This is a genomic window from Stenotrophomonas tumulicola, from assembly GCF_014117215.1.
GTDB classification, from domain to species: domain Bacteria; phylum Pseudomonadota; class Gammaproteobacteria; order Xanthomonadales; family Xanthomonadaceae; genus Stenotrophomonas; species Stenotrophomonas tumulicola.
Map to the genome: position 1 here is coordinate 113,510 of NZ_JACGXS010000009.1, position 57,671 is coordinate 171,180.

Here is a 57,671-nt window from a genome sequence, read left to right on the forward strand (position 1 = left end):
GGAATACGCGCTGGAGGCCATGGGCCTGCATGCGGTGTACGCCTCGCGGCGGCAGCAGTCGCCGTTGCTGCGCAGCTTCATCGACTTCCTCTCGGATCGCTTTTCCAGTGCGGCATTCGCGCCATTCTGCTGAGCGCTCCACCATTGCGGGCGTAGGTAGAATGCGCGTTCCCCCGCCGAACGCAATCGCCCCATGAACCCAGCCATGTATCCCTATCCGCTGGTCGTGTTCGACCTTGACGGCACGCTGGTGGACAGCGGCAGTGACATTGCCGAAGCGCTCAACCGTACGCTGCAGGACTGGCAGCTGCCGCGCGTTGCCGAAGCGACGGTGCTGACCTGGATCGGCGATGGTGTACGGCGGCTGGTGGAGCAGGCGTTCACTGCCGGTGGCAGCAGGGCCGACCTGGACGTGGTGATGCCGGGCTTCATGGTGCATTACCGCGAGTGCCTGCTGCGCAGTCCACGGCTGTTCGACGGCGTGCGTGAAGCGCTGGCCCTGTTGCGCGGGCGGGAGGTGCCACTGGCGATCTGCACCAACAAGCCTGCCGCGCTGGTGCAGCCGTTGCTGGAGTACCTGGGCATTGGCCAGCAGTTCGCGCTGGTGCTGGGGGGCGATTCACTGCCGCAGCGCAAGCCCAGCGGCGAACCGCTGCGGCATATCGCCGCGCAGTTCGGTGTCGCCACCGGCGACTGCCTGATGGTGGGCGATTCGTTGACCGATTACCGCGCTGCGCAGGATGCCGGCATGCCGATCGCGCTGGTGCGCTATGGATACCCGCGTGGACTGGACCTGGATACCGCCGATGCGGTGGTGGTGGTCGATGACCTGCGCGCGCTGCCAGGGCTGCGCGACGGCGAATGAGCGAAGCGCCGGGCCGTGCCCGGCGGCATATTTCCGCCCACGGCCCGCTGCGCTCGCCGACCGTGGGTCGGCGCTACCCTGCCAGCCGTTACTTCGGCTGGTAGCGCACGCTCAGCTGGTACTCGCGGCCCGGCTGGTTGTACCAGGCGACGGTTTCGTAGCGCCGATCGAACACGTTGGCTGCACGGGCCAGCACCGACCAGTCAGCGCTGAGTGCGTACTCCAGCCGCACGTCCAGCGTCCCATAGCCGGCCAACCGCACGCCATTGGCGGCATCGTCGTAGCGCTTGCCGGCGCCGAATCCGGTCAGGCCGACACGCAGGTCGCCGAAGCGACGGTCCAGGTCGATGCGTGCGGTCTCCCGTGCGCGCCGCGCCAGCCAGTTGTCGTACTGGCTGCCCACGGTGCGGTTGCGCGGGTCGGTCCAGCTCAGCTGTGCGTTGACATCGATGCCGGCCAGCGTGGTCGAGCCGGTCAGTTCCGCACCGCGGATGCGGGCCTTCTCCACCTGCACCATGTGGAAGGTAGCCGCGTCGTAGGTGATCAGGTCATCCACGCGCGTCTCGTAGGCATCCAGGCCCCAACGCCAGCCGTGGCCCTGCTGGGCGATGCCCAGGCTGGTGCTGCGTGCCTTCTCCGGATCCAGGGTGGGCACGCCGCTCCATGGATCGTAGAGGTCGCTGAAGGTAGGCGCCTTGAACGCAGTGCCATGGCTGGCTGTCAGTTTCCAGCCATCGCCCAGGTCCAGCCCCCATGCCAGCGAACCGGTGGTGTGGTTGCCGAACTGTTGGTTGTCATCGTTGCGCACGCTGGCCTGCAACTGGTGCGCACCGAAGCGGCCCTGGTACTGCACGAACACGCCGGTGTTGTCGCGGCTTTCGACCAGGTAATCGATGCTGCTGCCGTCCAGGCTGTCATCGCTCCAGTCCACGCCGGCGCTGAGCAGGTGGCCGGTGGCGACGGTGACGTCGGCCTGCACCGATGCGCTGTCGCGATGCGTCTGGGCGCTGCCGACGGCACCGAACGGACCACTGTTGTCCGATTCGTTGTCGCTGCGACCGATGCTGGCCGTCACCGCCAGGCGTTCGGACGGGGTATAGCGCACCTTTCCGCCCAGTACCTGCTGCAGCGTTTCGGAGTAGTTGTAGTAGCCGTCGTAGTGGTTCTCGCCTTCGGCACGCAGGGCGCTGCCTTCCACGCTCCATTGTTCGTTGAAGGTGTATCCACCACGCGCGCTCTTGGACAGGTTGCGGTATCCATCGCGGTCGGGTTCGTCGGCGCCGCAGCCGGCGAAGGTCGCCGCCGAGCCGCGGCAGGAGTCGATGCCATCGCTGTGCTGGTACGCGATGTCGATGCCGAACCAGCCGCGGGCGCTGCCGCCGCCGATGCCGCCGCTGGCCTGGCGCAGGCCATTGCTGCCGCCACCCAGTTCAAGGTGTGGTGCAAAGCCGCCGCCGTTGCGACGGGTAAAAATCTGTATGACGCCACCAATGGCATCGGCACCGTAGAGGCTTGATTGCGGGCCGCGCACGATTTCCACGCGCTCGATCTGCGCCAGTGGCAGGTCCTGCAGCATGGCCAGGCCGGAGTCGGCGGCATTGATGCGCACGCCGTCGACCAGCACCAGGGTGTGCGCCGAATTGGTACCGCGCAGGAACAGCGAGGTCTGCTTGCCGAGGCCGCCGGTGTTGGCCAGGTTGATGCCTGCGCGGCCGCGCAGCAGGTCCTGCAGCGAGGTTGCCTGGCTGCTTTCGATGGTGGCGCGGTCGATTACCTGGGCCGGGCTCAGGCTGTCATCCAGTGCCGTCGCCGTGCGCGTGGCGGTGACCAGCATCGGGTCCAGTGCAGTGGCGGCATCCTGCGCGTGGGTGATGCCTGGCAATGTGGCCAGCACGGCCAGGGAGAGGATTCGGGACTGCACTTTCATTGGGGGAACTCCGGCTGCCGCGCACGCCCGCGCGGACACAAGGGGAGCTGCGGCGCGAAGGACAGGGCGATGCGCACCACGCGGACGCGGTGGCCGTCGCCGATGCCCGCCGCATCGCAACCTGTAGCTTCCGGGCCGGTCTCCGGGCTTGCCGTCGGTGGTGGACCACCGGGCGGACGCCTTCCCATGCCAGGGCACAGTGGCGTGTTGTCCGCTTGTGACGTGCTTACCGTTGCGGGGGCAGCGCCGGCATGGCATCGAACGATGCGTCACCGGCTTCCCGTTTCAACCTGCCGGCCGTGGCTGCAGGTCACCTGGAAGTGCGCGCAGTCTAAGCGATCACGCGCCGTGGCGCAGGTGCGCGGCCGGCGTGCACTAGAATGGCCGCTGCTTCTGGTCCAGATATGCCAATGACGTCCTTGCCGTACCGTGCTGTCCCGTTGTTCGAACGCCTGGGCGCGTGCCCACTGATGCAGGGCATGCAAGCGGGGAGCCGGCGATGATCCTCGACCTTGTCCGCCATGCCAGTACCGGGCGTGATACCTGCCTGGACGGGCGCACCGATCCCCCGCTGCTGGCCGGCGCAGAGGACGCATTGTGCGCGACGTATGAAGCGCAGGAATGGGAGCGGGTGATCTGCTCGCCACGGCTGCGCGCACTGCATACCGCAGTGGCGCTGGCGGTACCGCGAGGCTTGCAGGTACGGCCCGACGACGAGTGGGAAGAGCTGGATTTCGGTGACTGGGACGGGCTGGCCATCGATGCGCTGCCGGAGCAGTCGCTGTTGGGCTTCCATCGCGATCCGCATGCGTTTCCGCCACCCAACGGCGAAAGCTGGGGTCATTTCGAGCGTCGTATTGCGCGTGCGCTGGACCGCCTGTTCGATGACGAAGAGGACGAAGGCGCCGTGCCGACGCTGATCGTCAGCCATGGTGGACCGCTACGGATGGTGCTGTCGCAGGCCTGCGGGTTGCCGATGTCTTCGTGCTGGGCATTGCGCATCGACCACGGCACGCGGCTGCGGCTGCGGGTGGAACGCGACGAGGGCGGGGTATGGGGCGAACTGCTGGAGTTGCAGCAGCCCTGAATCAGGATCCGGATCGGTAGCGCCAAACCATGACTGTAGCGCCGAACCATGTTCGGCGAGCGCAGCGGCGCGTCCGGCATCCCGCCAAGCATGCCGCGGCGCTACCCGGCCCGTGATGCAGCAGCCCGCATCAGCCGTCGCTGTCGCCGCCGTCGAATCGCTGCTCGCGGACCGGGCCGGAGGCCGGGCCCGCCGCCTTCAGCGGCTGCACGGCGATGCGTGCTTCGTAGTCCTGCACCAGCGCGTCGCGCTGCGCGGCGGCAAGCTCCTGCCAGTGGCAGTCGAGCAGGGCACCTTGCAGCGAGTACAGCAGGTTCAGGCTGGGCTTGAAACCGGCGCGCTTCACCTTGACGAATGCACCGACCGCGCCGATCGCAGCGAGGTCTTCGCGGCTGCGCAGGCCCACCTGGCGCAGCCATGCCGCGCTCTTGGGGCCGATGTTGCGCAGCTGCAGGGTGCTCATTGCAGTGCGTCGACGAAGACGCGGGCGATGGCTTCCAGGCCAGCCTGGTCGTCGGCATCGAAACGGGCAAGACGCGGGCTGTCCAGGTCCAGCACGCCGACCAGCATGCCTTCCTTGACCAGCGGCACCACCAGTTCCGAGCGCGAGGCCGAATCGCAGGCAATGTGGCCGGGGAATGCATCCACGTCGTCGATGCGCTGTGTCACGCGTTGGGTCGCGGCGGCACCGCATACCCCCTTGTGCAGCGGAATGCGCACGCACGCCGGTAAGCCCTGGAACGGCCCGACCACCAGTTCCTTGCCATCGAACAGGTAAAAGCCCGCCCAGTTGAGTTCCGGCAGCGCGTGGTACACCAGCGCGGCGAGGTTGGCCGCGTTGGCGATGCGGTCATTCTCCCCGTAAACGAGGGCGCGGGCCTGCTCGAGCAACTGGGCGTATTGTTCCGGCTTGCTGCCGGTCAGCGAAGAGGTGGCGAACATGTTCCAAGTCTAACAAGCCCGGGGCGCTTCGTCGGCCATCTCCCGGGCCAGGGCGCCCACCCGGGTGATGGCTGCCACGTAACGCTCGTCCAGCGGCTGGCAACAGGACAGGCGCAGGCAGTGGCGGTACCGCGCGCCGCGCGAATACACCTGGCCTGGCATGAATACGATGTCCTCGGCCAGGGCGCGCTCGAACAGCCCGCCGGTGTCCACGCCGGGCACTTCCAGCCAGAGCAGGAATCCGCCGGTGGGTTCGGTGGCGCGTGTTGCCGCAGGGAAATGTTCGGCCACCAACTGGCGCACCCGTCCGGTCTGCTCGCGGTACAGGCGGCGCAACCGGCGCAGGTGGTGCTCATAATTCCCGGCTTCCAGGAAGGCCGCCACGGCGTCGCCGAGCAGCCGCGACTCGGCGCCGCTGGACTGGAATTTGAGCAGCGCGATGCGTTCGCTGAAACGTCCGCCCTCCAGCCAGCCGATGCGATAGTCCGGCGCCAGCGTCTTGGAGAATCCCGCGCAGACCATGATCCAACCGTCGCGGTCGAAGGCTTTCAACAGCGGTTCCAGCGGCTCGGCATACTGCAGCTCGGCGTAGACGATGTCTTCGATCACCGGCAGCTGGCGGGCATTGGCCAGGTTGGCCAGGCGTTGCTTGGCGGCTACCGGCATGGTGCAGCCCAAGGGATTGTGCACGGTGGGCATCACCACCAGGGCAGCCAACGCGGTGGTATCCAGCAAGGCTTCCACCGCGTCCACGTCCAGCCCGTGCTGGGGGTGGGTCGGAAGCTCGATGGCGTGCAGCCCCAGGCTGGAAAGCAGTGGATAGAGATTGAAATACGACGGTGCTTCCAGGCCGACTGCATCACCGGGGGAGGTCACCGCGCGCAGTGCAAGCTGCAGTGCTTCCATGGCGCCGTGGGTCAGCAGGATGCGTTCGGGCACGGTATGCAGCCCCATGCGCGGACCACGGCGGACGATCTGCGCGATCAACGCCTGCGATGCGTTGGGACGTGCGTAGGTTTCCAGCGTGGTGGCACCGCGACGCAGCGCCTGCGCGGTGTGCCGTTGCAACTGCGCACCGGGATAGAACATGCGGCCGCGCGGTCCGGCGAACGCCAGGTCCACGACCTGCGGTTGCTGCTGTGCACGCAGTACCCGCGCCATCATCGCCTGCTGGCTGGGCGCGGTGGGTGCCGACGGCGCATCACGCAACGAACGCTGCGGTACCTGCAGCCGTGCGGCCACTTCGAACCCGGCGCGCGGCAAGGGCACCACCAGTCCGGCGTCTTCGAGCTGGCGGTAGGCGGCTATCACGGTGTTCAGGCTGATGCTGCGCTGGTCGGCCATCTGCCGCAGCGAGGGCAACCGCGCGCCGCTGGGCAGGCGGCCAGCCTGGATCGCATCGGAAAGTTCATCGGCCAGCCGCTGGTAACGCGGCACCCCGGCCCGGCTATCCATCTGTACCCATCAAAGTGGTCATCCACTGCTGCTGTGCCTGTCGTTGCCCGCAGCCTAGCATGCGCATGCCGGCCCTAGCGCCGGAACTTCCCATGCGCACGCCGGGCTTTTTGGCGTGCGCTTTTTTTCCTATTTCATCGGCACCAGCGTTGCCTCGCGCCGGTACAGCTGCGGGAAGCGCTGCTGCAGCGCGGCCAGCTTCGGTGCGTCGTAATAGCGGATGTAGGCCGCCTGTGGATTGAGCGTCATGTAATTCTGGTGGTAGGCCTCGGCCGGGAAGAAACGCTTGCCGCTGCCAAGCTCGGTCACCACCGGGGCGCTGAACGAGGGCGCGATCTGGGCGATGTAGGCGCGGTTGGCGGCTTGCTGCCGTGCATCGTCGCTGAAGATCGCCGAGCGGTACTGGCTGCCGCGGTCCGGCCCCTGCCGGTTGAGCTGGGTCGGGTCGTGCGCCACGGAAAAGTACACCTGCAGCAGCTGCCCGTAACTGACCTGGCGCGGATCGTAGTCCACCCGCACCGCTTCGGCGTGGCCGGTGCGGCCAGAGCTGATCGTTTCATAGCGCGCGGTGGAAGCGTCGCCGCCGATGTAGCCGGACACTGCGTTGCCGACGCCCTTTACGTGCTGGAAGACACCCTGCACGCCCCAGAAACAGCCACCGGCGAACACCACGCTGGCCTGCGTGCGCGGGTCCTTGAATGCGGCGTCGCCGGCCGGCGCCGGCAGCACGCGGCCTTCTTCGGTGATGCGCGCAGGCGCGGCCGCGGATGACGGACCGGCGTCCACGGTGAAGGCCACCAACGCACCGACCACCAGTGCCGCGACAGCAGCGGCGACTCCCTGTTCCAATGACAGTTTCATGCGACCTCCTCAGCCGAACGTAAAGGCGTAGGCCTGGACGCCTGGGTCCAGGAACTCGATCTCGAAGTGGTGTTCGCCCACGTTGTCGCGTTGGCGCACCAGTTGGTAAAGACGGTGTTCGTCGACCACGCCGGTGCCATCGGCATGCACGTCGCCACCCGCAGCGGAGGCCGCCACCGGCTTGCCATCCAGCCAGGCCCGGAAGCGCACCGGCTTGCCGTCGTCGCCCGGGGCGAGCACCAGGTGCAGGTCCCGGGCATGGAAGCGGAACGCGATGCGTCCACCTGCCTGCTGCAGCCCTGCGGCCTCTGCGTCCACCGTCCAGTTGCCGCGCAGGCCCCATTGGTTCAGTGCCAGGGTGGCGGGCAGCGCGTAGTCGAACGGTTGCCCCTTGCGCTGCCCACCGGGCGACGCGAAGTGTTCCGCACGGGCATGGCCGAGGTAGGTTTCCGGCGAGCGCAGGTTGCCCATGTCGGCTTGCTCGGCGACGCCCTCCAGGGAGGTGGCGGCCGGATCGGCGGGTGGTGGCAGGTCCTTCTGTCCCGCCTCCTGCAGCAGGCGGCGGATCACCTGCTCGGAATGGGCATAGTTGCCTTCGCCGAACTGGTGCGCACGGATCCTGCCCTGTGCATCGATGAAGTAGTGCGCAGGCCAGTAGCGGTTGTCGAAGGCGCGCCAGATGGCGTAATCGTTGTCCATCGCAACCGGGTAGCCGACCTTCAATTGCGCCACGGCGCGCATGACATTGCGTGGATTGCGTTCGAAGGCGAACTCCGGCGTGTGCACGCCGACCACCACCAGGCCGTGGTCGCGGTAGCGCCGCTCCCACTCGTGCACGAACGGCAGGGCACGCAGGCAGTTGATGCAGGAGTAGGTCCAGAAATCGACCAGCACCACCTTGCCGCGCAGCTGCTCGCGGCCGAGCGGCGGGCTGTTGAGCCAGCCGGTGGCTCCGTCCAGCGCGGGCAGCTCGCCCTCGACTGGCAGTGGGGCATCGGCAGCGGCGCCCGCCGTGGTGGTCATGGCAGCGCCCGTCGCCTGCGCGCCCGGTACGCTGTCCAGCAGGCCCTGTTCCAGCCGCGCCGTGCTCACCGTGGACAGCCGGGTCAGCACGCCGGTATCCCAGCCCATGGCGATGGCCAGCACCGCCAGCAACGCGGCGATGCCCAGCCCGCGGCGCAACGCGTTGCCCAGGCCCAGGCGGGCCTTCAGGGCGTTGAACAAGCGTCCGCCGACCCACACCGCCAGTGCCAGCGCCGTGACTGCACCCAGTGCGTAGGCCAGCAGCAGGCTGCTGGTACTGGCGCTGGCGCCATTGAGCGCGGCACCGGTCAGCACCAGGCCAAGGATCGGCCCGGCACAGGGCGCCCACAGCAGGCCGGTGGCGATGCCCACCAGCAGGGAAGTACCGGCGCCGCCGCGACCGGCGTCGTCGGCAGCATCGGCACGTGCGCTCAACCGTGCGCCAGCACGCTGGAAAGGAGCCAGCAGGCGATCGGCGAAGGCCGGCCACAACAGCGCCAGCGCGAACAGCGCCATCACGACCAGGGCGACCCAGCGGCCGATCTGGTTGGCTTGCGCGACCCAGGCGCTGCCGACTGCCGCCAAGCTGGCGACCACGGTGAACGTCGCCGCCATGCCCAGCAGCAGCGGCAAGGTGCTGCGCAGGAACGAGCGTCCTGCGCGCGCGAAAACGAACGGCAGCACCGGCAGGATGCAGGGGCTGAGCAGGGTCAGCACCCCGCCAAGATAGGCCAGCAGCAACAGCATCAGCAGTGCTCCATCGACAAGGGAAGGGACATCAGAGCGGGACCCGCCAGTCATCGGTGCCGTCGCTGGCACCGGCCTGGCCGGTGGGCGTGAAGGCCAGCGCTGCACCGTTCATGCAGTAGCGCAGGCCGGTAGGGCGCGGGCCATCGTTGAACACGTGCCCGAGGTGGCCGCCGCATCGCCGGCAATGCACTTCCACCCGCACCATGCCGAAGGCGGTATCGCGGTCTTCGCCGACCGCATCGTGCAACGGCGCCCAGAAGCTGGGCCAGCCGGTGCCGCTTTCAAATTTCGTCGACGATGAGAACAGGGCCAGCGCGCAGCCGGCGCAATGGAAAGTGCCGCGCCGGTGCTCGCGGTCCAGCGGGCTGCTGCCGGCACGCTCGGTCGCATGCCGTCGCAGCACCGCGTATTGCGCCGGGGTCAGCAGCCGCTGCCATTCGGCATCGCTGCGCATGATCTCGAACTGGCGCGGTGCAGCGGTTGCGGTTGCGGCGGCGGCCGGCGCAGCGCGGCTGCAGGCGCCCAGGCCCAGCATGCCGGCTGCAGCGGCCATGCTGCCCAGGCCGAGCAGGTGGCGACGGGTAATCGACATGGCCATCTCCAGGGGGGACGATGGGAGCCATGCTGCGCCCGCGCTGGTCAACGAATCCTCACGAAGGGTTCAATTTTCCGTGATACATCGGAGGGCCGCCGCGCCGACAATACGGATACGCTTCCCGTTGCCACGCCTGCCCATGACTGCTGCCAAACGCGTCCTGATCGTCGAAGACGATCCCCATATCGCCGACCTGCTGCGGCTGCACCTGGGTGACGAGGGCTATGTGGTGCAGCATGCGGCTGATGGCGATGCGGGGATGCGCCTGCTGGAACAGGAAGGGCCATGGGACGCACTGGTGCTGGACGTGATGCTGCCAGGCGTGGACGGGCTGCAGATCTGCCGACGCGCACGGGCGATGGCCCGCTACGTGCCGATCATCATCATCAGTGCACGGGGCAGCGAAACCCAGCGCATCGTCGGCCTGGAACTGGGCGCGGATGACTACCTGGCGAAGCCCTTTTCCCTGCCTGAGCTGGTGGCCCGGGTACGTGCGCTGCTGCGACGGGCCGAAGCAATGGCGCAGAGTGCGCGGATGGATGCCGGTGCGATCACCGTGGGCGGCCTGCACCTGGACCCGCTGGCACGCACCGCCAGCAACGACGGACAGGAACTTGAACTGACGCCGCGCGAGTTCGACCTGCTGCTGTTCTTTGCACGGAACCCGGACCAGGTATTCGCGCGTGCGGAGCTGCTGGACCAGGTGTGGGGCTATGGCCACGACGGCTACGAGCACACGGTGAACACGCATATCAACCGCCTGCGCAACAAGATCGAGGCGGATCCGGCCACGCCGCGGCGGCTGCTGACGGTATGGGGACGCGGCTACAAACTGGTGGACGGCACCGGGGGTACTGCATGATTCCGCGCCTGCGGCTGTGGCAGAAGCTGGCCGTGGTGTTCTGCGCGCTGCTGCTGTTGTGCAGCCTGGCGTTGCTGGGCATGCAGATGCGGATGGCGATACGCCATGAGCAGGAAGTGGTGCAGCGCCTGTCGCTGGGCCTGGCCGGCCACATTGCCCAACGCAGCGAATTGATGGACACGGCGGGCATGCGTGAGCCAGCCGTGCGTGCGTTGTTCGGCCAGTTGATGGCGGTCAATCCCAGCGTGGAGGTCTACCTGCTGGATGACCAGGGCCGCGTCCTCGGGCATGACGCGCCCCGTGGGCACCTGCATCGCGACCGCGTGGACGTGGCGCCGTTGAAGGCGCTGCTGGCGGGCGCGGCGCTGCCGATCCTGGGCGACGATCCACGCAGCACGCACGCGCGCAAGGTCTTCAGCGTGGCACCGCTGGTGGTGCAGGGGCGGGCGGCAGGGTATGTGTACGTGGTGCTGGTGGGCGAACAGCGGCAGATGCTGGCCGATGACTTGGCCGCGAGCAGCCAGTGGCGCACCATGTTGTGGTCGGCGGCGGTCGTCGCCACGCTGGGCGTGCTGGCCGGACTGGTCGCGTTCTACTGGGTGACGCGCCCGCTGCGCGAGCTGACCCGACGCATCCAGTCGTTCGACATCGATGCGCCCATCGCGTTGCCGTCATTGCCGCCGTTGCGGGCCGGCGAACGCAACGAACTGCTGATCCTCGAACATGCACATGCGCAGATGGCGCGCCGCCTGGCGGATCAATGGCAGCAACTGCGGCAGCAGGACCTGCAACGCCGGGAACTGGTCGCCAACATCTCGCACGACCTGCGCACGCCTTTGGCTTCGCTGCACGGTTACCTGGAAACACTGGCGATGAAAGACGCATTGCTTTCGCCGGAAGAGCGCAGGCGCTACCTGGGCATTGCGCTGGCACAGAGCAGCAAAGTGGGCGGGCTGGCGCGCGCGCTGTTCGAACTGGCGCGGCTGGAGCATGGGCAGGTGCAGCTGCAGTGGGAAGTGTTCGCGCTGCCAGAACTGCTGCAGGACGTGCTGCAGAAATTCGAATTGACCGCGCAGGCGAAAGGACAGCGGCTGGACGCGGGTTTTCCGCCTGGCCTGCCGCTGGTCCGCGCCGACGTGGGGCTGGTGGAACGTGTCCTGACCAACCTGATCGACAACGCGTTGCGTCACGCTCCGTCCGGCGGTCATGTCCAGGTGCAGCTGGACGCTGATGCGGACAGCGTACGGGTGCAGGTAAGCGATGACGGCCCAGGCGTGGATCCGGCAGTCCGCGGGACGCTGTTCCATGCCCCGGCATCGCTGGGACGGCGAGGTGGCAATGGCGGGTTGGGACTGCTGATCGTGCAGCGCATAGTGCAACTGCACGGGCGGACGATTCGACTCCAGGGCAGTGCGCCCGGCGCGACGTTCGTATTCCAGCTGCCGCGTGCCGGAGCGTAGCGCCTCGGCCGGGCGGCGGTGGCGCTGGATGTAGTCGACCATGCACATCGAACGCGGCAGAGGGCAACAGGTGCTGGTGCGCGCGTACCCACGGGGGGCCGGGTGGCGCCCATGGCCTGCTTGCCGCGATATCGCCGGCGATGGACACGCTGGAAGCACGCTTTTATGGACGCGTGGTGTCGTGATCCGCTGAAGGTGATGCGGGTCGTGGCCCGAGGCGATCGCCAAGCGCCCACACGATTGCACCATCGAGGTCCTCTACTGCAAGGACCTTCGCATGTTCCAGAGTGTCGGCGTCGCCATGGCGAGTCAGAAGGCCTGCACGTCGAGGCTGCCGTGAGCGTGGCCGGGGCGTGGACGTCTGGCCGGCCCGTTTCCATGAGCTGGCTTGCACAGGCAATGGGAGGCGGCGATGCCAGCGGCGTGCCCGCATGGATATCCGATGACGGCACGCTGGCGCTCACCAATGGCCAGGGGCACGCGGTATGTGCAACGGGGCGCCATAGGGTGGCATTGGAGGGTATCGCCTGGAGGACCGGTGATTCGCAGGTGTTGACCGCGCAGGAGGTCGCGTCCTGGATCGCAGGGGAAGGGCTGCTGGCTGCATTGCGCGGGATGGACGGCGCATTCGTGCTGGTGCACTGGGATGCCGTTCGCCGCGAGCTGAGTTGCGCGCGTGATCCGTCCGGCCAGAGGATGCTGTTCTATGGCTGGATGGGCGGAAAGTTCGCGTTCGCCAGTTCGCTGCATGGCCTGCGACAGGATCCGGACTTCGACGGCCGGATCGACTACGGCGTGCTGGCGTTGTTCCTGCGCCACGGTTACGTGCCGGCGCCACACTGCATCCACGCGGGATTCTTCAAGTTGTCCGCAGGCCGTTGCCTGACATTGCATGAGCGGGATGTGCGGCGCGGTTGGGAGTGCCATCTGCCTGGCGTAGACCAACGCGTCTACTGGGACGCCGCCGGCGCCTATGAAGCTGCCTTGCAGATGCGCCAGCCACTTGCTGCCGATAGTGCGCTGGACCAGCTTGACGCGCGCCTCCACGACGTCGTTGCGGCCAGTCGTCGCGCCGGGACTACGGGTGCATTCCTGTCCGGAGGAACCGATTCCTCGCTGGTCGCGGCCATCCTGCAGGCGCAATCATCCGTGCCGGTGCCCACGATCGGGATTGGATTCGAGGCAGCAGGCCACGATGAGCGCAAGTGGATGGAGGCGGTGGCGCGCCATCTGGGCGTACGGCATGAAACATGCGTGCTGGAAGCGGGTTCCGCGCTTGAACGGGTGCAGCAGGCAGCGCGGGCGTGGTCCGAGCCCTTCGCCGATGCCTCGCAGTTGCCGACCCTGCTGGCGAGCGAGCGCCTGGCCCGGCGCTGTGAGATCGGCCTGACCGGGGACGGTGGCGACGAACTGTTCTTCGGACATGGCGCATACCTGCGGGCACGACGCAACGCACGCCTTGGCGCGCTGTTGCCCCAGGTCATGCGTACATGGGCCAACCGGCTGCACAGGCGCGATCCTGAGCGTTCCCGCCTTGGTGGAATGGCGGCGCTTTACGCGGAGGCAGCCGGCAGCGGCGTTGCACACCACTATCTGATGCGCGTGGAAAAATGGCGCGAACCCGGCGCGTTGCTGCCAGGCGCAGCCGAGCCACGTACGCCGTACCGGGATGGGCCGGTGCACCTGCAACGCGGTGATCCGGTCGACGTGATCCAGTATCTGGACTTCGCCATGGAACTGGGCAACGGGATCCTGGCAAAGGTGGACGCGGCCGCGGCCGAATATGGGCTCAAGACGCTGTCGCCGCTGCTGGACAGGGAAGTGGCCGGGCTTGCCTGGCAGATGCCGATAGCGATGAAGTTCCAGGCCGGGGAGCAGAAGTGGATCCTGAAGAAACTGCTTTGCCGCTACCTGCCGGCTTCACTGGTGTATCGACCCAAGCGTGGCTTCGGGCCGCCGATAGCCGCCTGGCTGCGCGGTCCACTGCGCGGGTGGGCAAGCGCGTTGCTGGCGCCGGCCACGCTGGAGCATGCGGGCATCAGGGATGACGGACGGGTGGCGAAGATGTGGAGCCAGTTCCAGCGTGGCGAACGCCGGTGGCATCCACCCCTGTGGACGCTGCTGATGTACCTGGCCTGGTTCGAGCAGTCATGCAAAAAAGGGGACGGAGGGGATTAAGTCGCATACGGCGGTGGTGCCGGGCGGAAAGCGACTTAATCCCCTCCGTCCCCTTTTTCCATGCATAAAAAAAGGACCCGACAGAGGGAGGGATCTGTCGGGTCCTGCGATTGCACGGGGGGAGGGACCCATGCAATGTCCTGTGGCTTCTGCCTGCGCCGACGTGGTGCTGTCGGGCGGCTTGAATCGCCTTGATGCAATGCAGCATACGCCTTTCGTGCTGCATTGCAACAGGAGTCGCAGAAATTCCCGACGAACGGTAAATAACGTTCAGGATCAAACGTTTGCTCAGGCGCCGCGCGGTCCCCGGTAGCGGCAGCCGGAGGTGCAGGTCTCATGCACGGTGATCTCGCTCAATGCCGGCAGGGCGGGCTTGAGCTCCTGCCAGATCCACACCGCAAGATTCTCGCTGGTGGGGTTCTCCAGGCCGGGGATGTCATTGAGGTAGTGGTGGTCCAGCCGGTCATAGATGGGTTGGAAGGCGGCCTTCACGTCGCCAAAGTCCATGATCCAGCCGGTATCGGACCCGGGCTCCCCTTCGACTTTCAGCTCTACCCGGAACGAATGCCCGTGCAGGCGCGAGCACTTGTGGCCCGGCGGCACGTTGGGCAGGCGGTGGGCCGCTTCGATCATGAAGATTTTGAAGATTTCCATGCTGCGATTGTACCGGGCTGGCCGGTCGTGGCGGTTCCAGTCGCAACCAATCTATTTCCATCGCGATGAAGAGATGTTAGTTTCTCTTATATCCGTATGAAGAGATGTTATTGGCGCTGATGCGGCCATGCATGGACTACTGCGGAACTGCCACCACCACCACCCCGCGATTTCGACATGCCCCAGCACACCCTGCTCGTGGCGGCGCTTGCCGTCGCCTTGGCCGCGCCATTGCCTGCCGCCGCCGAATCCTCCACCGACGCCTCCACCGGCGGCGACGCCAGTACCCTGGCCGCCGTCCGCGTCACCGGTTCCAACATCAAGCGTACCGACACCGAAACCGCCAATCCCGTCCAGGTGATCGGGCGCGAACAACTGGAGGTGACCGGCAAGGCCTCGGTCGCCGACGTGCTGCGCTCCATCTCGGCCAACACCGGCAATGCAGCGAATGAAACCTCCAACAGCGGTTGGGCGTCGGGCTCGGCGGGCATCGGCCTGCGTGGCCTGTCGCAGAAGAATACGCTGGTGCTGCTCAATGGCCGCCGCCTAGCGAACTATGGCTTCCCGGCGAACGGGCTGTCCGACACCTTCGTCAACCTCAATGCGCTGCCGCTGGTTGCGGTGGAGCGCATCGAAGTGCTGAAGGACGGCGCATCGGCGGTGTATGGCTCCGACGCAGTGGCCGGCGTGGTCAACATCATCACCCGGCAGAACTACGAAGGCGCGGAGATCGGCGGCAGCGTCGGCACGGCCGACCAGGGCGGCCTGGACGAAACCAAGCTCAAGTTCGTCGGCGGGCTGGGCGACCTGGATACCGATGGCTACAACATCCTTTTCAGCGTGGAAGCCTACAACCGTGACCGGCTGGACCAGGACGAGCGCGACCTGACCAAGAGTGGCATCTACAGCGACAAGCCCGGCGGGAGCTGGAACGGCTGGTCGGCCAAGGGGGCGCGCTACCTGGTCGACGGCGTGTCGGTGCCGATGCTGGACGCCAACGGGCAATGCCCGGACGGCACCACCCTGGTGCCCAGCGGACCGATCGACGGCCTGGCCGGTGATACCTGCGGCTTCAACCAGGCCCCGTACACCACCCTGATACCGTCCACCAAGCGTTGGCAGGCCTATGCCAACGGCACCTTCCGCCTGGGCGACAACGTGGAAGCGTTCGGCGAAGTGCTGTACAGCGAGGTAAAGGGCGTTTCCTGGTTCGGCAGCAGCCCGTTCTTCACCCTGGAAAGCGGGCGTTTCGCATTGAATGCCGATACCGGACTGGCCGAACCGGTGTCCTCCAACCTGCCCGCCGGCAATCCCTACAACCCGTATGGGCGCGCGGTACCGATCGAGTACACGTTCTTCAACCTGGGCGGCACGATCAAGACCAATCGCTCGCAGTCCTATCGTGGCCTGTTCGGCCTGCGTGGCAGCACCGCGCGCTGGGACTGGGAAGTGGGTGCGTTCGGCGCGCGCAGTAGCGAGCGCGAGACCGTGTCCGGCGGTTTCGCCAATCGCTGGACGCTGGCCGACGCGCTGGCCACCGGCAGCTACAACCTGCTTGATCCGTCGGCAACGCCGCAGTCGGTGCTGGATGGCATCGGCATCGCCACCTTGCGCCCGGCCGAATCGAAGCTGCAGGGCATCGATGCGAAGATCTCCGGCACCCTCGGCCGCACTTGGGCCGGTGATATCGGCTTCGCGTCTGGCGCGGAATGGCGCCGCGAGAAGCTGGATTCCAACAACCCGTGGCAGATCGACGCCGGGTTGCAGGTCCGCCCGGCCATCGCCGAAGTGCATGGCGAGCGCACCGTGACCGCGGCCTATGCCGAAGCCATCGTGCCGCTGGCCTCCAGGCTGGAGCTGTCAGTGGCCGCACGTGCGGACCATTATGATGACTTCGGCGATGCATTCTCGCCAAAGCTCGGGCTGCGCTGGCAGCCGCTGGATTTCCTGCTGGTGCGGGCGGCGGCGTCGAAGGGCTTCCGCGCGCCATCGCTTTCCGAAAATTCGGACAGCACCAGCATTTCCTATGGCAGCGTAGTGGATCCGCGCGATCCGGACCTGCCCGGCTCGCGGCAGAATCCGACCTTCTTCACCGTTGGCAACACCGACCTGAAGCCGGAGCGCACGCGCAGCTACAACTTCGGCGTGGTGCTGTCACCGTGGAGCAACACCAACCTGAGCGTCGATTACTACAAGATCGAGCTGGAGAACCTGGTAGGTACCAACAACTCGCAGACGCTGGTCACCGATGACGTGCCGGGCGCGGTGCTGCGCGATGAGCGCGGCAAGTTGCTGGCCGTCTATAACCGCTACCAGAACCTGAGCGACCTGAAGACCTCCGGCATCGACGTGGAACTGCGCCAGCGCATTCCGACCGACCGTTTCGGCGAGTTCAACCTCAGCTCCGCCTATACCCACGTGCGCGATTATCGTCGCCCGACCGTGATCGGTGGCCCGCTGGTGGACTATGCCGGCAGCAACCTGGGCGCTACGTTGCCGAAGAACAAGGCGACGACCACGCTGGACTGGGCCTACGGTGATTTCCGCACCGCGCTGACCTGGTACTACACCAGCGGCTATGACCAGAAGGCCAGCGCCACCGCACGGGCGGTACAGGATCGGGTGGATGCCTACAGCCAGTTCGACCTCTACCTGGGCTACACCGGCTTCGAGCAGCTGACCCTGTACGCGAAGATCCAGAACCTGGGTGATGAAGAACCGCCTTACGACGCCTCGTTCCCGGGCATCCGTGCGCCGTATGACTTCAGCCAGTACGACCTGCGCGGGCGCTACTTCACGGTGGGCTTCGATTACCGGTTCTGATCCAGCCGGCTGCTCCATCCGCACGACCATCCGGCCGCCCTGCGCGGCCGGATGGGTGTCACCGGCGCGCCAGCGCCTTCATCTTCGGGGAATCATCGTGTCCTTCCATCGCAGTGTGTTGTTGTCGTTGTGCGTCGCCGTTTCGGTGCTTGCCGTTCCGGCCGCCCCGGTACAGGCGCAGAGTGCCTACTTTTTCCCGCAGGCCGCCGAGTCAACGGATTTCGATCCGGCCATCCCCAGTCCGCAGCAGTTCCTGGGCTATGAAATCGGCAGCCGCTACACCCGGCATGACCAGCTGGTGGCCTACTTCAACGAGTTGGCCAGGCACTCGGACAAGATCAAGGTGCAGGAGATCGGCCACAGCTACGAAGGACGCCCGCTGCTGATCGCCACGGTAACCGCCGCACAGAACCAGGCCCGGCTGGAAACCCTGCGGCAGCAGCATGCGACGCTGGTGGACCCTTCGCAGCCACGTGCCGCGGCCGGCGACAGTCCGGTGGTGGTCTGGCTGGGCTACAGCGTGCATGGCAACGAAACCTCCAGTGGCGAAGCCGCGATGCTGACCGCGTACTACCTGGTGGCCAACCGGAGCAGCGAGACGCAGCAGTGGCTGCAGGAGGCGGTGGTGCTGTTCGATCCGGCGCAGAACCCGGATGGCCGCGACCGCGCGGCGAACTGGCACAATGCCTATGCATCCAGCCCGGCGTCCGCCGACCCGGCCGACAAGGAGCATGTCGAACCGTTCCCGCAGGGCCGCACCAACCACTACTTCACCGACCTCAACCGCGACTGGCTGGCACTGACCCAGCAGGACAGCCGGCCGAAGATCGAGGTCTTCCACCAGTGGTATCCGAACGTCCAGATCGATTTCCACGAAATGGGCAAGGACAGCACCTATTACTTCGAGCCGTCGCCGAAGAGCATGCACAGTCCGCTGCTGCCGGCGGCATCGTACGAGTTCAACAAGACACTGGCGAAGTACCATGCCGCTTCGCTCGATGCGCTGGGTTCGCTGTACTACACGGGTGAGAACTTCGACAATTTCTCACCGGTATACGGCTCGACCTATCCGGATTTCCATGGCGCCGTGGGCGTGACCGTGGAGCAGGCCAGCTCACGCGGGCGGGTGCAGGAATCGGTGAACGGGCCGCTGACGTTCCCCTTCACCATCCGCAACCAGGTCGCTACCGGCCTGGGCACGGTGCGCGGCGCGGTCACCGAGCGCGAAGGCCTGTTCAAGCTGCAGAAGGAGTTCTTCCAGTCTGCGCTGAAGCAGGCAGGGCAGCAGCCACTGAAGAGCTTCGTGTTCGGTGATGCACATGATCCGGCCCTGACCCGCAAGCTGCTTGAACTGCTGCTGCTGCACAGGATAGAAGTGCATGCGCTGGCATCGGCGGTGACCGTGGACGGACGCCGCTTCGAGCCTGGAACGGCGTATGTGGTGCCCGCTGCACAGCCACAGTTCCGGTTGGTGCATTCGATCTTTGCCGATACGCCGCCGATCAAGGGCGATGTGTTCTATGGCAGCACCTCGTATGCGGTCGCCCCGGCGTATGGCGTGGCGTTCGCGGCCAGCAAGGGCCGCATCGGCCAGGGTGTACAGGTAAATGCCCTGCCGCCCGCCGAGGGCGGCGTGCAGGGAGGCCTGGCCGGCTACGCGTACGTGATCGACTGGCGTGACTACAACGCAGGCCGCGCCTTGTATGCGCTGCAGGCCAAGGGATTGTCGGCCCGTGCTGCGTTCCATGGCTTCACCGCGGGGACGGTGGCAGGAGACGTGGAATTCGCGCCGGGCAGCATCGTACTGCCGGTCGCCGGCCAACCGTTGCAGGGGGCGGCGCTGTTGGAGGCCGTGCAGGCGGCAACCCGGGAAAGTGGCGTGCAGGCCTACGCCATGGGCAGTGGCCAGAGCCGCGGTGGCATCGACCTGGGCAGCGATGGCGTCAAGGCGCTGCGCAAGCCAGCGGTGGCCCTGGTGATGGGCGAGGGGGTGAACGCAACCGAGATCGGTTCGGCATGGTTCCTGCTCGACCAGCAACTGCAGTTGCCCGCCAGCAAGATCGATCCGGCGCAGCTGGGCAAGGTGGGGCTGGACCGCTATACCACCATCGTGCTGTCCGGCGGCAGGTACGATGGCGTGGATGAAGCCGCGGTAGGGGCGCTGAAGCGCTGGATCCAGGCCGGTGGCTCGCTGGTTACCTATGGCACCGCGTCGCGTTGGGCAATAGAAAAGAAGCTGGCCGATGGCGAGAAACTGGGTGAGCAGGAAGACGCTTCGGACGCCGGGCGCAGTGCGTTCGGTGACCAGCGCGACATCGCGGCGATCGAGCGGGTGAGTGGCAACATCCTCAGCGCCGACATCGATACCAGCCACCCCCTGGGCTTCGGCGTGCCGCGCCGGCAGCTGGCGGTGAACAAGGAAAATGCGGTAGTGCTGCAACCGAGTGCCAATCCGTTCTCTACGGTGGTGCGGGTGGACGAGCAGCCACGGGTCAATGGGTATCTGTCCGAGCGCAACCGCGCGCGGGTAAGTGGCTCGGCGTGGTTGCTGGTGTCGCCGCAGGGCCAGGGCAACGTGGTGCTGTTCGCCGATGATCCGGCACACCGCAAGTACTGGCACGGTACGGATCGGTTGCTGGTCAATGCGTTGTTCTTCTCCAACCTGTTGAATCCGACCAGGCCGCGCGGGTGATGGTGGGTTGCCGGGACACCTGCGTCACAAGGTCCCGAGGTCCATGCATGCGTCGAGGTAGCGCCGGGCCATGCCCGGCGGGGTGAAGGGCAGTCCACAATCGTATTGCGAATCATTCGCAATGAGCATAGGATGTGCGCCGCCGGACTGGGGCCGGCGCCTTCCACGAGAGATGCCGATGAAACTCCGCTTGTTGACCAGCTTGCTGCTGGCCGCCGTCGTGTTGCCCGCCCGCGCGCATACGCCGTACCTGGCACCTGCCACGTTCCAGGTCCAGCCCACCAGCATGGTCACGCTGGATGCCAGCTTCGCCGAGACCTTCTTCGTCCCCGAAGTGGTGTTCGACAACAGCACCTTCGTGGTGACCGACCCCGATGGCTTGGCGCATGCGCCGGACACCGTGCACCTGTTCAAGACCCGTGCCGTGGTCGAGCAGCGCCTGCCGGGCAAGAAGGGCACCTACCGCTTCAGCACCGGCAACCGCCTGGGTGCGGTGTTCCGCACTTTCGAACTCAACGGCAAGACCGAGAGCAGCCGTGACCCGTCCAAGCCGTTGCCGGCGGGGGCGAAGATCGTCTCGCACTACCAGAGCCTGTCACGGTCGGAGGTCTACCTGACTGCCGGGGCGCCGACCACCGAGGCGCTCAAGCCGTACGGCAAGGGGCTGGAACTGGTTCCCGCCACCCATCCGAGCGATCTGTACGTGGGCGAGGCCTTCGCCTTCGAGGTGCACTACGACGGCAAGCCGTTGCCTGGGCAGAAGGTGGAGATCAACCGCGCGCTGGGGGATGGCCATGCCCAGCAGGCACCGATCGAGCTGACCACCGATGCCGCCGGCAAGGCCAGCCTGCCGCTGCAGCAGGCTGGCAGCTACCTGGCGTTGATCCGCTACCGCGGCGATGCGCCGGAGGGTGCCGCCGCGCCGCAGTACGGCAACAACTACACGCTCAGCTTCCGCGTGCTCGAACCGTAAGCCACTTCCCCGAAGGAAACCGATCATGAAGACGACCCTTGCCGTCGCGGCCCTGCTTGTCGTGGCCACCGGTCCTGCCGCCAGCGCGCAGCAGGCCAGCACTGTCCCGTCCTCCGCCGCCGCGGACTTCCTCGAGCAGTTCGATCCGCAGCAGACTGGAGCGGTGGGCTGGGCGCAGTTCGAAACCTTCCGCCAGGCGCGCTACGCCGCCACGGACAGCAACGGCGATGGCAGCGTGGACAAGCAGGAGTACATCGATGAGTACCTGCAGCGTTTCGACGAGCGCCTGGCCAAGGCACGCGAAGGGCACCTGCGCCAGACCGATACCCGCTTCAAGGCATTGGACCGGGACAAGGACGGGCGCATCAGCCGGGCCGAGTTCGACGCCGCTGGTGAACGCACCTGGGCCGGTTATGAGAGGAGCCAGGAGGCCACGCGCGAGAGCGCCGCGGCAACCAACCGCGATCCGCTGAAGATGCCGACCTCGCACACCGCCAACGGCATGCTGGAACTGTATGACCGCAATGGTGACGGCGTGGTCGACCGGGCGGAGTTCGATGCGGCCCGTGCCGCGACCTTCGCCGCGACCGATGCCGATGGCGATGGCCAGTTGGACCAGGCCGAATACACCGCCGAGTTCAGTGCCCGCCTGGATGCACAGCGCACCAAGGTCCGCGAGGCCGCTGGCCGGCAGGCAGGTGTCCGCTTCAATGCACTGGACACCGACAAGGACGGCCGCATGACCTTCGCCGAATACCAGGTGTCGGGCAAGCGCCTGTTCGACCGTGCCGACACCAACGGCGATGGCATCGTCGATGCACGCGATCCGGAGCCGGCCGCCACGCCCTGATCCCGGGTGCCGGGCTGTCCGGCACCACGGCATCGCGACCAACGCTCGCGACCCACAAGAAGAACATCCACGACCCCCCAGCCTGCACAGGTCCTTCGGACTCCCGCTGCCAGGAACGGCGTACTTCCAGCCATCTTTCTCCTGCGGAGTTCCATCCGATGAACCTGTCACCCTCCCTGCTGTCGCTGGCGGTATTCGCCAGCCTGTCAGTCGTTCCCGCCGTGCGCGCCGACGCGCCGGCCGATGCCGGCACCCTCGATACGGTGCGGGTAGAAGCCGAGCGCGCGAAGAAGTCCAAGTCCCGCAACCAGAACGTCACCGTGCTGAGCGCGGCCGACCTGGATGCGGAAATGGCCAACAACATGGAAGAAGCCATCCGCTACATCCCGGGGGTGAGCATCGTCGACATGGGGCGCTTCGGCGACAACGGCTTCAATATCCGCGGGCTGGAAAGCGACCGCGTGGCGATCACCGTCGATGGCCTCAGCCTCGGCGAATCGGTGGAAACCGCCCGTTCCTACGAGTTCTTCCGGGGCGGCCGCGGCGACGTGGACATCGATACGCTGAAGAGCCTGCAGGTCATCAAGGGTGCTGACTCGATCACCGCCGGCAGCGGCGCGCTGGGCGGGGCGGTGGTGTTCACCACCAAGGATCCGGCCGACTATCTCAAGGCTGCCGGCAACGATACGCACGTCGGCGTGAAGTTGGGCTACAGCGGCGCGAACGATGAAACGATGGGCACGCTGACCTTCGCCAACCGCACCGGCATCGCCGAGTCGATGCTGGTCTATACGCGTCGCGAAGGCCATGAATCGGAGAGCTGGTACGACAGCACGGTGGATCGCGCCGGGGTGGGCCGGCGTACGCCGGACCCGGTCGACAGTACCCGCGACAACCTGCTGGCCAAGCTGGACCTGCAACTGGACCCGCGCAACACGCTGGGGTTCATGCTGGAGCGCGGCCGCGCACGCAATGAGGTGGACAATCTGTCGCGCGTGTACTCGCCCGGTTACCTGGAGCGCCGCGGCGATGACCGCAATGACCGCGACCGCTACGGCCTGCGCTGGCAGTACCGTCCGGAGAACACGCTGTTCGATACGCTGGAAGCGCAGTTGGACCACCAGGTCACCGACAGCCGCGGCTTGACCACCATCGTCGCGGGCAGCGGCTGCCCCGGCGGCGCCGTGCCCTGCCTGCGCAGCGAGGACCGTGCCACCGAACAGACCCTGGACCGCGCCGCGCTGGATTTCACCAAGGTGCTTGATGCCGCCGGCGTGCGCCACGACATCGTCTACGGATTGGCGTGGCAGCAGCGGGACGTGGATTTCACTGCGGTGGATACACGCTGGAACGCGGCCGGCGAGATCGCCACCGTGGACCAGGATCCCCGCCAGGTGCCGAAGACCGATGCGCGTTCCTGGAACCTGTACCTGCGCGACAGCGTGTCGTTGTTCGATGACCGCCTGGTCCTGAGTGGCGGCGCGCGTTATGACCGTTACGACTATTCGCCGACGGTGGATGCCAGCTTCGTCGACCCGACCGGGAGCGTGCGCGACGTACGGTTCGCTGCCCCGAGCTGGCAGGCCGGCGCGGAGTTCCGCTTCCTGCCCGACCATGCGCTGTGGCTGCAGGCAGGTCGTGGTTTCCGCGCGCCGAGCGTGGCTGACCTGTATTCGCCGACCAGCACCACGCGCGCCTTCGATGCGGTCACCGGGGCGGCAATCGTCCTCGATGGCATGACCTCCAACCCGGGACTCGAGGCGGAAAGAAGCCTCAACCTGGAGGCCGGGTATCGCTGGACCACTGACCGTGCGCAGCTGGGCTTGTCGCTGTTCCGCGACCGCTACAGCAACTTCATCGAATATGTCACCCAGGTGCAGGCGGTACCCAATGGCTTCCGTACGTCGCCGACCTCCGAAGTGCAGTACGAGAACCGCTATTCCACGCCAAGCAACGCCGGCAAGGTCACGGTGAAAGGTGTCGAACTGGAAGGGCGCTGGCAGATGACCGATGCCTGGTCGTCGCGCATCGCGGCTTCCTACAGCGAAGGCGAGAAGGCCGATGGCGACCCGCTGGAGAGCATCGTGCCGGCCAGCGCGGTGCTGGGGCTGCGCTATGCGCCGTCGCCGGCGTGGAACGTCACCGCCAACGTCACCCGTGGCTGGGGCAAGAATGCCAGCGACGCCTATACCACGGCGGCCGACGGCACGCGGGAGGCACCGGATTGGGTGGGCAAGGCAGATGGCTACACCGTGGTGGACCTGGTGGGCAGCTGGAATGTGACCCCGCAGCTGCGCCTGAGCGCCGGCATCTACAACCTGACCGACCGCGAGTATTACCTGTGGCAGCGCGTGCGTGGCATCAGCGAAGGGACCAACACGCTGTATGGCTACGTCAACGAGGAGGGTATCGGCCGTTACAGCGAACCCGGCCGCAACGCGCGGGTGACGGTGGCTTACAGCTTCTGACGCGGCGCATGCCGCTGGCGCGTAACGGTAGCGCCGAGCCATGCATCGACGGATGCAGATGCGAAAAAGGGACGGAGCTTGCGCTCCGTCCCTTTTGTCATTCCGGGGTTCAAGCCGCCGAGCATGGCTCGGCGCTACCTCGATCAGCCAGCGCGGTTGCCGCCGCCATTGCCGCGGCCGCGGCCGGCACCGGCGGCAGCGGAACCACCGCCACCACGACGCTGGCCCTGGCCCTGCGCAGCACGCGCCTGGCCGTTGCCGTTGCCGCCTTCACGGCGACCGCCGCCCGGCTTCTTCGGGCCTGCGTGTGCATGGCGCGGCGCATCGCCATGCGGGCGACGGGTATGGGTGTGCTTGCGCACGCCGCGCTCGCCACCGTCGTGCTCTGCCTTGCCCGGGGCGCTGTTGCCCCAGCGGATCGGAACCTGCAGTTCGAAGCCGGGCACGTCGCGGATGTCCATGTCGCGGCCCAGCAGGCGCACGATCTGGCGCAGCAGCTTCACTTCGTCCTGTGCGACCAGCGAAATCGCTTCGCCGGTGGCACCGTTGCGGCCGGTACGGCCGATGCGGTGCACGTAGTCTTCGGCCACCATCGGCAGGTCGAAGTTGATCACCTTGGGCAGCTCGTTGATGTCGATGCCGCGAGCGGCGATGTCGGTGGCCACCAGCACGGTCACCCGGCCGGCCTTGAAGTCAGCCAGTGCGCGCAGGCGCTGGCCCTGGCTCTTGTTGCCATGGATCGCCGCGGTCTTGATGCCGGACTTGTCCAGGAACGCAGCCAGCTTGTCGCTGCCATGCTTGGTGCGGGCAAACACGAGGGTCTGCTCGCGGCTGTCCTGCGCCAGCAGGTGCAGCAGCAGGTCGCGCTTGCGGCCGCCATCGACCGGGTGCACGCGGTGGGTGATCAGCTCGGCGACGGTGTTCTTCGGCGTGACCTGGATCTGCTCCGGGTTGCGCATGAACTCCAGCGCCAGCTGCTTGATGCTTTCTTCGAACGTGGCCGAGAACAGCAGCGTCTGGCGGTTCTGCTTGGGCAGCTTGGCCAGGATGCGCTTGATCGAGGGCAGGAAGCCCATGTCGAGCATGCGGTCGGCTTCGTCCAGCACCAGCACTTCAATGCCGGACAGGTCGATGCTGCGGCGCTCGATGTGGTCGATCAGGCGGCCCGGGCAGGCCACCAGCAGGTCCACGCCACGGCGCAGGATGTCCAGCTGGTTGCCCATGCCGACGCCGCCGTAGATGCAGGCGCTGGGAATGCGCAGGTACTTGCTGTAACCGCGCAGGCTGTCATGCACCTGGGTGGCCAGTTCGCGGGTGGGGGCCAGGATCAGCGCGCGCGGCCTGCGCGGGCCATTGCTGGAAACTTCCTGCGAGTTCGTGGCGAGGTGCTGCAGCAGCGGCAGGCCGAACGCGGCGGTCTTGCCGGTGCCGGTCTGTGCGCCGGCCAGCAGGTCGCGACCGGCCAGGGCGAGCGGGATGGCCTGCTGCTGGATGGCAGTGGGGGTTTCATAGCCCTGCTCGGAAAGCGCACGCAGCAGGAAGGGCGCAAGGCCCAGGGATTCAAATGACATCGAGAAAGCTCCAAAAACAGAGAACGCCTGGCCGAATGGCCATGCGGGGGCAGATCGTTGAGATCGGCTGACTCGGAGCGTTCCCGTGAACCGCGCTGCGAGAATTGGGGGCAACCGGCGCGAAGCGCAGGCTGGAATGCGTGACGTACGGCGTCGGAGTTGGGGCGGGCGAGGGGTCGATGACCTGGCTCGCCGGCGGTCCCGGAGGGAAACGGACGGCCGCTGCAGACCGGGGAAGTCTAACCGATGTTTGAGATCGGACGCAAAATCCCCTGTTCAGGTTGGAAGGTCGAACGGGTGAAGTTCCCATGCCGCCAGCCGCGTTGAAAAAAAGAGGAGCGGTAGAGCGGGGCCATGCCCCGCTGGGCCCGGCATCGCGGGCCTACAATCGAGGCGATGCGGCGGCGCAGCTTTCTGCCGCCGTGGCGTCTTGATTACACTTGAAACTTGTTTGCCACTCCACCCGGATACCCACCCATGAAGCTTGGTTCATTGAAGGAAGGCGGCCGCGATGGCACGTTGATCGTGGTCTCGCGGGACCTGCGCCTGGGCGTGCGTGCCACTGGCATTGCCGCTACGTTGCAGCTTGCGCTTGAGGATTGGAGCCATGTCGCGCCGCGCTTGAACGCGCTGTATGAATCCTTGAATGCCGGTGACGCGGATGGTGTGTTCGACCTGGATCCGCAGGCACTGGCCGCACCGTTGCCGCGGGCCTACGAGTTCGTCGATGGCAGCGCCTACCTGCCGCACGTGGAGCGCGTGCGGCGCGCCCGTGGCGCCGAGGTGCCGGCGAGTTTCTATACCGATCCGCTGATGTACCAGGCCACCAGCGCCGGCTTCCATGGTCCGCGCGACACGGTGAAGGTGACCAGCGAGGAGTACGGCATCGACCTGGAAGCCGAACTGGTGGTGGTCACCGATGACGTGCCGATGGCGGCGGATGCAGGACAGGCCGCCCACCATATCCAGTTGATAGGGCTGGTCAACGATGTGTCGCTGCGCAACCTGATCCCGGGCGAGCTGGCCAAGGGCTTCGGCTTCCTGCAGAGCAAGCCGCGTTCGGCGCTGTCGCCGGTATTCGTCACCCCGGACGAGCTGGGTGAGGCATGGCAGGACAGCAAGGTGCACCTGCCGCTGGTCACGCACGTCAATGGCGAGTGGTTCGGCGCGCCCGAGGCCGGCGTGGACATGCAGTTCAATTTTGCCCAGCTGGTGGCACACGCCGCCCGGACCCGCCCGCTGGGTGCCGGCACCATCGTCGGCTCCGGCACGATCGCCAATGAGGACACCAGCAAGGGCGCGTCGTGTTTCGCCGAGCTGCGCACGGTGGAGACCCTGCGCGATGGCAAGCCGTCCACGCCGTTCATGTCTTTTGGCGACGTGGTCCGCATCGAAATGCTGGATGCCGCCGGCAACAGCATCTTCGGTGCGATCGAACAGCGTATCGAGCAGGCCGCACGGCCGTGAGCGGGGGCGTAGTGACGGACGCTGGCCGTCATGAAGCGGCGTCGATGGAGCAGGGCAGGGAAGGCGACATCGTCCTGTACACCTATTGGCGTTCCAGCGCCGCCTACCGCGTGCGCATCGGCTTGAACCTGAAAGGCCTGGCCTGGGAGCCGAGGCAGGTGCACCTGGTGCGCGACGGCGGTGAGCAGCGGCATGCATCGTACCGGGCGCTCAACCCGCAGCAACTGGTGCCGACACTGCTGCATGGCGGGCAGGTGCTGACCCAGTCGGTGGCGATCCTGGAGTACCTGGATGAGGCCTTCCCGGACAGGCCGCTGCTGCCAGGCGACGCCGCGGGCCGGGCACGCGTGCGCGCGCTGGCGCAGCTGGTGGCCTGCGATATCCACCCGATCAACAACCTGCGGGTAATGCAGTACCTGGAACACACGCTGCAGGTGCCGGCAGACGAACGCACCCGGTGGACCCTGCACTGGATGGCCGAAGGCCTCGCGGCGATGGAAACGATGCTGGCGGGCAGTGGCGGGACGGGAACGTTCTGCCACGGAGACGGTCCGGGACTGGCCGATGCCTGCCTGTTGCCGCAGTTGTACAACGCGCACCGCTTCGGGCTGGACCTGTCGGCCTACCCCACCCTGCAGCGCATAGAAGCGGCCTGCCTGGCCCTGCCCGCATTCGATGCCGCACGCCCGGAAAGCCAGGCCGACGCAGCCTGAAAAAGGGGACGGAGGGGATTAAGTCGTAAATGGCCCTAGTGCCATTTACGACTTAATCCCCTCCGTCCCCTTTCTTCATGAGAAATCCGCGTAGGGGTCGTGTTCGCCGCTGCTGCCCTCGGACAGGCGGAACTTCAGCGCCAGTCCATCGCGTGAATCGGCTGCACGCAGCGCCTCTTCGATTTCGATCGTGCCGTCCTTGGCCATGCGGAACAGGCACTGGTCGAAACTTTCCATGCCTTCTTCCAGCGAGGCTTCCATCGCGGCCTTGATCTCATGCACCTGGCCGCGGCGCAGCAGGTCGCGGATCATCGGCGTGTTGAGCAGCACCTCGGTGGCGGGCAGGCGGCGGCCGTCCATGCCCTTGACCAGGCGCTGGCTGATCACCCCGCGCAGGTTCAGCGACAGGTTCATCAGCACGTTGCGGTGCGCGCTTTCCGGGAAGAAGTTCAGGATGCGCTCGATGGTCTGGTCGGCATTGTTGGAATGCAGCGTGGCCAGGCACAGGTGGCCGGTTTCGGCGAAGGCAATCGCCGCTTCCATGGTCTCCGCGTCCAGGATCTCGCCGATCAGGATGACGTCCGGCGCCTCGCGCATCGCATTCTTCAACGCGTTGTGGAAGGTATGGGTGTCCAGCCCGACCTCGCGCTGGTTGACGATCGACATCTTGTGCGTGTGCAGGTACTCGATCGGGTCCTCGATGGTGAGGATGTGGCCGGTCGTGGTGCTGTTGCGGTGGTCGATCATCGACGCCAGCGAGGTGGACTTGCCGGAACCGGTCGAACCCACCACCAGCACCAGCCCGCGCGGCGTCATGATGACGTCCTTCAGCACCTGGGGCAGGTTCAGCTCTTCGATGCTGGGAATCCGGCTGCGGATGGCGCGGATGACCAGGCCGATTTCGCCGCGCTGCTTGAATACGTTCACGCGGAAGCGACCGCTGTCGGCCAGCGCGATGGCCATGTTGAGTTCCAGCTCGCGTTCGAACTGGGGCACCTGGCCTTCATCCATCAGCGAATAGGCGATCTTCTTGACCATGCCCGGCGGCAAGCCGGTACTGCCCAGCGGGTAAAGCTTTCCCTCGATCTTGATGTACACCGGCGCGCCAGTGGTCAAGAACATGTCCGAAGCGTTCTTTTCGGTCATCAGCTTCAGGAAGTAGCCGATATCCATCGCGTTTTTCCCCAAAAACGAACTGCCGGCGCCCCCGGTTGCAAGCATGGCGCAAGCATGACGACAATGACCGTGCACAACTACCGGCACGGCCTCCCCAATGAATCGACGTAGCTTCGCACAAATGCGCCAATGCCTGTATGTGATGGCGTTGGCATTCATGCTTTCCCCCTCCGCTTGGGCGCAGGAGGGCACGCTGGAGCTGGGCCAGGCCCAACAGGCGGTGGAAAAGGCCACCCAGGCCGATGCCGACCAGTACGCCCCGGACCTGATCAGCATGGCGCGACAAGGGCTGGAGCAGGCCCAGCGCGCCGTGGGCGATCGTCGCGAACGCAAGAACGCACCGGCCATGGCCCTGCGCGCCGCGGCCGATGCTGACCTGGCCCGCGCCCGCAGCGAGGAGGCGACTGCCACGGCGCAGTTGCAGCTGCGCCGCAATGAAGTCACCCAGCTGCAACGTCAGCTGGAAACCGGGGAAGACCGCTGATGCGCGCACATTCGATGTTCCTTGCCATCGGCCTGCTGGCCGCGCCAATGCTGGCCGTGGCCGCCGACGACCCGGCAGTGCTGCAGCTCAGCCAGCGCCTGATGGCCATCTCCGCCAATCCCGATACAGCCGAACTGGGGGCCTTCGAGCGCATGCAGGCGCAGCAGGCCATCGCCACGCTGGACAAGGCCAAACGACGCGACCGGGAACTGGCCGCCTACCTCGCCGAGCGCCGGGTGGAGATTGCTGAAACCGCCGTGCGCGCCGCGCTGGCACAGCGCGAGGTGAGCCAGCTGGACCGGACCCGCAGCGACCTGCTGATCGAGGCCAGCCGCCGCGAGGCATCGCGGGCGCGGCAGGAGGCCGAACGCCTGCGCGTGCAGGCGCAGATCCAGGCCGAGGAAGCCGAACGCCTGCGCCTGGCCGCCGACGCGGAGGTGCTGGCGCGGCAGGACGCCGAGAACGCCCTGACCAGCGTGGCTGGCAAGCAGCAGCAGCGACTCAGCGCGGCCCAGCAGAACGCGGCCAAGCTGGCGCGCGAGGAAGCTGAACTGGTATCCGGGCAGAAGCTGCCGGCGGCGAAGTTCGACAATCGCGGTGAAGTCTTCACGCTGGGCGGCGATGCGTTTGCCAGTGGCCAGGCGGGCCTCTCCAACGGTGCCAGGAACCAGGCCAAGGCATTGGCGGAGTATCTGAACATCGGCAAGAAGGGCCGGGTACGGATCGAGGCTTATGACAGTGCGACCGGGGTCGGCCAGCGCCGGGCTGAAGCATTGCGTGATGCCTTGGTGGCAGGGGGTGTCAGCAGCAGTCGGCTGCAGGTGTCGGGCAAGAAGGCCGCGGCCACCAAGGCACGTTCCGCTGAGGTGATTGTTTCACCTTAAAGCATTGTTTTTGTTGGTGAATGTGGTCGACCTCCATTCAGGCTGAACCGTTCGTCGCCGCGTTGTGTCTTTTTGTCGCAAGGGGCTTGTCGGCCCCTTCGGGCAAGCGTAGGGTCAATTGTCCGGGACGCATTCCGCGGACCGGACGATGGGAGGGCCGGGCCAATGCAATCTGGGCACGAACCGAAGCAGGCAGTCATCCACGGGCCAGTGTGGAATGCCGGACGGAACGTGGCCCTGCATGCGGTCCCAGCCTTTCTTCCCCCTACAGACGCCCCGTGCCGCAAGGCCGGGGCGTTCGTGTTTCAGCTGAAGGAGGTACATCATGTTTGAAGATCAGCCCCAGAGCGAGATCGAGGCCCGCCGTGCACGTGATCCTGAGTTCCGGACCCTGCATGACGCACACCGGAAGTTGAACCGGCAGTGCATGGATGCCGAACTTGGCGTGTTGGCCGTGAGTGATGTCACCCTGGGTCAGATGAAGCGGGAAAAGCTGCTGGCCAAGCAACGTCTCCAGCGGATGTTCGAGACAACCCCGCAGACGCATACCTCCCCCGCGCATTGACGCACGCGCGCCCGGGCAGGCGCGCCGGCCATTGACGGCCTCTTGTAGCAGGCGACCCTGAAGGGCTCGTCATCCCCGGGCACCGCTGGCTGTGGTGCCTGGGGCAGGCAATCCTGTTTCCCCTGTCGCGGGCGGCGTGGACCTCCTCGTCGGTCCACGTCGTCCGCGTCACTTGGGATGGGAATGCAGCCAGGGCTGGGAGCTGCCGCTTCGGCAGGCGTGTCGACAGGCTGCAGGTACCCTCCACATTCGCGTCCATCCAGCGGATAATCCATTGTCCGGCCCTGCGTGGCGCGAATCGAAGTCCCTCTTCAATGCCCATCCATTCTTCCGTCCTCGACCTCATTGGACACACCCCGATCGTCAAGGCACAGCGCCTGGACACCGGTGTATGCGAGCTCTTCCTGAAGCTCGAGAGCGCAAATCCGGGTGGGTCGATCAAGGACCGCATCGGCCTGTCGATGATCGAAGCGGCCGAAAAGCGTGGCGAGCTCAAGCCGGGTGCGACGCTGGTGGAAGGCACCGCCGGCAACACCGGCCTGGGGCTGGCACTGGTGGCCCAGCAGAAGGGCTACAAGCTGGTCCTGGTGGTACCCGACAAGATGAGCCGGGAGAAGATCTTCAACCTGAAGGCGATGGGTGCCGAAGTGCGCCTGACCCGTTCGGACGTGGCCAAGGGCCACCCGGAGTATTACCAGGACCTGGCCAAGACCATCGCCGAGCAGATTCCGGGTGCGTACTTCATCAATCAGTTCGGCAACCCCGACAACCCGGCCGCGCATGAGTTCGGCACCGGCCCGGAGATCCTGGAACAGATGGATGGCGACCTGGACGCCATCGTATTCGGCTGCGGCAGCTCCGGCACCATGACCGGCCTGTCGCGTGCCTTTGCGAAGCTGTCACCGAAGACGGAGCTGGTGCTGGCCGATCCGGTGGGCTCGATCCTGGCCGAGTACATCAATGACGGCGTGCTCAATGACAAGTCGGGCAGCTGGCTGGTGGAGGGCATCGGCGAGGACTTCCTGCCCTCTATCTCCGATTTCAGCCGGGTGACCAAGGCCTATGCCATCACCGATGCGGAAAGCTTCCATACCGCGCGCGAGCTGCTGGGCAAGGAGGGCATCCTGGGTGGCTCATCCACCGGCACCCTGCTGGCTGCTGCACTGAAGTACTGCAAGGAACAGGCGACGCCCAAGAAGGTGCTGGTGCTGGTGCCCGACACCGGCAACAAGTACCTGTCGAAGATGTACAACGATTACTGGATGCTGGACAACGGTTTCCTGGAGCGCCCGCAGCACGGCGACCTGCGCGACTTGATCCTGCGCCCGTACGGCCAGCGCGATACAGTCGTGATCGGCCCGAACGACCTGCTGACCACGGCTTACCAGCGCATGAAGCTGTATGACGTGTCGCAGCTGCCGGTGGTGGATGGCGACCAGTTGGTCGGCATCGTCGATGAAAGCGACGTGCTGTTGCATGTCTATGGCGACGAAGCCCGGTTCCGCGACACCGTGTCCACCGCGATGGTGAGCAAGCTGGACCGGCTGGACGTGAAATCGCCCATCGAAGCGCTGCTGCCGGTATTCGACCGCGGCCAGGTGGCGATCATCATGGACGGCAACGCCTTCCTGGGCCTAATCACCCGCATCGACCTGCTGAATTACCTGCGGCGCCGGGTCCAGTAAGGCGAAATTAGCGGTAGATAGCGTCTGAATCGGGGTTTATCTGCGTCAAAGGTCATTAAGGCCGCGCTGCTAGACTCCCCCATCTTCGATGGCGACCGTTGCGGGCGCCCAGCAGGAATCCTTCATGTCCAACTCTTCAAAGACCGGCCACGACCGCGCGCTGTCGCTTTCCACGCTGGCCATCCATGGCGGCCAGTCGCCGGACCCCAGCACCGGCGCGGTGATGCCGCCGATCTATGCGACGTCGACCTATGCACAGTCCAGTCCGGGTGAGCACCAGGGGTTTGAATACTCGCGCACGCACAATCCGACCCGTTTCGCCTACGAGCGCTGCGTGGCGTCGCTGGAGGGCGGCACGCGCGGGTTTGCGTTTGCCTCGGGCATGGCCGCCAGTTCCACGGTGATGGAGCTGCTGGATGCCAACAGCCACGTGGTGGCGATGGACGATATCTACGGCGGCACGTTCCGTTTGTTCGAACGCGTGCGCCGCCGCACGGCGGGGCTGGATTTCAGCTTCGTCGACCTGACCGACCTGGATGCGTTCGAGGCAGCGATCACGCCGGCCACGAAGATGGTCTGGATCGAAACCCCGACCAACCCGATGCTGAAGATCGTCGATATCGCAGCGGTGGCTGCGGTGGCGAAGAAGCATGGCCTGGTCATCGTGGTGGACAACACTTTCGCTTCGCCCATGCTGCAGCGTCCGCTGGAGCTGGGTGCGGACCTTGTGCTGCATTCGGCGACCAAGTACCTCAACGGCCATTCGGACATGGTCGGTGGCATGGTGGTGGTGGGCGAAAATGCCGAACTGGCCGAACAGATGGCCTTCCTGCAGAACTCCATCGGTGGCGTGCAGGGTCCGTTCGACAGCTTCCTGGCCCTGCGTGGCCTGAAGACCCTGCCGCTGCGGATGAAGGCACACTGCGCCAATGCGATGGCGCTGGCGCAGTGGCTGGAACAGCACCCGGCGGTGGAGAAGGTGATCTACCCGGGGCTGGCTTCGCATCCGCAACACGCGCTGGCCACCCGCCAGATGGCTGGATATGGCGGTATTGTCTCGATCGTGCTGAAGGGCGGGTTCGAAGCGGCCAAGCAGTTCTGCGAGAAGACCGAGTTGTTCACGCTGGCCGAGTCGCTGGGCGGAGTGGAAAGCCTGGTGAACCATCCGGCGGTGATGACGCATGCGTCCATTCCGGTGGAGCGCCGCGAGAAGCTGGGGATCAGTGATGCGCTGGTGCGGCTGAGCGTGGGCGTGGAGGATCTGGGGGATCTGATGGTGGATCTGGAAAGGGCGTTGGTGATCTCATGAGCGGACAAATCGTTCGCATTACGCCTGCGGGCCGCAGTGAGCGGGACAACCTGCTTACCGGACCGTTCTCGGCCTTGGGCCTGCATCGCTCGCTGACGCGGGAGATGACCCAGCGCGATATCCGTGGTCGCTACCGCGGGGCGAGCTTCGGCTTGCTGTGGTCACTGATCAGTCCTTTCATGATGCTGTGCGTCTACACGCTTGCCTTCGGCTACATCCTGAAGAGCCGTTGGCCCGGTGCATCGGGCAACATGGCCGAATTCGCGATGATCCTGTTCGCTGGTCTCATCGTGCATGGTTTCTTTGCCGAGGTGCTGACGCGAAGCCCGAATCTCATCGTCGGCAACAGCAACCTGGTCAAGCGGATCATCTTCCCGCTGCATCTACTGCCTTGGACGGCGGTCCTCTCGGCGTTGTTCCACCTGGCAGCCAATGCGATGGTGTACTTGGTCATCAGCACCCTGTTGCTGCGTGATCCCCACTGGACGGCCATCCTGCTTCCTGTGGTTGTGCTGCCACTGGTAATGCTGGCGGTCGGCGTGAGTTGGATTCTTTCCGCACTGGGTGTCTACCTGCGGGACGTCAGCCAGGTGATGGGCGTTGTTTCCACGGCGATGCTGTTTCTGTCCTCGGCCATCATTCCAGTGTCCACGCTGCCGGCCCAGTTCCAGTTTGTGTTCAAGATCAACCCGCTCACCTTCATCATCGACCAGGTGCGCGAAGTAGCCTTCTGGGGCCGGTTGCCTGACTGGAGCGGCCTTGGACTATATGCACTGCTCGCCTTGGGCGTGATGTACGCAGGCTTCGCGTTCTTCGAGAAGACCCGCCGAGGATTTGCCGATGTCCTTTAAGATGAGCGACGACGCCGTCATCCAGGTCACCGGTATCGGCAAGTGCTACCAAGTGTATGACAAGCCGTTCCACCGGCTGATGCAAGGGCTGGTCGGCAGTGGCAAGCACTTTTACCGCGAATTCTGGGCGTTGCGTGACATCGGTTTCGAGGTCAAGCGTGGCGAGACGCTGGGCATCGTCGGTCGCAACGGATCAGGAAAGTCGACGTTGCTCCAGTTGATTGCAGGCACCCTGACGCCGACCAATGGCGAGATTTCGGTGCGCGGCCGGGTGGCGGCGCTGCTGGAACTTGGCAGTGGCTTCAACCCCGAGTTCACCGGGCGCGAGAACGTTTACCTCAATGCCTCTATCCTTGGCCTCAGCAAGGAGCAGATCGACCAGCGGTTCCACCAGATCGCCGAGTTTGCAGCGATAGGTGATTTCATCGAGCAGCCCATCCGCAACTACTCCAGCGGCATGGTAATGCGTCTGGCATTTTCCGTCATCGCACATGTCGACGCCGATATCCTGATCATCGACGAAGCCTTGTCCGTGGGCGACGCATTCTTTACCCAGAAGTGCATGCGCTTCCTGCGTGAGTTCAAGCAGCGGGGCACGCTGCTGTTCGTCAGCCATGATGGCGGCTCGGTCACGGCATTGTGCGACAAGGCGATCTGGCTCGACCAGGGCAGCCTGCGCCAGGTGGGTGAGCCCAAGGAGGTGATGGATGCCTACCTGGAAGCTTTCATCGCCGACCGCGAAGGCCGTACCGGCAGTGCGCGCGCCGAGCCTGCACCGCGCCAGCCGGTGGCCAGCCGCGTGCGTGACAAGCGACTGGATCTGATCGATCGCAGCCAGCTTCGCAACGACATCGCTGTGATTGAGTTTACGCCGGCGACTGGTTTCGGCGAGGGCAACGCGAAGATCGAGGATGTCTGCCTGTGCGACCTCGATGGCCGACAGCTGCCCACGATCGTTGGCGGTGAAACGGTTCGCTTGGAAATCATCGCGCATGCAAGCGAAGACATGCCGCATGCCATCATCGGCTTCTACCTCAAGGACCGGCTGGGGCAGCTGCTGTTCGGTGACAACACCGAAACCGCGCGCCTCGATGGCGAGCTCGCGGTCCGCGCGGGAGAGCGTTTCCGAGCGACCTTCGTGTTCCAGATGCCGCGCCTGCAGCAGGGCGATTACTTCATCACCGCCGGCGTGGCGTCCGGTTCCCAGCATGAGCATGTGATCCAGCACTGGATCCACGAAGCGCTTGCGCTGCGTTCCCTTGGACAGGGGCTGCCGGTCGGCATCATCGGCATTCCGATGCATCAGATTGAATTGGAGAGAGTGTCGTGACATCCGAGTTCCGCCTGCAGGATCACCCGGTGATCTTCCTGAAGCCGCATATCACCCATCCCTACGCCTGGGTGGGGCACATTCCCTTCATGTACGTACTGGCGGACCTGCTGCGCCCGCGCAGCTTCGTTGAGCTGGGTACCGATTCAGGCAACTCCTTCCTGGCGTTCTGCCAGGCTGTGAAGGCGCTTGGCCTGCAGTCGCAGACGCATTGCTATGCCGTCGATTGCTGGAAGGGTGACGAGCACGCCCGCTTCTACGGTGACCAGGTCTACCAGACGCTGTCGTCGTACCAGAAGCCGCGCTATGGTGATTTCTCCACGCTGGTGAAAGCCTACTTCGACGACGCGCTGGAGCAGTTCGAAGACGGCAGCATCGACCTGCTGCACATCGATGGCCTGCACACCTATGACGCCGTCAAGCATGACTTCGAGACCTGGCTGCCCAAGCTCAGCCCGTCGGCGGTGGTGATCTTCCACGATAGCGCGGTGCACGATCGCAACTTCGGCGTACATACCTTCATGAAAGAGCTGCGGGCGACCTACGAGGTGTTCGAGTTCAACCATAGCAACGGCCTTGGCGTGGTGCCGGTCGGTCCCGACGTGCCTGAGGCCTTCAAGGCGTTCATGCGTGAGGCGATGTCGCGCCCCGAGGCGACACGGGCGATCTTCGAAGCCGCTGCGGCCGCCCTGCTGGATCCAGAAACCGGCATGCCCTCCGGTGGCGCCGATGCGGTGGAGCATTCGATCGAATGTCTCATGTACTACCGCAACGATGGGCAGATCTTCGAAGAGGCGCGTTCGCTCTCGATCATCCATGCCGGTGGTACCGATGCCACGTTCGAGTTCGAGTTCCCGGCGGACCAGCGCCCGCACCACGTGCGCGTGGACCCGGCCAGCCTGCCGGGCACCTACCGCCTGGTGAAGGTAGGCCTGCGCGCGGGCGGGGCGACGATGAACCTGTTCGCCGAACCGGGAGCACCGCGTTTCGTCGTCAACGGCGACATGCTGCCCAGTGCGATCCAGGAAGGCATCCGCTTCGTCAGCCTGCACAACGATCCGTACGTGGAAATCGACCTGCGTGGCGTCTGGGAACAGCTGGGTAACGATGGCCAGGCCAGCACCGTGGTGCTCGGCGTTGCCTATGAAGACGTGGTGACCTCGCCTGCGCTGCAGGCCGTGGCCGTGCGAGCTGCTCAGGCGATTCAGCAGTTGAAGGACAAGCTGCAGCGCCAGCGCCAGGAAAAGCCGTTGGCCCAGTTGTCCAGCATGGTACGCGCCCAGCACGCCGCGCTCGAGCAGCAACTGGCGACGCTGGTGCAGTCGCAGGCGAACCTTGAGCAGCGCTTGGCGGAACTGGCAGGGACATCACCGGCGGCCGGTGCCAATGGCGACACGGCGCAAACCTAGCTTGCTGTATGCATGACGGCCAGCCGTCATGAAGATCAGTTTGTCGGAGGGGCGGGCGATGGCGATTGTCCAGCCGCACGCCCTCCGGCGCGGCCGTACATACAGGGAATGACATGATTGAACTGCAGTTGCAACCGATCCGCGGCGTAACGTTGGGCGCGATCGATTCAAACGGGATGGTTGAGCTGAGTGCTTTCGGCGACGACCCGCAGTGCCGCCTGGTGCCTGCGAAAGGCGGCCAGGTCGAAGGTGGCTGGTACGAACTCAGTTTCGTTCTGGAAGAAACCGGGACGCGCATGGTGGATCCTGTGCTGTACGCCAACTGCGGTGCAGGCATGACCGAGAAGGAGCGCGTGCCGCTGCATGTCACGCCCCACACCGACGGCATATCGCGCACCCTGGTGCCGCTGAGCGGGCGGATAGTGGAACTCCGCTTCGACCCGTCCATCGGTCCCTGTGAGATCCGCATCGGTCGCTTTGCCATGCGCCGGGTTGGCCAGGCATACGTGGCCCTATCGATGTTCAGGGAAGTGCTGTACGACCTGCGCGGGCGGCGCGCGAAGCTGCGGTTTACTCTGGACAGCCTCCGCTCGCTGCTCACCGATGGGCGCTCGGGCCTGGGCGGTTTCCTGCGTGCGCGCTACAGCGCCATGGCCCTGCACAACGCGTTCGACTACGACGCCTGGGTTGCGCTGTACGGTGCCCTGAGTGCCCCGGAACGCGGCGAGGTCGAAGCCTGGGACAAGCTGCCGACGTTCTCGATCGTGGTTCCTACCTACAACACGCCCGAGAAGTGGCTGCGCCGTTGCGTGCAGACGGTGACCAACCAGAGCTATCCGCACTGGGAGCTGTGCGTGGCTGACGATGCGTCGCCCAAGCCGCACGTGGTGGCCGTGCTGAAGGAACTTGCCGCAGCCGATCCGCGCATCAAGTTCGTGGTGCGCGAGCAGAATGGCCATATCTCCGCGTCGTCCAATGACGCGCTGAAGCTTGCGACCGGCGATTTCATCGTTCTGCTCGACCACGACGACGAATTGCATCCGCACGCGCTGTATGAGATGGCCAAGGCATTCCGGGCCAATCCCTCCTGGCAGATGGCGTTCAGCGACGAAGACAAGATCGACGAGAAGGGACGCCGCTTCGATCCCTATTTCAAGGCGGACTGGAACTACGATCTCTTCCTTTCCCATAACTGCATCAGCCACCTCGGCGTGTATGCCCGTGGGCTAGTGGACAAGGTGGGCGGGTTCCGCCTTGGCTACGAAGGCAGCCAGGATTGGGACCTGGCATTGCGCTGCATCGAGACGCTCGATGACAGTCAGATCGGCCACGTGCCGCATGTGCTCTACCACTGGCGTGCCATCCCGGGTTCCACCGCGTTGGGCCCCGGCGAAAAGAGCTACGCGCACTATGCGGCGATGAAGAGCATCCAGTCACACCTTGACCGGATCGGCCGCGACGCCGAGGTGCTGGATATCCCGAATTTCTCCGGCAACTACCGCGTCCGCAACCGCTTGCCGGTGCCTGCGCCGCGGGTTTCGCTGATCATCCCCACGCGTGATCGCGCCGACCTGCTGCGCATGGCGGTGACCTCCATCCTGGAAAAGACCGATTACCCGGATTACGAGATCATCATCGTCAACAACCAGTCGGTGGAGCCCGATGCACTGGAACTGCTGCAGGCGCTGCAGCAGGACTCCAGGGTGAGCGTGATCGACTATGACGCTCCATTCAATTATTCGGCCATCAACAACCTGGGTGTTTCCAAGGCCACCGGCAGCATCGTCGGCCTGCTGAACAACGACATTGAGGTCATTTCCAGCGACTGGCTCACCGAGATGGCCAGCCAAGCCGTTCGCCCGGAAGTGGGGGCGGTGGGGGCCATGCTGTATTTCCCCAACGACAGCATCCAGCATGCCGGTGTGATTCTCGGTTTCAACGGGGTAGGGGTGCATGCGTATGCCGATCGCCCGCGTGGCTGGGTGGGGATGATGTTGCGTGCACGCCTGCTGCAGAACTTCTCGGCGGTGACCGCAGCGTGCCTGCTGGTGCGCAAGTCGGTATATGAACAGGTGGACGGACTGGATACCGCCCTGCAGGTAGCCTACAACGACATGGATTTCTGCCTGCGCGTGCGCGAGGCGGGGTACCGCAACCTTTGGACGCCCTATGCCGAGCTCTACCACCATGAATCCGCCAGCCGTGGCAGCGACATGGAGGGCGCCAAGCGCGAGCGGTTCGATCGTGAGGTGGCGCTGGTGATGTCGCGCTGGTCCTCGGTGATCGCGGCCGATCCGGCCTACAACCCCAACTTGGCTGCCACCGGGAATACGTTCGATCTGGCATTCCCGCCCAGGCACAGGCATATTAGCGCGGGCTAGGCGAGCCCCCCTGCCACGCCGCAGGAGGGCCTGTTTTTGACCAGCGGGCGCTCGGAAGAGCGCCCTTGCTTCGTGTTTTCCGTGCGTTTTCGTGCAGAGAATTGGAGGCGTCAATGGCAAGTCGTGGCGAATGGATGCAGGCTGGGCTGGATGGCAATGGGCTGGCGCTGGAGATTGCGCCCTTGGACAAGCCTGTGCTGCCGCGGTCGGGCTGGAACGTGCGTTACGCCGACCACTTGGACACGACGGGCTTGATGCACAAGTACGCCAGCCACGGCACCGTCGACAAGGATGCGATCCAGACGGTCAATTACGTGGTGGGCGCCGATGGGCTTGCCGCTGCTGTGGGTGCGGACCGGTTCAGCGCCATCATCTCTTCGCACGTGCTCGAACACGTCCCCAATCCGATACGCTGGCTGCAGGATATCCATGCCATCTGCGCCGATGGTGGAACCGCAGTGTTCGCGGTACCTGATCGCCTGCGCTGTTTTGACAGCTTGCGCCGACCCTCGGTGATTGCCGATTGGCTCGGGGCCTATCTGGAAGGCGCCTGGCGTCCATCCCCGCGCAACGTCATTGATGCTCTGCTGGGCGAGTGCTCATGGAAAGGGCAAATCACTTGGGAGGGCGAGCCTGCGATGGACGCCCTCCGCCACAACCGGCAACCGGCGCTCGCGCTCGAGATGGCGCGGCAGGCGGTGGCATCAAGTGATTACTACGATGTGCACTGCTGGGTCTTCCAGCCCAGCGAACTGTTCGCCATCTTCCATGGCCTGGCCGTCTTGGACCTGTTCCCGTTCACCTTCAGCGGCTTCCGCGGCACCGAAGGCAATGAGTTCCTGTTCCGCTTGGTACGCGACGATGCCAGTTCCTGGGAAGAACGGCTGGGGAGCCTGCCACTTGCCAGGACCGGCCGCGCTGCTGCGCTTCCCGAAGACTTCAGCGTGGCCGCCTACCTGGCCAACAACCCGGATCTGGTCGCGGCCCGGGTCGATCCCATCATCCATTGGCTGGAATACGGCCGCCACGAAGGGCGACGCCACGCCTGAACCACCACGCCTCAGTGGACCGGCGCAGCTTCCCTGCCTTCGGCAGGCACCACCTTCACGAACAATGCCCCGCGCAGCGCCGGGTCGTCCAGCAATGCCTTCAGTCGCCCCGCATCGGGGTAGGGAATATGCTGGTATTCCACCTGCAGGGCGGACGGATCGTTGCTGGTCAGGTAACGCAGCACGTTGCGTTGCTGGATCTGTCCGAGCTCAGCACGTTCCCTGACCATGGCCATGTCCGCTGGAACATGGCGCAGCATGCCGGCGGTGAAGGTGACGGCGAACGCGGCCGCAACCAGCGCCGCGCCGGTACGCACGGCCGATGGGCGGACCATCGTCCGCAGTAGTTGGACGGCGAACCAGGCGTTGCCGAACAGCCCGGGAATGAACAGTTCGGTATAGCGCGAAGTCGGGGCTTCCATGCCGTGACCGCGGCCGTAGGCGATGGCCGCGCCCTGCAGGGCCGACCAGATGCATAGGCCAGCCATCACCAGTTCGCTGCGTGATGCCTGCCGGCGCAGCAGCATGCGCGAAATCATCAGGACCGACGGCAGCCACAGCGCCACTACGGCCAAGTGGTACTTCGACACCGGCCAGCCCAGAACGTGGCTGACCGCGTCAATGAATTCCAGCGCGCCCTGCGCTTGCAGCGTGCGATGCTCGGGAATGACCGGGATGGCCAGGTAGCCCGCCACCGCAATGGCAGCAAGCATGACCACGGCCCCCAGCGCGGGCCAGCGACGACCGGGCAGGCAGATGCAGGCCAGCACATAGGTTGCGCCCACGGCGACGGGGGTGAGCATTCCCGATGCCATCGTCAACGTGGCGAAGATGCTCAGGGCCACCGCGCCGGCGATGGCGATGATGTTCTCGTGCTGGCGGGCGGCCAGACCCACCGCCAGCAGGCTGGCAAGGATCAGGAAATAGAACTGGCTCTGGAACCCGACCAGGATGTTTTCCCACGCGAACGGGAGCACTGCGGCAGCGAGCGCCACCAGCACCACCAGCCAGTCAAGGCGGGACCTGCGTTCATCGCGCAGGGCGTGCCAGACCAGCAGAGCGGGGATGAAGCAGTACACCAGCGCACTGACCCGCGCCTCGTACATGTTGTTCCACTGGCCGGTTACCAGATAGCTGCCCAGCGTGACCAGACGGGTCGGCAGGATGCGGTGTTCGTTGTGCGTGCGGATCAGGTCCGCCCATTGCAGGGTGCCGTCTATCCACGGCTTGAGCAGGAAGGCTGCTTCGCCGTCCCACTGGTCCCAGTAGGGAACTGGTACTGCGTAGAACTGGATGTACAGCAGCCTGGCCACCAGGGCCAGCAGCGCGACGCCGACCGCGATGGTGGCGGCGGAGGGGGCGACGCGGCGTTCCACGTTGACGGAACTGGTCATGGATGCTTCTCGCGGAAAGTGAGCGCTTTGTGACCCACATAACTGGTGAACACCGGCACGGCCACGCCCACTGCATGGGCGACGGTTTCCGGATGGAAGGTCATGCCGACGGCGGGGAACGCCCAGCGGGCGAGCGCCAGGCTGATCGCCAGCGTCTGCAGGACGGCCAGCAGGTTGATGGCTACGAACCACGCGGCCTGATGGTGCAACGGGTTGCTGGAAGCCTCGAAGACGAAGCGACGGTTCAGCAGGAACGCGGTCACCATGCCGATGCAGTAGGCCATGATGATCGCCGCTGCATACGGCATGACCTGGCTCAGCAGGATACGCGATCCGAAGTTCGCCGCGGCGGCGATGCCGCCAGCGACGAGAAACCGCACGAATTGCGGACTGATCATGCCTCAAGCACTTCTTGGGCGAGGCGATCGGCGGCCTGCAGGCTTTCCGAGATCGAGCGGTCCTCGGGGTAGTAATAGGCGGTGTCGGCCATGAAAAAGCCGGCCACCGGCGTGCGCATCGCCGGCAGCATGTCCTGGAAGCCCGGAGGGCAGATGGTCTGCGCGAACTCGTAGCGATGACAGTGCGTGGCGAGCACCCAGTCACGCTTGAACTGAGGATTCAGGCGCGGCAGGTAACCCAGCACTTCTTCGACCAGCTCGGCATTGGATGCCTTCCACTTGGGGTGGGTCTTGGGCATGTAGAACGGCGCGTACAGGATCTTCTGCCCCGGATGCTCGCCCGGGTTGAGGTTGCTGTACTCGATGACGCCCGGAATGGCGATGCCTGGATCGCTGATGTTCATCCAGAAGTTCTCGCTGACCGCATGCTTGAGCTTGAGGATCACGCAGGCCACGGGAATGTTCTCCACGGCGCGGATCTGCGCACGGAAGTCTTCCGGCAGGCCGGGAACCATGGCCGGGACATACTGGATGGGAGCGGTGGAAACCACGCCGTCGTAGGCGGTGAAGTTATCGCCGGTGCGGATGCCGGTGACCCGGCCGTTTTCGCTGACCACTTCGTCGATGCCCTGGGACAGGAAGATGCGACCGCCGCGATCGACGATGTCCTTCTCCATACGGTCAAGCAGCGTCATCGAGCCACCTTCGAGGTAACCCAGGCTCTCGTTCATCAGGTTGCGGCGCGACAGCGCGATACGCTTGATGCGCGTGCCGATCCAGCTGGCCGACAGGTTGTCCTTGTACTCGAAGAATTTCAGGTGGAAGGCGTCCTTCCACATCACGTTGTACGCCCTCTCGCCGATCCAACGGCGAATCCAGGCGCCTGCTTCTTCCTTGTCCAGCGCCGTCCAGTCCTTGATGCCCTTCGTGTACATCACGTGCAGGGCGTAGCGGAACTTGCTGACCGGCCCCAGGTGAGGGAAGCCCAGTAGGGCGAACGGCGTGCCCCACTTGAATAGGCGCCCGTTGTAGAAGTAGCCCATCTTGGTATCGGTCCACTTCAGCGTGTGGCCCAGGCCGTAGCGTTCGAGCAGGGCGAACAACGGGTCATCGGTCTTGCAGATGAAGTGGTAGTAGCGTTCGATGGGCAGGCCGTCGAAATCGAAGGCCGCGGACATGCCCCCGATGCGGTCGTCACGCTCGTAGATATCGACCTGGTGCCCCGCATCGAGGAGGCGGACGGCGGCCATCAGGCCCATTGGGCCTGCGCCGACGATGGCATAGCGCTGGTTGCTCATTGGTTTGACCTGGATGCTGGAGTCTGTAGTGAATGCTGACACGTATCTGCCTTGTCTGATCGCGCGCTCGGTCAGTCCGGGCGGCGGGCCTCTCCGTCGGGCTTCGATTCGGAGAAGGTCCAGTATTTGTGGATGATGAAGCTGGTGACCGCCAGGGTGGAGAGGGCGCCGGCATGTCCCAGCGTCTCGGCGAGGGGAACCGATAGCAGCGTTGTCCACTCGATGAGCTTGAAGAAGGCATTGCTCAGCAGTGTGGTTTGCAGCAGGCCGATCACGTTCACGACGAAGAACTTGCCCAGCTCTGTGCTCCGCGCCTGGCCGCGGAACACCAGGCGCTTGTTCAGCGCATACGCTGCAAGTGTGCTGAAGAAGTAGGACACGATGACCGAGGCGGTGTAGCCCATGAACTGCGCGAACAGCAGGCGCAAGGTAACGCCCAGTACCGCAGACGAGCCACCGGAGACCAGGAACAGCAGGTAGCGACGGCTGAAGAAGTCGCGCAGCAGGCCGCCTTTCCGGGTCTTTTCCTCGCCGCCGGTGGAACGCGCATCCGCATGCGAGGGTGTCCGGTTCCTGTCAGGCACAGGGGTACTCACTGCGGAACTCCTTCGCGGCTGCAGCCGGCGGGGGCGTAATACAGCAACATGGTCGGGCTGTGGTACACGTTCAAAGTGCTCACGGGAACCTCGTCGAAATCGGATGCCATGCGCGCGACCAGGCGGAACCCACGCTGTTCAAGTTGGTGGTAGTAGTTCTTTGACCAGCCGTCGTTGTAGTGGATGCCTTGGTAGAGCTCGCACTCGCCAGCGGGCTGCGGGAAAGTGGATGCCATGATGTCCGGGAAGCCGATCTGCTTGATACCGGCAGCGCCGAACTCATGAACGTACGCATCGAGCTTGCGGGCGTGGGCGCGGTCCATGGCTGACAGGCTCTCTGCGGAGAAGTGCGGGGCCAGGCGGCTCGTCACAGACAGCGCGGTCCAGCCGCAGAAGGCCAGTGCGACCGCGAGCGCCAGCCGAAGCGCAGGAAGCATCCAGTTCCGCTCTGGCAGGACATGCAGCAGCCAGTGCTCGATGTTGACGATGCCGATGACCGAGACCAGGATAAAGCCGGGCAGGAACGGGCCGAAGTTGCGCTCGAAGAACACTTCCTGGAACAGGAAGGCGAGCAACGTGATGCCGAGGACGCCGCCGAGGGCGTACTTGGCCGGTGCAAGCACGCCGCGGGAATAGCCTGCCAGGTGCAGGACGAGCAGCGGCAGCCCGATCGTCGCCGAATAGTAGCCGGCGATGAGGCCGACCTGTTTGCCCATCGAAGGCGACGGGAAGCCGTGTGGGGGATGGCCACCGCCATACTGGTTGTTCAGTGCCTGGATACCTGCGATGAACCCAGCCAGGTCGACAACGATCGACGGTGATGCGATGCAGAATCCGGCGACGAAGCCGAGCGCCGACCAGAGGCCATGCAGCAGCAGCGGCTTGACACGCGCGGCCATATCACCGGAGCGGGGCAGCATGGGCATGGCGGAAACGATGCAGAACAACAGGAAGATCACATAGGTGAACTTGATCGTGGTCAGCATGCCTGCAAGCAGGCCGATGGCGGCCATCAGCAGGTGGCGGTTGCGTTCCCGGATGGGTTTGAGGGTGGCTAGCGCGAAGACCAGCGTCGCCAGCAAGGTACTCAGTGATTCAAGGCGCGCGTAATGGGCGTCCTGGTAAAGTTGGGGAACAATGGCGATCAATGTCGTACCGATGACGGCGTACAGCGCGTTGGTATGGCGCAGGAGCAGCAGCAGGCACAGGACCAGAGTCGCTGCTGCGCTCCAGCGCGACAGGTCCAGCAGGTGCTTTAGCAGGGCAGGCTCGCTCGCGAACGCGTCCGGCGAGAGCACCTTGGCGCTGGCGTAGGCGGCGAGGATGTATCCGGAGAAGTTGTAGCGGAAGTCGGCAAATACTGGCAGGTCGGCCTTGGCAAAATCGGTATCCAGATCGCCGCGCCCGTGCATTGCTTCCATCACCTTCACCGGAATCGATTCGTCCGGATGGACCCAGATACCGGCGATGTCGCCCCGGTACAGGTGACCACCGATCAGCAACGTCGCAAGCATGGCCACGGCCATCGGCATGTGGTTGATGATGCCTACCGGGCCGGAAGCGGGGCGGGCGCGGCGTGCCAGCAGGGCCAGCACGACAGCCAGACACAACAGCGCGATCGCCACGCCGCGGTCCGCATGCGCGCCCTGCTTCAGCGGAACCAGCCCTAAACCTGCCCATTGTGCGTGCTGTTCGCCGCGGTCCTGGAGGGTAGCGGTCAGGTCGGTGCCCTTCCACGGGTCCGGGATGTCCAACGCCACCGGGGTCCATCGCTCGGCCGCCCTCTGCTGCAGGGACATCGCCGCGCTGCTGCCGCCGGTGGGCTGCAGGTTCAGGCTGACGTCCTTGCCGTCCACGTAGCCGGCAACGACAAGCCCGAAGTTATCGAGCGTGCCGGCGGGAATGTGCATGACCAGCGTGCCCGTGGCGGCGTCACCGGCCTCGCAGTAGGTGATGGCGCCCTTGACGTTCGCATCGGCTTGGAGGTACGGCGACGTCGAAGGCGGGCACCCCCCCTGGAGGGCAGCGGCCGATTCCAGCCCGTCGTGGGCCGGGAGCAGCTTCCAGCAGAGTGCCAGCGCGATGCAGACGACCGCGCCAATGGTGGTAACGATGCGCATCCTTCGCACTCCTTCAGCGTTGCAGAACGATATGGCTGTAACGCTTGTCCGTGTAGCTTTCGCGGATGGCCTCTTCGAACGGCGTCTGCTTCACGCCGAACACGGCCTCGGTGTCGATGCCCTTGAAGTCATCGCCGGCACTGAGTGCCTTCAGCTGGTCTGCGGTGAAAGGCGGCTTGCTGCTGAACAGGCTATAGACCTTCAGCAGGAAGGCGAAGAACCCGATCGGAATGTGCACGATCACCGTGTGCAGTCTCTTCACCCGCTTGATGGTGCGGATGATGTCCACGTAGTCCACGCGGGTATCGCCGACGACGTCGAACACCTCGCTATCGGGCTCGGTTTCGATGCACCTGGCGATGCAGCGGCAGAAGTCACGTTCGTACAGCGGCTGGCGCATGAACTTGCCGTCGCCCGGAATCGGAAACACTGGCGTGCGCGCCATGAAGCGCGACAGCCAGCCCAGGTGCTTGGGGTCGAACCAGCCGAACATCAGCGTCGGCCGCAGCACGCAGTGGCGCTGGCCGCTGGCGACCACCATCTCTTCCTGCTCGCGCTTGGTGTTGGTGTAGTCATCCTTGGCCACCGAGTTCACCACCGAGGAACTGATATGCACCATGTAGGGCACGGCGGCGGCCTGGGTCGCCTTCAACACGTGGCTGGTCGCGGTGATGTTGTTGCGCACGAACAGATCGGTGGTCTTGCCGGTGATCTGTGCATGCAACTGCACCACGCAGGCAGCACCGTTGAACTCCCCGGCCCATGCGCCCGGCTCGGCCAGGTCGGCCAGCACCACGCGGACGTCCGGGTGCAGCTTCTGCAGGATGTCCAGGTTGTGCGTGTGCTTGTCGATGGCCACCAGCTGGGTGTAACCCTGCTGCTTGAGCTCGACGATCAGGTTCTGCCCGACCAGCCCGGCGGCCCCGGTGATGACGATCTTGGCGTGCTTGTCGGTCATGTCAGAGCTTGATCCTGCGGAAGACGAACTCGGGAATGTTCTTGATGATCATCATGATCGCCCACCAGAAACCGGGCAGGTAGGCCACGGCCTTGCGCTTGCCGATGGCCTTCAGGATGCCGGCGGCCACCTTGTCCGGCGTTGCCCACAGCGCGCCCTTCTTGAAGGCGGCGGTCATCGGCGTATCGACGAAGCCGGGCTTGATCACCAGCACGTTGATGCCGGCCGGCCGCAGGCGCTGGCCCAGGCCACTCAGGTAGGCGGTCACGGCGGCCTTGGCGCTGCCATAGAGATAGTTGCTGGCGCGGCCACGGTCACCGGCCACCGAGGAGATCACTGCCAGGGTGGCGCCTGACTGCAGGCGCTGGGCCAGCGCGGCCGCCAGGGCGATGGTGGAGGTGCCATTGGTGGTGAACTCGCGCAGCGACAGCTCGACCGATGCATCGCAGGCGGCCTGGTCAGGCAGCGTGCCGTGGGCGATGAGCACAGTATCCACGCCGCCCAAGGCCGACCAGGCATCGTCCAGCAGCGCGCCATGTGCGGAGAGGTCGTTCACGTCAAGCGCGCCGGTATGCACGTGCTGGGCACCACGCACGCGCAGGTCGGCGGCGATGGCGTCCAGCTTGCCGGCACTGCGGCCCACCAGGTAGAGCGCGGCGGCACGCCTGGCGTACAGGCGTGCGACGGATTCGGCGATGGCCGAGGTGGCGCCGATGATCAGGATCTTCTGCATGCTTACTCCATCACCCGGCGCCAGAAGCCGGATGAAAATCGGGGGTCGATGAAGCGGGAAAATTCTTCCCAGGCCGGGTAGGCTTGGCGGAACAGCGCACCGGACATGCGTGCGTCCTTGGCCGGATAGACGGCGCCGCCGGCTTCGCTGACGATGCGGTCCAGGCGGTCGAGCATCTTCAGCAGTTCCGGCCCGTTGTTGGGGAAATCCAGGGCCAGGGTGGTACCCGGCCGGGGGAACGACAGCAGCCCCGGTGAGAGAAGGTCGCCGAATTCCTTCAGTACGGCCAGGAACGAGCCACGTCCGCTGCGCGCGATCTCGGCCAGCAGGGCCGCAGTGGCATCGCGCGCCACTTCGGGCGGCAATACGCACTGGTGTTGCAGGAAGCCGCGCGGGCCATACATGCGGTTCCAGTGGTTGATGCCGTCCAGCGGGTAGAAATAGCCTTGGTAGTGCGTCAGATGGCGCGCACGGCGCGCGGGTTGGCGCCAGTAGTACAGCGTGTTGAACGGACGCAGGGTGAGCGGATTGACCAGCGACACCGGCGGCACGATGGGCATGCTGCGCCGGGGCGCCGAGCTGGGCGTGGCTGCCTGTACATCGCCCGGCGCGTGGTCGCCGCGCAGGAAGTGGCCGCGGCCGAGGTTCGGTCCCTTGGCCAAGCAGTCGATCCACGCGACCGTGTATTCGAAGTCGCTGGCTGATTCGCGCGACAGTTCGAAGAAATCATCGAGGTTGTCGAAGCGGATCGATTCGGTTTCGATCCACGGCCCCGGCACGCGACGCAGTTGCAGTTCGACCCAGGTGATGAACCCGGTCAAGCCGAGACCGCCGACCGTGGCGGCGAACAGCCCGCTGTCATCGGCCGGAGTGAGCTGCTGGCGGGAGCCATCGCTGCGCAGCAGTTCCAGGCAGCGCACGTGGTGGCCGAAGGTACCGGCGCGGTGGTGGTTCTTGCCGTGTACGTCGTTGCCGATGGCGCCGCCCACCGTGGCATGCCGGGTGCCCGGCGTGACCGGCAGGAACCAGCCGCTGGGCAGGGCGATGTCGAGGATATCGGCCAGAGTGGCACCGGCCTCGCAGCGCACGACGCCGGTGCCTGGATCGAAGCCGATGAAGCGGTCCAGGGCACGGCTGACCAGCAGGCTCGCGCCCGGATTGAGGCAGCTGTCGCCATAGCTGCGGCCGTTGCCATGCGGCAGTACCGTGCCGCCTTCCGCCGGCAACGGCAGCGCCGCCGCGCGGTCGAGCACCGCAATGATGCTCTGCTCCACGCGCGGGTAGCGTCCCCAGGATTGGCCGGGCGCTGCACTCATATCGCGAGCAGGACGATCAGCACGCACAGGCCGATGACGATCTGGCTGCTGCGGTCCATCGCTGCGAACACGATCGGGTCGTCATGCATGTCGCCACGGTGGGAGACGATCCACATGCGGCTGATCCAGTACAGTAGGATCGGGCACAGCAGCCACAGCAGCTTGGGGTTGCGATACAGCTCCAGGCTTTCCGGGCTGTTGATGTACAACGCGAACACCAGCACGCCGATGTAGCCGGCGGCCGCACCCAGCGACTGTACCAGCGGCAGGTCGGCCACCGAGTAGCCGCGGCCGATGGCCATGTCCTTGCCACTGGCAAGGGCGGATGTCAGTTCGGTATAGCGCTTGAGCATGGCCAGGCTGAGGAACACGAACATGGAGAACGCGAGCAGCCAGAACGACAGATCGGAATTGATCGCCACCGCGCCGCCGATGATGCGCACGGTGTACAGCGCGGCCAGCAGCACGACGTCGATCATCACGATGCGCTTGAGCTTGAGCGAGTAGCTCAGGGTCATCACGTAGTAGCACAGCAGCACTCCGGCGAAGGCCGGGCTGCAGGCCAGGGCGAGCGCGAAACCGGCCAGGGTGATCAGCGGGGCGACCAGCAGGCCGTGCAGGAGCGGCAACGTGCCAGCCGCGAACGGCCGCTTGCGCTTGCGCGGATGCATGCGGTCCGGGGTCAGGTCAAGTAGGTCGTTGAGCAGGTAGACGCCTGACGCACACAGGCCGAAGGCGAGGAAGGCCGTGCCTGCATCGATGATCGAGCCAAGGTCGAAGAAGCGGTGTGCGGTCAGCAACGGCACCAGCACCAGCAGGTTCTTCAGCCACTGGTAGATGCGCAGGGCCTTGATCCAGGTGATCAGCCCGCCATTCTGTGAGGGCAGGTGGGCCAGCACTTCGGTATGCCTTGCGGCGGCGTTGGCCAGCCCGATGCCGTTGTTGACCACGATCGCGCCGCCAGCATGGGCCCAGACCTTCAGGTCCACCTGGCCGTTGCCCATGTAGTCGAAGCCGCGTTCGCCGAAGCGCGCGGCCAAGGCCTGGCCCTTGTTGCTGCCGGACAGGTTGGTCTGGCCATCACTGGCTATCACTTCCTCGAACAGGCCGAGGTGGTCGGCGATGGGCTGCACCAGCAGCCGGTCCGAAGCGGTACACAGCACGCGCGGGCGCTGCGTGGTGGTGCGTAGGATCTCCAGCACGCGCTCGTCATAGGGCAGGGTCTCAGCGGGAAGCTGCACGCGCGAGGCCAGTTGGCGCTTCACGTGGGCCTTGCCCCTGAGCAGCCAGAAGGGCAGCAGGAAGATGTAAAGGGGGTTGGTCGCCAGCAGGGCGAGCAACGATTCATAGAGGATGTCCGAGCGCAGCAGGGTGCCGTCAAGGTCAACGCATAGCGGGCGGTTGGAGGCCGTCACAGCGGGTGTGCTCCAGGGAGTAGTGCATCGGGATGTTGCATCGCTGAGCCTTTTTGTTTCGCTGTTGACCGACTGGATGATAAATGATGGCGACGACCGGGGCAGTACGCGCCTCAGGTTGCCGGCGGCGCGGCAAGGGCCCCGGATTCCAGCGTCGTCATGCTCAGCATGCCTACCAGCACGGCCAACCACAGGCTGGCCAAGCGGATGCCGACGGCGATGGCCAGTGCCGCGTCAGCGCCGACGCCGCAGGCAACCAGCATCAGCACGATGGCCGCTTCGGTGGTGCCGACGCCGCCGGGTACGAAGGACAATGCACCGATCAGGATCGCCAGCGGATAGATGCCCAGCAGTAGCGGCCAGTGAGCGGTGATGCCCGAGGTGTGGCACAGCCAGGCGAATGCGGCCGCCGTCAGCAGCCACGCCGCGGCACCCCAGCTGAGGCTGCCCAGCAGCAGGCGCGCCCGGAACAAAGGCCTCAGCGCGGTTCCGCCATCGATCAGGAAGCGAGCCACCCGGCGCACCGGTGCCCCTGGCAGCCGCGCGGCCAGCGCCCGCGCCAGGCGAGCCAACGGCGGCCAGCAGCCCAGGGCAAGCAATGCCAGCAGCAGGACGAGGATGACCAACGCCAGCAGGCCGAACGCGGGCACTAACGTTGCCGCACTGATGGACAGCAGGGTGATGACCAGCAGGTCCATGGCCCGTTCGAAGATGAACGAAGTCAGGGTGGCCTGGGCCGGAACGCCCTGCCAGTTGAAATAGCGGATGCGGAGCAGCTCACCGGCCTTGCCCGGCGAGGCCGTGAACGCAAAGCCGGCCAAGTAAGCTACCAGTCCTCGCCACCATGAGTGCAGCGGATGGCCCTGTGCGGCCAGCACGCTGCGCCAGCGTTGGTAACGGCAGCCGTAGCTGAGCAGGACCAGCGCGGCGCAGGCCGACAGTGGGGCCGCCATTTCGGCCAATCGGTACAGGATGTTCCTGTCCCGATCGAGGTACCACAGTGCGACCAGGTACATCGCTGCGATTGCGGCGACCCAGATGCCCGCACGCCCCCTGCGTGCCGGCGGCACCGGCACCGGAGGGCGACGGTCGGCCATTAAAGCGCCTTTTCCAGCTTCGGCAGGATCGTGAAGAGATCCCCGACCAGGCCGATATCAGCAATTTCGAAGATTGGCGCGTCGCCGTCCTTGTCGATCGCAACGAGCGTGCCGGCATCCTTGATGCCGGTCGGATGCTGGATCGCGCCGTTGATGCCGACGGCAACGTACAGTTCCGGCGCGATGATCTTGCTGGTCTGGCTGACCTGCAGGTCGCTGGGCACGTAACCGGCGTCGACCGCGGCGTGCGGCGCACCCACCGCAGCCCCCAGCTTGTCGGCCAACTGGTAGATCACCTTGAAGTTCTCTTCCGAGCCCACGCCACGGCCACCGGACACGACGCGCTTGACGCTCTGCAGGTCAGGACGGTCGCTGCTGGCGGCGGCCGGCCCGACAGCGCGAACACGCCGCTGTAGCCCGCCACCGCACCCAGCGATTGCACCAGTGGCAGGTCGGCCACCGAGTAGCCACGGCCTATTGCCATTTCCTTGCCGTTGGTCAGGGCCGATGTCAGTTCGGTATAGCGCTTGAGCATGGCCAGGCTGAGGCAGACGAACATCGAGAACGACAGAAGCCATAATGATAGCTCCGTATGGATTGCCACCGCTCCACCGATGATGCAAACGGTGTACAGCGCGGCCAGCAGCACGACGTCGATCATCACGATGCGCTTGAGTTTGAACGAATAGCTCAAGGTCATGACGTAGTCGCAGACCAGCACACCGGCGAAAGCGGGGCCGCATACCAGCGCCAGTGCGAAGCCGGCAAGGGTAATCAAGGGCGCCACAAGCAAGCCGTGCAGTAGGGGCAGGGTGCCGGCCGCGAACGGTCGCCTGCACTTGGGTGGATGCATGCGGTCCGGGGTCAAGTCCAGCATGTCGTTGAGCAGGTAAACGCCAGAAGCACACAGGCCGAAGGCGAGGAACGCCAGGCCGGCATCGAGTGCCGCGCCGAGGTCCAGGAACCGATGCGCAGTCAGCAGCGGCACCAGCAGGTTCTTCAGCCACTGGTAGACGTGCAGGACCTTCATCGCACAGCACGCGCTCGTCGTAGGGCAGGGCTTCGGCCGGAAGCTGGACCCGGGAGGCCAGTTGCCGCTTCACGAATGCCTTGCCCCGCAGCAGCCAGAGCGGCAGCAGGATTATATAAAGCGGATTGCGTGCCAGCAGGACCATAAGCGACTCATGCAGAATGTCACTGCGCAGAGGCGTGCCATCGAGATCCACGCAGAGGGCACGAACTTCAATAGCCAAAATAGGGCGCTCCAAGGGCTGCCGGTGCATTAGGTGAATCGATCAAGGGATGGAGCGCCCAGGCATCCTGCAGGTGGTAGCGCAATTTAGTCTGCTTGCGTGTCGATTACCAAGTCCATTGACTTGTAACGCTCAATGGTCTGCTTGGCCTGCTCATAGTAAGATTTCTGGGCGTCCGGGACCAGCGACTCCGAGTACGATCCTGCTGAATCGGTAAGAATGTATTCGGCACCGATATTGGACACCCGGTCGAGGTTGCACTCTTCGAAGAACGTGCAGCCCAGGAAAAGGTTGTGGCCCTTCCTTACGCCCAGCAGGCTCAACAACGAGGGGGCAAGGTCAAGCGAATTCTTGCCACCTGCGTCGATCACCCGGTGCTCCGCCCCCTTCCAATAAATCAGCAGGGGGATGTTATCGACGAAGTAGTCCTTCATGCGACTGTCTGCCTTGGCCGCATTGGGGCCAGGAAAGGTCGAATGGTCGGCGGTGAATACCAGTAGGGTGTTCTCGTGCAGTCGACTGGCCATGAAGCGCTCGATGAAGCGGCCTATGTCACGGTCATAAGTATGGAATTGGTTGAGCACAATGTTGTCGCCCTCGCCATATTTTTCTTCCCCATCCAGAAACGCATGGGTTTGGAAGTTGTACACGGCCGCGAAGAACGGCTTGCCACGAGGCTGCGCTTCCAGTTCGGAAAGCATGCTGTCGAACAGCTCCTGGTCAGTCAGGTACGGGGGGCGCGCGCCAGCCGCATCGCCGCGGACATAATGGTCGTACAGATAGTCGCGCCCCAAGGTGCGATCGAAGCCCAGCATTTCGATCATCGTGTTGATGTGCCCCTGTTGGGACAGAAAGAACATGCTACGGTAGCCGCGCGCACGCAGGATTTCCGGGATGCTGATGCGCGAAACAGCGGTGATGTCACCGGAGATATCCCGTTGATCGATGCCGGTCCCTTCCGCGTTGACGCCGTCGATTTCCTGATGGCCTGAGGTTAACTGGCCACGCAGGCCGCGGAAGGTCGCCGCGGTGTGGTTGTAATAGTTGCTGACCACGAGCGAGCCGCCTGCCAACCGGTCCAGGTTGGGGGTGATACCCGGATGAATGCTGCCGTAGGTTTCCATCCAGCGTGCGGACATGCCTTCGGTGAAAACCACGATGACATTAGGATGCTCCACAAGACCTTTGGTGTACTCGGCCGGGAAGCCTTGCTGGTACATCTTCCCGCGCGAGAACGCTGCGCGTGCCTCGATCAGTTCCGCAGCGCTGAGCTGAGCACGATCATTCATGCCTGCATAGGTGGAAAACGCGCGCAGGAAGGAAGAGATAGGTGCTTCGCCGCGGGCGACCACGATACCGCGTGCGAGGGGTTGGTCGTGGATCATGCCCGCATAGGCCAACGCGGCTAGGCCGAGCCATATCACCGGGGTGCGCGGTGAGCATCGTGGCGGGGCGACGCGGTGTACGATGGCATATGCGATGAATGCGACGAAGTAGGCGCCCAACATGGCATAGACGCCATTGAACGCGATCAGGCCAGTAACTTCCCGGTTGGCAAAGGCGATTGGCGGAATGAGTCCGCCGGATATCCAGCTGGCATACAGCTGGACGACGTATATGCTGCCTGCAGCAGCGGGAAGCAGGAGAGCCACCACGCGCAGCAGTCGATTGCGGATACCCAGCGCAAGGCGGATGCTCAGGTCTATCAGCACCAGTTCCAGCATGAAGCTGATAGTAATGTAGAGAAGCTCCGCCGAACTGTAATAACGACTCATCCGGAACAGCAGGACGCAGGTCAACAGCCCTGCTACACATGTTCCCCACGACGGAAATCGCCGCAGAATATTTGAAATTTCTGTACTCATCAGCTGGCTGGAAGAATCGTTAGGAAATCCTTCCTCAATACCTCTCTGGAAAAGGAATGGGCGCTGGATTCCTTGCAACAACGGTCAGCAATCCATGCCAAGGCCAAATCATACTTCGTTCGTCACCTGGCTGAAACATTCGTGAATGTCCGGCTGACCCGCGCCCAACTTTGGATTTCCATCTTGGCTGGACGGCAGGAAGGGTGAGAACAGAAAACTGAGAATGATGGAGCGGCTCGTTCGAGATTGCGAACAGGTCACGCATTGAGCCGAAGCAGCAAGTGCCGACATTCGTCGTGATGATCTTCGGGCACTGTCGACCCTGCCAGATTCGTATGGCCGACAGTGTTGTTATGCGGTTTTTCTGACAATCAGCCGGGAAAAAATCAGGTAGTTCCAAGCTGCAATCATGCCCATGACCAGAAATTTGACTATCAAGGGGGCATGCCAGCGCCAAAGCTCAGCGACTGATTTAGGATGAGCCAATCTGTACCCAGCACGGTCTGCAGGGCGATGAACACGGCATATTCGACCGCAACGGCCGATCAGCCGGAAATGAGGAAACGTAACAGTTGCTGTTTCATGGAAAGTCCGACCAAAGCCAGGGCATCCTGCGATGCCCTGGCGTCCAGCAATCTGGCGTCAGAGCGCGCTTTCCAGCTCAGGCAGGATCGTAAACAGATCCCCCACCAACCCGATATCGGCAATCTCGAAGATCGGCGAATCCGGATCCTTGTTGATCGCGACAATGGTGCCGGCATCCTTGATACCGGTCAGATGCTGGATGGCACCACTGATGCCCACCGCCACATACAGCTCGGGGGCGATGATCTTGCCGGTCTGGCCGACCTGCAGCTCGTTGGGCACATAGCCCGCATCGACGGCGGCGCGCGAGGCACCCACCGCAGCCCCCAGCTTGTCGGCCAGCTGGTAGATCACCTTGAAGTTCTCTTCCGAGCCCACGCCACGGCCACCGGACACCACGCGCTTGGCGCTCTGCAGGTCAGGGCGGTCGCTGCTGGCGGCGGCCAGCCCGACGAAGCGGGTGTGGGTTGGCAGCACCGCGTCCACGTTCAACACTTCAACGGCGGCGCTGCCGCCTTGGGCGGCCTCCGGCCAGGACGCGCTGCGCACAGTGGCGACCACGGTCTGCTCTGCCGGCGCCTCCACGGTGATGATGGCGTTGCCAGCATAGATCGGGCGCTTGAAGGTATGGCTGCCTTCGACGGCCATCAGGTCGGACACCTGGGCCACGCCCAGCAGGGCGGCCACGCAGGGCATCAGGTCCTTGCCGAAGGTGGTGGACGGACCGAACACGTGGCTGTAGCCGGCGGCTGCCTTCACGATCTGCGGTGCCAGCACCTGGGCGATCGAGTTGGCGTTGGCGGGATTGGCCACGGTCAATACCTTGGCCACGCCGCTGATCCTGGCTGCCTCGGCGGCAACGCCGGCCGGGTCGGCTGCCAACACCAGCACATGCACCTCGGCACCAGTGACGGCGACAGCCGCGCTGACGGTCTTGGCGGTGGCGGCGTTGAGCTTGCCGTCGTGATGCTCGGCGATGACGAGAATCGTGCTCATTACAGCAACCCCTTCTGCTTGAGTGCGGCCACCAGTTCGGCGGCATCCTTGACCATCACGCCCTTGCTGCGCTTGCCCGGCGCGGCATGGGCGGTGGTCTTCAGCGTGTCCACGGCGTCCACGCCGAGGTCGGCCAGCTGCAGCGTCTCCAGCGGCTTGGCCTTGGCCTTCATGATGTCCGGCAGCTTGATGAAGCGCGGTTCGTTCAGGCGCAGGTCGGTGGTGACCACCGCCGGCAGGTCCACTTCCAGCGTTTCCAGGCCGGCGTCCACTTCCCGGGTCACCGTGGCCTTGCCATCAGCTATCTC

The 57,671-nt window shown here is 65.0% G+C and carries 46 protein-coding genes, 2 pseudogenes and 1 riboswitch (2 of these 49 running past the window's edge); of the genes and pseudogenes, 23 read left to right on the forward strand and 25 right to left on the reverse strand.

The window, feature by feature from the left end; genetic code table 11:
• Both H4O11_RS15360 and gph read left to right on the forward strand, forming a co-directional pair.
• Positions 1 to 133, forward strand: the 3' portion of a protein-coding gene (locus tag H4O11_RS15360; RefSeq protein WP_182340373.1) for a LysR family transcriptional regulator. It extends 770 nt beyond the left edge of the window; only the last 133 of its 903 coding nucleotides appear in the window; its start codon lies off the left edge, out of view; it ends in the stop codon at positions 131 to 133.
• Between the two features lie 60 nt (positions 134 to 193).
• Positions 194 to 865, forward strand: coding sequence for a phosphoglycolate phosphatase (gene gph / locus H4O11_RS15365; RefSeq protein ID WP_246333525.1), 672 nt, complete (start codon positions 194 to 196; stop codon positions 863 to 865).
• An 88-nt stretch (positions 866 to 953) separates the two neighbouring features.
• On the opposite strand, the gene btuB is transcribed toward gph, so the two are convergent.
• Positions 954 to 2,792, reverse strand: coding sequence for a TonB-dependent vitamin B12 receptor (gene btuB / locus H4O11_RS15370; protein WP_182340374.1), 1,839 nt, complete (start codon positions 2,790 to 2,792; stop codon positions 954 to 956).
• 116 nt (positions 2,793 to 2,908) lie between these two features.
• Positions 2,909 to 3,125, reverse strand: a riboswitch (cobalamin riboswitch).
• A gap of 166 nt (positions 3,126 to 3,291) precedes the next feature.
• On the opposite strand from btuB, the gene H4O11_RS15375 reads away from it, so the two are divergent.
• A complete protein-coding gene (locus H4O11_RS15375; protein WP_182340376.1) occupies positions 3,292 to 3,879 on the forward strand; it encodes a histidine phosphatase family protein in 588 nt (195 codons plus the stop codon).
• Positions 3,880 to 4,009: 130 nt separating this feature from the next.
• On the opposite strand, the gene H4O11_RS15380 is transcribed toward H4O11_RS15375, so the two are convergent.
• The 6 genes from H4O11_RS15380 to msrB form a co-directional block, all read right to left on the reverse strand.
• The gene (locus H4O11_RS15380) at positions 4,010 to 4,342 is read right to left on the reverse strand and encodes a TfoX/Sxy family protein (RefSeq protein WP_182340378.1); all 333 of its coding nucleotides are present in this window, start codon (positions 4,340 to 4,342) and stop codon (positions 4,010 to 4,012) included.
• Positions 4,339 to 4,821: a GAF domain-containing protein gene (locus tag H4O11_RS15385; RefSeq protein ID WP_182340380.1), complete on the reverse strand. Its 483-nt coding sequence runs from the start codon at positions 4,819 to 4,821 to the stop codon at positions 4,339 to 4,341. The genes H4O11_RS15380 and H4O11_RS15385 overlap by 4 nt, the downstream gene beginning before the upstream one ends.
• A 9-nt stretch (positions 4,822 to 4,830) precedes the next feature.
• Positions 4,831 to 6,276: an aminotransferase-like domain-containing protein gene (locus H4O11_RS15390; protein ID WP_182340382.1), complete on the reverse strand. Its 1,446-nt coding sequence runs from the start codon at positions 6,274 to 6,276 to the stop codon at positions 4,831 to 4,833.
• 129 nt (positions 6,277 to 6,405) lie between these two features.
• Positions 6,406 to 7,137 carry a peptide-methionine (S)-S-oxide reductase MsrA gene (msrA, locus tag H4O11_RS15395; protein ID WP_182340384.1) on the reverse strand — a complete coding sequence of 244 codons (732 nt, stop codon included), beginning with the start codon at positions 7,135 to 7,137 and terminating at the stop codon, positions 6,406 to 6,408.
• A 9-nt stretch (positions 7,138 to 7,146) separates the two neighbouring features.
• A complete protein-coding gene (locus H4O11_RS15400; protein ID WP_182340466.1) occupies positions 7,147 to 8,910 on the reverse strand; it encodes a cytochrome c biogenesis protein DipZ in 1,764 nt (587 codons plus the stop codon).
• A 28-nt stretch (positions 8,911 to 8,938) separates the two neighbouring features.
• A complete protein-coding gene (gene msrB, locus H4O11_RS15405) occupies positions 8,939 to 9,502 on the reverse strand; it encodes a peptide-methionine (R)-S-oxide reductase MsrB (protein ID WP_182340386.1) in 564 nt (187 codons plus the stop codon).
• A gap of 142 nt (positions 9,503 to 9,644) precedes the next feature.
• Here msrB and H4O11_RS15410 point away from each other — a divergent pair, with 142 nt between their 5' ends.
• From H4O11_RS15410 to H4O11_RS15420, 3 genes are all read left to right on the forward strand, one after another.
• Complete coding sequence (locus H4O11_RS15410) at positions 9,645 to 10,367, forward strand: response regulator transcription factor (RefSeq protein WP_182340388.1); 723 nt, start codon at positions 9,645 to 9,647, stop codon at positions 10,365 to 10,367.
• Entirely contained in the window at positions 10,364 to 11,827 is a 1,464-nt protein-coding gene (locus H4O11_RS15415) for a sensor histidine kinase (RefSeq protein WP_220466779.1), read from the forward strand. Before H4O11_RS15410 ends, H4O11_RS15415 begins: the two co-directional genes overlap by 4 nt.
• A gap of 378 nt (positions 11,828 to 12,205) precedes the next feature.
• Positions 12,206 to 14,005, forward strand: coding sequence for an asparagine synthetase B family protein (locus tag H4O11_RS15420; RefSeq protein ID WP_182340390.1), 1,800 nt, complete (start codon positions 12,206 to 12,208; stop codon positions 14,003 to 14,005).
• Positions 14,006 to 14,293: 288 nt separating this feature from the next.
• On the opposite strand, the gene queD is transcribed toward H4O11_RS15420, so the two are convergent.
• Positions 14,294 to 14,659 (reverse strand): 6-carboxytetrahydropterin synthase QueD, encoded by a 366-nt coding sequence (gene queD / locus H4O11_RS15425; protein WP_182340392.1) that lies wholly within the window; start codon positions 14,657 to 14,659, stop codon positions 14,294 to 14,296.
• Between the two features lie 177 nt (positions 14,660 to 14,836).
• Here queD and H4O11_RS15430 point away from each other — a divergent pair, with 177 nt between their 5' ends.
• The 5 genes from H4O11_RS15430 to H4O11_RS15450 all read left to right on the forward strand — a co-directional run bounded on the left by H4O11_RS15430 (position 14,837) and on the right by H4O11_RS15450 (position 24,465).
• Positions 14,837 to 17,482, forward strand: coding sequence for a TonB-dependent receptor plug domain-containing protein (locus H4O11_RS15430; RefSeq protein WP_182340394.1), 2,646 nt, complete (start codon positions 14,837 to 14,839; stop codon positions 17,480 to 17,482).
• Positions 17,483 to 17,579: 97 nt separating this feature from the next.
• Positions 17,580 to 20,174, forward strand: a complete 2,595-nt coding sequence (locus H4O11_RS15435) for a M14 family zinc carboxypeptidase (RefSeq protein ID WP_182340396.1) — start codon at positions 17,580 to 17,582, stop codon at positions 20,172 to 20,174.
• A gap of 178 nt (positions 20,175 to 20,352) precedes the next feature.
• Entirely contained in the window at positions 20,353 to 21,147 is a 795-nt protein-coding gene (locus H4O11_RS15440; protein WP_182340398.1) for a DUF4198 domain-containing protein, read from the forward strand.
• Between the two features lie 25 nt (positions 21,148 to 21,172).
• Entirely contained in the window at positions 21,173 to 21,997 is an 825-nt protein-coding gene (locus H4O11_RS15445) for an EF-hand domain-containing protein (RefSeq protein WP_182340400.1), read from the forward strand.
• A 158-nt stretch (positions 21,998 to 22,155) separates the two neighbouring features.
• Positions 22,156 to 24,465: a TonB-dependent hemoglobin/transferrin/lactoferrin family receptor gene (locus H4O11_RS15450; RefSeq protein ID WP_182340402.1), complete on the forward strand. Its 2,310-nt coding sequence runs from the start codon at positions 22,156 to 22,158 to the stop codon at positions 24,463 to 24,465.
• Positions 24,466 to 24,608: 143 nt separating this feature from the next.
• Here the strand turns inward: H4O11_RS15450 and H4O11_RS15455 are convergent, their stop codons facing one another.
• Positions 24,609 to 26,036, reverse strand: coding sequence for a DEAD/DEAH box helicase (locus H4O11_RS15455; RefSeq protein ID WP_182340404.1), 1,428 nt, complete (start codon positions 26,034 to 26,036; stop codon positions 24,609 to 24,611).
• A 477-nt stretch (positions 26,037 to 26,513) separates the two neighbouring features.
• Here H4O11_RS15455 and H4O11_RS15460 point away from each other — a divergent pair, with 477 nt between their 5' ends.
• Both H4O11_RS15460 and maiA read left to right on the forward strand, forming a co-directional pair.
• Positions 26,514 to 27,503, forward strand: coding sequence for a fumarylacetoacetate hydrolase family protein (locus tag H4O11_RS15460; protein ID WP_182340406.1), 990 nt, complete (start codon positions 26,514 to 26,516; stop codon positions 27,501 to 27,503).
• A 44-nt stretch (positions 27,504 to 27,547) separates the two neighbouring features.
• On the forward strand, positions 27,548 to 28,216 hold the full coding sequence (gene maiA / locus H4O11_RS15465) for a maleylacetoacetate isomerase (protein WP_182340408.1): 669 nt from the start codon (positions 27,548 to 27,550) through the stop codon (positions 28,214 to 28,216).
• Between the two features lie 75 nt (positions 28,217 to 28,291).
• Here the strand turns inward: maiA and H4O11_RS15470 are convergent, their stop codons facing one another.
• Complete coding sequence (locus H4O11_RS15470) at positions 28,292 to 29,389, reverse strand: PilT/PilU family type 4a pilus ATPase (protein ID WP_182340410.1); 1,098 nt, start codon at positions 29,387 to 29,389, stop codon at positions 28,292 to 28,294.
• 124 nt (positions 29,390 to 29,513) lie between these two features.
• Between H4O11_RS15470 and H4O11_RS15475 the strand changes: the two genes are divergently transcribed.
• The 10 genes from H4O11_RS15475 to H4O11_RS15520 all read left to right on the forward strand — a co-directional run bounded on the left by H4O11_RS15475 (position 29,514) and on the right by H4O11_RS15520 (position 41,339).
• Complete coding sequence (locus H4O11_RS15475) at positions 29,514 to 29,876, forward strand: DUF4398 domain-containing protein (RefSeq protein ID WP_182340470.1); 363 nt, start codon at positions 29,514 to 29,516, stop codon at positions 29,874 to 29,876.
• Positions 29,876 to 30,760, forward strand: a complete 885-nt coding sequence (locus H4O11_RS15480) for an OmpA family protein (protein WP_182340412.1) — start codon at positions 29,876 to 29,878, stop codon at positions 30,758 to 30,760. Before H4O11_RS15475 ends, H4O11_RS15480 begins: the two co-directional genes overlap by 1 nt.
• A 325-nt stretch (positions 30,761 to 31,085) precedes the next feature.
• On the forward strand, positions 31,086 to 31,325 hold the full coding sequence (locus tag H4O11_RS15485; RefSeq protein WP_182340414.1) for an HP1242/YdcH family protein: 240 nt from the start codon (positions 31,086 to 31,088) through the stop codon (positions 31,323 to 31,325).
• A 314-nt stretch (positions 31,326 to 31,639) separates the two neighbouring features.
• Positions 31,640 to 33,010 (forward strand): pyridoxal-phosphate dependent enzyme, encoded by a 1,371-nt coding sequence (locus tag H4O11_RS15490; protein WP_182340416.1) that lies wholly within the window; start codon positions 31,640 to 31,642, stop codon positions 33,008 to 33,010.
• Positions 33,011 to 33,134: 124 nt separating this feature from the next.
• Positions 33,135 to 34,319: a cystathionine gamma-synthase gene (locus H4O11_RS15495; RefSeq protein WP_182340418.1), complete on the forward strand. Its 1,185-nt coding sequence runs from the start codon at positions 33,135 to 33,137 to the stop codon at positions 34,317 to 34,319.
• Complete coding sequence (locus H4O11_RS15500) at positions 34,316 to 35,170, forward strand: ABC transporter permease (RefSeq protein WP_182340420.1); 855 nt, start codon at positions 34,316 to 34,318, stop codon at positions 35,168 to 35,170. Before H4O11_RS15495 ends, H4O11_RS15500 begins: the two co-directional genes overlap by 4 nt.
• The gene (locus H4O11_RS15505) at positions 35,160 to 36,500 is read left to right on the forward strand and encodes an ABC transporter ATP-binding protein (RefSeq protein WP_182340422.1); all 1,341 of its coding nucleotides are present in this window, start codon (positions 35,160 to 35,162) and stop codon (positions 36,498 to 36,500) included. The genes H4O11_RS15500 and H4O11_RS15505 overlap by 11 nt, the downstream gene beginning before the upstream one ends.
• On the forward strand, positions 36,497 to 37,909 hold the full coding sequence (locus H4O11_RS15510; RefSeq protein ID WP_182340424.1) for a class I SAM-dependent methyltransferase: 1,413 nt from the start codon (positions 36,497 to 36,499) through the stop codon (positions 37,907 to 37,909). The genes H4O11_RS15505 and H4O11_RS15510 overlap by 4 nt, the downstream gene beginning before the upstream one ends.
• Before the next feature lie 113 nt (positions 37,910 to 38,022).
• Entirely contained in the window at positions 38,023 to 40,290 is a 2,268-nt protein-coding gene (locus tag H4O11_RS15515; RefSeq protein WP_246333526.1) for a glycosyltransferase family 2 protein, read from the forward strand.
• A 113-nt stretch (positions 40,291 to 40,403) separates the two neighbouring features.
• Complete coding sequence (locus H4O11_RS15520) at positions 40,404 to 41,339, forward strand: class I SAM-dependent methyltransferase (protein ID WP_182340426.1); 936 nt, start codon at positions 40,404 to 40,406, stop codon at positions 41,337 to 41,339.
• A gap of 11 nt (positions 41,340 to 41,350) precedes the next feature.
• On the opposite strand, the gene H4O11_RS15525 is transcribed toward H4O11_RS15520, so the two are convergent.
• From H4O11_RS15525 to H4O11_RS15595, 15 genes and pseudogenes are all read right to left on the reverse strand, one after another.
• Positions 41,351 to 42,733, reverse strand: a complete 1,383-nt coding sequence (locus H4O11_RS15525) for a hypothetical protein (protein WP_182340428.1) — start codon at positions 42,731 to 42,733, stop codon at positions 41,351 to 41,353.
• The gene (locus tag H4O11_RS15530) at positions 42,730 to 43,131 is read right to left on the reverse strand and encodes a GtrA family protein (RefSeq protein WP_182340430.1); all 402 of its coding nucleotides are present in this window, start codon (positions 43,129 to 43,131) and stop codon (positions 42,730 to 42,732) included. Before H4O11_RS15530 ends, H4O11_RS15525 begins: the two co-directional genes overlap by 4 nt.
• Complete coding sequence (locus tag H4O11_RS15535) at positions 43,128 to 44,429, reverse strand: NAD(P)/FAD-dependent oxidoreductase (protein ID WP_182340432.1); 1,302 nt, start codon at positions 44,427 to 44,429, stop codon at positions 43,128 to 43,130. Before H4O11_RS15535 ends, H4O11_RS15530 begins: the two co-directional genes overlap by 4 nt.
• A gap of 71 nt (positions 44,430 to 44,500) precedes the next feature.
• Positions 44,501 to 45,025 carry a GtrA family protein gene (locus H4O11_RS15540; RefSeq protein WP_182340433.1) on the reverse strand — a complete coding sequence of 175 codons (525 nt, stop codon included), beginning with the start codon at positions 45,023 to 45,025 and terminating at the stop codon, positions 44,501 to 44,503.
• Positions 45,022 to 47,145: a hypothetical protein gene (locus H4O11_RS15545; protein WP_182340435.1), complete on the reverse strand. Its 2,124-nt coding sequence runs from the start codon at positions 47,143 to 47,145 to the stop codon at positions 45,022 to 45,024. The genes H4O11_RS15540 and H4O11_RS15545 overlap by 4 nt, the downstream gene beginning before the upstream one ends.
• Positions 47,146 to 47,158: 13 nt before the next feature.
• On the reverse strand, positions 47,159 to 48,103 hold the full coding sequence (locus H4O11_RS15550) for an NAD-dependent epimerase/dehydratase family protein (RefSeq protein WP_182340437.1): 945 nt from the start codon (positions 48,101 to 48,103) through the stop codon (positions 47,159 to 47,161).
• Between the two features lies 1 nt (position 48,104).
• On the reverse strand, positions 48,105 to 48,836 hold the full coding sequence (locus tag H4O11_RS15555; protein WP_182340439.1) for an SDR family oxidoreductase: 732 nt from the start codon (positions 48,834 to 48,836) through the stop codon (positions 48,105 to 48,107).
• Positions 48,837 to 48,838: 2 nt separating this feature from the next.
• Positions 48,839 to 50,152: an FAD-binding oxidoreductase gene (locus H4O11_RS15560; RefSeq protein ID WP_182340441.1), complete on the reverse strand. Its 1,314-nt coding sequence runs from the start codon at positions 50,150 to 50,152 to the stop codon at positions 48,839 to 48,841.
• Positions 50,149 to 51,567, reverse strand: coding sequence for a UbiA family prenyltransferase (locus H4O11_RS15565; protein ID WP_182340443.1), 1,419 nt, complete (start codon positions 51,565 to 51,567; stop codon positions 50,149 to 50,151). Before H4O11_RS15565 ends, H4O11_RS15560 begins: the two co-directional genes overlap by 4 nt.
• Positions 51,568 to 51,680: 113 nt before the next feature.
• Positions 51,681 to 52,664: a lysylphosphatidylglycerol synthase transmembrane domain-containing protein gene (locus H4O11_RS15570; RefSeq protein WP_182340445.1), complete on the reverse strand. Its 984-nt coding sequence runs from the start codon at positions 52,662 to 52,664 to the stop codon at positions 51,681 to 51,683.
• A pseudogene (locus tag H4O11_RS15575) lies at positions 52,664 to 53,065 on the reverse strand (FAD-binding protein); the annotation flags it as partial. The pseudogene H4O11_RS15575 and the gene H4O11_RS15570, both read right to left, overlap by 1 nt.
• Positions 52,972 to 53,890 (reverse strand): annotated as a pseudogene (locus H4O11_RS15580) (UbiA family prenyltransferase); the annotation flags it as partial. The pseudogenes H4O11_RS15575 and H4O11_RS15580, both read right to left, overlap by 94 nt.
• Before the next feature lie 113 nt (positions 53,891 to 54,003).
• On the reverse strand, positions 54,004 to 55,692 hold the full coding sequence (locus H4O11_RS15585) for an LTA synthase family protein (RefSeq protein WP_182340447.1): 1,689 nt from the start codon (positions 55,690 to 55,692) through the stop codon (positions 54,004 to 54,006).
• Positions 55,693 to 56,424: 732 nt separating this feature from the next.
• Complete coding sequence (locus tag H4O11_RS15590; protein WP_182340449.1) at positions 56,425 to 57,363, reverse strand: electron transfer flavoprotein subunit alpha/FixB family protein; 939 nt, start codon at positions 57,361 to 57,363, stop codon at positions 56,425 to 56,427.
• Positions 57,363 to 57,671, reverse strand: partial view of an electron transfer flavoprotein subunit beta/FixA family protein gene (locus H4O11_RS15595; protein WP_182340450.1) — the 3' portion only. It continues 438 nt past the right edge of the window; the window shows 309 of its 747 coding nt (coding positions 439–747); its start codon lies beyond the right edge, outside the window — the gene reads right to left on this strand; its stop codon occupies positions 57,363 to 57,365. The genes H4O11_RS15590 and H4O11_RS15595 overlap by 1 nt, the downstream gene beginning before the upstream one ends.

What these genes read in the sequence shown, in the direction of transcription:
- H4O11_RS15415 (WP_220466779.1), top strand. Translation starts at nt 10,364, where the DNA reads ATGATTCCGCGCCTGCGGCTGTGGCAGAAGCTGGCCGTGGTGTTCTGC.
- H4O11_RS15475 (WP_182340470.1), top strand. Translation starts at nt 29,514, where the DNA reads ATGCGCCAATGCCTGTATGTGATGGCGTTGGCATTCATGCTTTCCCCC.
- H4O11_RS15440 (WP_182340398.1), top strand. Translation starts at nt 20,353, where the DNA reads ATGAAACTCCGCTTGTTGACCAGCTTGCTGCTGGCCGCCGTCGTGTTG.
- H4O11_RS15535 (WP_182340432.1), bottom strand. Translation starts at nt 44,429, where the DNA reads ATGAGCAACCAGCGCTATGCCATCGTCGGCGCAGGCCCAATGGGCCTG.
- H4O11_RS15485 (WP_182340414.1), top strand. Translation starts at nt 31,086, where the DNA reads ATGTTTGAAGATCAGCCCCAGAGCGAGATCGAGGCCCGCCGTGCACGT.
- H4O11_RS15490 (WP_182340416.1), top strand. Translation starts at nt 31,640, where the DNA reads ATGCCCATCCATTCTTCCGTCCTCGACCTCATTGGACACACCCCGATC.
- H4O11_RS15470 (WP_182340410.1), bottom strand. Translation starts at nt 29,389, where the DNA reads ATGGATATCGGCTACTTCCTGAAGCTGATGACCGAAAAGAACGCTTCG.
- H4O11_RS15430 (WP_182340394.1), top strand. Translation starts at nt 14,837, where the DNA reads ATGCCCCAGCACACCCTGCTCGTGGCGGCGCTTGCCGTCGCCTTGGCC.
- H4O11_RS15560 (WP_182340441.1), bottom strand. Translation starts at nt 50,152, where the DNA reads ATGAGTGCAGCGCCCGGCCAATCCTGGGGACGCTACCCGCGCGTGGAG.
- H4O11_RS15460 (WP_182340406.1), top strand. Translation starts at nt 26,514, where the DNA reads ATGAAGCTTGGTTCATTGAAGGAAGGCGGCCGCGATGGCACGTTGATC.
- H4O11_RS15555 (WP_182340439.1), bottom strand. Translation starts at nt 48,836, where the DNA reads ATGCAGAAGATCCTGATCATCGGCGCCACCTCGGCCATCGCCGAATCC.
- H4O11_RS15385 (WP_182340380.1), bottom strand. Translation starts at nt 4,821, where the DNA reads ATGTTCGCCACCTCTTCGCTGACCGGCAGCAAGCCGGAACAATACGCC.
- H4O11_RS15420 (WP_182340390.1), top strand. Translation starts at nt 12,206, where the DNA reads ATGAGCTGGCTTGCACAGGCAATGGGAGGCGGCGATGCCAGCGGCGTG.
- H4O11_RS15515 (WP_246333526.1), top strand. Translation starts at nt 38,023, where the DNA reads ATGATTGAACTGCAGTTGCAACCGATCCGCGGCGTAACGTTGGGCGCG.
- msrA (WP_182340384.1), bottom strand. Translation starts at nt 7,137, where the DNA reads ATGAAACTGTCATTGGAACAGGGAGTCGCCGCTGCTGTCGCGGCACTG.
- H4O11_RS15530 (WP_182340430.1), bottom strand. Translation starts at nt 43,131, where the DNA reads ATGATCAGTCCGCAATTCGTGCGGTTTCTCGTCGCTGGCGGCATCGCC.
- H4O11_RS15585 (WP_182340447.1), bottom strand. Translation starts at nt 55,692, where the DNA reads ATGAGTCGTTATTACAGTTCGGCGGAGCTTCTCTACATTACTATCAGC.
- H4O11_RS15455 (WP_182340404.1), bottom strand. Translation starts at nt 26,036, where the DNA reads ATGTCATTTGAATCCCTGGGCCTTGCGCCCTTCCTGCTGCGTGCGCTT.
- H4O11_RS15520 (WP_182340426.1), top strand. Translation starts at nt 40,404, where the DNA reads ATGGCAAGTCGTGGCGAATGGATGCAGGCTGGGCTGGATGGCAATGGG.
- H4O11_RS15550 (WP_182340437.1), bottom strand. Translation starts at nt 48,103, where the DNA reads ATGACCGACAAGCACGCCAAGATCGTCATCACCGGGGCCGCCGGGCTG.
- H4O11_RS15445 (WP_182340400.1), top strand. Translation starts at nt 21,173, where the DNA reads ATGAAGACGACCCTTGCCGTCGCGGCCCTGCTTGTCGTGGCCACCGGT.
- queD (WP_182340392.1), bottom strand. Translation starts at nt 14,659, where the DNA reads ATGGAAATCTTCAAAATCTTCATGATCGAAGCGGCCCACCGCCTGCCC.
- H4O11_RS15525 (WP_182340428.1), bottom strand. Translation starts at nt 42,733, where the DNA reads ATGACCAGTTCCGTCAACGTGGAACGCCGCGTCGCCCCCTCCGCCGCC.
- maiA (WP_182340408.1), top strand. Translation starts at nt 27,548, where the DNA reads ATGGAGCAGGGCAGGGAAGGCGACATCGTCCTGTACACCTATTGGCGT.
- H4O11_RS15375 (WP_182340376.1), top strand. Translation starts at nt 3,292, where the DNA reads ATGATCCTCGACCTTGTCCGCCATGCCAGTACCGGGCGTGATACCTGC.
- H4O11_RS15450 (WP_182340402.1), top strand. Translation starts at nt 22,156, where the DNA reads ATGAACCTGTCACCCTCCCTGCTGTCGCTGGCGGTATTCGCCAGCCTG.
- msrB (WP_182340386.1), bottom strand. Translation starts at nt 9,502, where the DNA reads ATGTCGATTACCCGTCGCCACCTGCTCGGCCTGGGCAGCATGGCCGCT.
- H4O11_RS15545 (WP_182340435.1), bottom strand. Translation starts at nt 47,145, where the DNA reads ATGCGCATCGTTACCACCATTGGCGCGGTCGTCTGCATCGCGCTGGCA.
- H4O11_RS15495 (WP_182340418.1), top strand. Translation starts at nt 33,135, where the DNA reads ATGTCCAACTCTTCAAAGACCGGCCACGACCGCGCGCTGTCGCTTTCC.
- H4O11_RS15505 (WP_182340422.1), top strand. Translation starts at nt 35,160, where the DNA reads ATGTCCTTTAAGATGAGCGACGACGCCGTCATCCAGGTCACCGGTATC.
- H4O11_RS15590 (WP_182340449.1), bottom strand. Translation starts at nt 57,363, where the DNA reads ATGAGCACGATTCTCGTCATCGCCGAGCATCACGACGGCAAGCTCAAC.
- H4O11_RS15410 (WP_182340388.1), top strand. Translation starts at nt 9,645, where the DNA reads ATGACTGCTGCCAAACGCGTCCTGATCGTCGAAGACGATCCCCATATC.
- H4O11_RS15380 (WP_182340378.1), bottom strand. Translation starts at nt 4,342, where the DNA reads ATGAGCACCCTGCAGCTGCGCAACATCGGCCCCAAGAGCGCGGCATGG.
- gph (WP_246333525.1), top strand. Translation starts at nt 194, where the DNA reads ATGAACCCAGCCATGTATCCCTATCCGCTGGTCGTGTTCGACCTTGAC.
- H4O11_RS15570 (WP_182340445.1), bottom strand. Translation starts at nt 52,664, where the DNA reads ATGGCCGACCGTCGCCCTCCGGTGCCGGTGCCGCCGGCACGCAGGGGG.
- H4O11_RS15390 (WP_182340382.1), bottom strand. Translation starts at nt 6,276, where the DNA reads ATGGATAGCCGGGCCGGGGTGCCGCGTTACCAGCGGCTGGCCGATGAA.
- H4O11_RS15480 (WP_182340412.1), top strand. Translation starts at nt 29,876, where the DNA reads ATGCGCGCACATTCGATGTTCCTTGCCATCGGCCTGCTGGCCGCGCCA.
- btuB (WP_182340374.1), bottom strand. Translation starts at nt 2,792, where the DNA reads ATGAAAGTGCAGTCCCGAATCCTCTCCCTGGCCGTGCTGGCCACATTG.
- H4O11_RS15500 (WP_182340420.1), top strand. Translation starts at nt 34,316, where the DNA reads ATGAGCGGACAAATCGTTCGCATTACGCCTGCGGGCCGCAGTGAGCGG.